Origin of the sequence: Acinetobacter sp. BWR-L5 (assembly GCF_039655985.1) — a bacterium.
GTDB lineage: Bacteria > Pseudomonadota > Gammaproteobacteria > Pseudomonadales > Moraxellaceae > Acinetobacter > Acinetobacter johnsonii.
In genome coordinates this window covers 1-57,671 of record NZ_JAGFEV010000006.1, presented here as the reverse complement: position 1 = coordinate 57,671, position 57,671 = coordinate 1, and the positions used below count along the sequence as shown (strand labels likewise).

General features: G+C 41.8%; 59 protein-coding genes and 1 rRNA gene (1 of these 60 running past the window's edge). 12 read left to right on the top strand and 48 right to left on the bottom strand.

Features of this window, described 5'->3' with window-relative positions; all coding sequences use genetic code 11:
* Together JZ787_RS11850 and JZ787_RS11845 are read right to left on the bottom strand one after the other, a co-directional pair.
* Window positions 1-134: the 5' portion of an alpha/beta fold hydrolase gene (locus JZ787_RS11850; protein WP_346312381.1), read on the bottom strand. The gene continues 772 nt to the left of window position 1, outside the view; the window shows 134 of its 906 coding nt (coding positions 1-134); it begins with the start codon at window positions 132-134; its stop codon lies off the left edge, out of view.
* A gap of 73 nt (window positions 135-207) precedes the next feature.
* Entirely contained in the window at window positions 208-1,698 is a 1,491-nt protein-coding gene (locus JZ787_RS11845; RefSeq protein WP_346312380.1) for an NAD(P)/FAD-dependent oxidoreductase, read from the bottom strand.
* Window positions 1,699-2,006: 308 nt separating this feature from the next.
* On the opposite strand from JZ787_RS11845, the gene JZ787_RS11840 reads away from it, so the two are divergent.
* The gene (locus JZ787_RS11840; RefSeq protein WP_346312555.1) at window positions 2,007-2,567 is read left to right on the top strand and encodes an AraC family transcriptional regulator ligand-binding domain-containing protein; all 561 of its coding nucleotides are present in this window, start codon (window positions 2,007-2,009) and stop codon (window positions 2,565-2,567) included.
* Window positions 2,568-2,572: 5 nt separating this feature from the next.
* Window positions 2,573-2,845 (top strand): helix-turn-helix domain-containing protein, encoded by a 273-nt coding sequence (locus tag JZ787_RS11835; protein ID WP_159152999.1) that lies wholly within the window; start codon window positions 2,573-2,575, stop codon window positions 2,843-2,845.
* 61 nt (window positions 2,846-2,906) lie between these two features.
* Here JZ787_RS11835 and tuf read toward each other — a convergent pair whose 3' ends face one another.
* The 5 genes from tuf to JZ787_RS11810 all read right to left on the bottom strand — a co-directional run bounded on the left by tuf (window position 2,907) and on the right by JZ787_RS11810 (window position 9,091).
* Window positions 2,907-4,097, bottom strand: coding sequence for an elongation factor Tu (gene tuf, locus JZ787_RS11830; RefSeq protein ID WP_010325730.1), 1,191 nt, complete (start codon window positions 4,095-4,097; stop codon window positions 2,907-2,909).
* 93 nt (window positions 4,098-4,190) lie between these two features.
* Window positions 4,191-6,326, bottom strand: a complete 2,136-nt coding sequence (gene fusA / locus JZ787_RS11825) for an elongation factor G (protein ID WP_010326001.1) — start codon at window positions 6,324-6,326, stop codon at window positions 4,191-4,193.
* 130 nt (window positions 6,327-6,456) lie between these two features.
* Window positions 6,457-6,927 (bottom strand): 30S ribosomal protein S7, encoded by a 471-nt coding sequence (gene rpsG, locus JZ787_RS11820; protein ID WP_004694929.1) that lies wholly within the window; start codon window positions 6,925-6,927, stop codon window positions 6,457-6,459.
* Between the two features lie 177 nt (window positions 6,928-7,104).
* On the bottom strand, window positions 7,105-7,479 hold the full coding sequence (rpsL, locus tag JZ787_RS11815) for a 30S ribosomal protein S12 (protein ID WP_002050319.1): 375 nt from the start codon (window positions 7,477-7,479) through the stop codon (window positions 7,105-7,107).
* 154 nt (window positions 7,480-7,633) lie between these two features.
* A complete protein-coding gene (locus JZ787_RS11810) occupies window positions 7,634-9,091 on the bottom strand; it encodes an EcsC family protein (protein WP_346312379.1) in 1,458 nt (485 codons plus the stop codon).
* Between the two features lie 278 nt (window positions 9,092-9,369).
* On the opposite strand from JZ787_RS11810, the gene JZ787_RS11805 reads away from it, so the two are divergent.
* Entirely contained in the window at window positions 9,370-10,599 is a 1,230-nt protein-coding gene (locus JZ787_RS11805; RefSeq protein WP_004694933.1) for a beta-ketoacyl synthase N-terminal-like domain-containing protein, read from the top strand.
* Window positions 10,600-10,622: 23 nt separating this feature from the next.
* Complete coding sequence (locus JZ787_RS11800) at window positions 10,623-11,075, top strand: CopD family protein (protein ID WP_236770540.1); 453 nt, start codon at window positions 10,623-10,625, stop codon at window positions 11,073-11,075.
* Window positions 11,076-11,156: 81 nt separating this feature from the next.
* Here the strand turns inward: JZ787_RS11800 and JZ787_RS11795 are convergent, their stop codons facing one another.
* From JZ787_RS11795 to JZ787_RS11775, 5 genes are all read right to left on the bottom strand, one after another.
* Window positions 11,157-12,263 carry an acyltransferase gene (locus tag JZ787_RS11795; RefSeq protein ID WP_346312378.1) on the bottom strand — a complete coding sequence of 369 codons (1,107 nt, stop codon included), beginning with the start codon at window positions 12,261-12,263 and terminating at the stop codon, window positions 11,157-11,159.
* A 189-nt stretch (window positions 12,264-12,452) separates the two neighbouring features.
* Window positions 12,453-13,895, bottom strand: a complete 1,443-nt coding sequence (locus tag JZ787_RS11790; RefSeq protein ID WP_168159392.1) for an amino acid permease — start codon at window positions 13,893-13,895, stop codon at window positions 12,453-12,455.
* Between the two features lie 141 nt (window positions 13,896-14,036).
* Window positions 14,037-14,396, bottom strand: coding sequence for a RidA family protein (locus JZ787_RS11785; RefSeq protein WP_004694941.1), 360 nt, complete (start codon window positions 14,394-14,396; stop codon window positions 14,037-14,039).
* 37 nt (window positions 14,397-14,433) lie between these two features.
* Window positions 14,434-15,531, bottom strand: coding sequence for an alanine racemase (gene alr, locus JZ787_RS11780; RefSeq protein ID WP_346312377.1), 1,098 nt, complete (start codon window positions 15,529-15,531; stop codon window positions 14,434-14,436).
* A 36-nt stretch (window positions 15,532-15,567) separates the two neighbouring features.
* Window positions 15,568-16,827, bottom strand: a complete 1,260-nt coding sequence (locus JZ787_RS11775) for a D-amino acid dehydrogenase (RefSeq protein WP_004694945.1) — start codon at window positions 16,825-16,827, stop codon at window positions 15,568-15,570.
* Between the two features lie 137 nt (window positions 16,828-16,964).
* Here JZ787_RS11775 and JZ787_RS11770 point away from each other — a divergent pair, with 137 nt between their 5' ends.
* Both JZ787_RS11770 and JZ787_RS11765 read left to right on the top strand, forming a co-directional pair.
* Window positions 16,965-17,429 carry an Lrp/AsnC ligand binding domain-containing protein gene (locus JZ787_RS11770; RefSeq protein WP_004694947.1) on the top strand — a complete coding sequence of 155 codons (465 nt, stop codon included), beginning with the start codon at window positions 16,965-16,967 and terminating at the stop codon, window positions 17,427-17,429.
* Window positions 17,430-17,513: 84 nt separating this feature from the next.
* Window positions 17,514-18,257, top strand: a complete 744-nt coding sequence (locus JZ787_RS11765) for a sporulation protein (RefSeq protein WP_346312376.1) — start codon at window positions 17,514-17,516, stop codon at window positions 18,255-18,257.
* 96 nt (window positions 18,258-18,353) lie between these two features.
* Here JZ787_RS11765 and JZ787_RS11760 read toward each other — a convergent pair whose 3' ends face one another.
* Window positions 18,354-18,998, bottom strand: a complete 645-nt coding sequence (locus JZ787_RS11760) for an HAD-IA family hydrolase (protein WP_346312375.1) — start codon at window positions 18,996-18,998, stop codon at window positions 18,354-18,356.
* Between the two features lie 93 nt (window positions 18,999-19,091).
* On the opposite strand from JZ787_RS11760, the gene JZ787_RS11755 reads away from it, so the two are divergent.
* Window positions 19,092-19,859: a hydroxymethylpyrimidine/phosphomethylpyrimidine kinase gene (locus JZ787_RS11755; protein WP_346312374.1), complete on the top strand. Its 768-nt coding sequence runs from the start codon at window positions 19,092-19,094 to the stop codon at window positions 19,857-19,859.
* A 115-nt stretch (window positions 19,860-19,974) separates the two neighbouring features.
* Here the strand turns inward: JZ787_RS11755 and JZ787_RS11750 are convergent, their stop codons facing one another.
* The 9 genes from JZ787_RS11750 to rpe all read right to left on the bottom strand — a co-directional run bounded on the left by JZ787_RS11750 (window position 19,975) and on the right by rpe (window position 26,915).
* Entirely contained in the window at window positions 19,975-20,637 is a 663-nt protein-coding gene (locus JZ787_RS11750; protein ID WP_346312373.1) for a nuclease-related domain-containing protein, read from the bottom strand.
* A 112-nt stretch (window positions 20,638-20,749) separates the two neighbouring features.
* Entirely contained in the window at window positions 20,750-21,235 is a 486-nt protein-coding gene (locus tag JZ787_RS11745; RefSeq protein WP_346312372.1) for a methylated-DNA--[protein]-cysteine S-methyltransferase, read from the bottom strand.
* A gap of 33 nt (window positions 21,236-21,268) precedes the next feature.
* A complete protein-coding gene (gene sugE, locus JZ787_RS11740) occupies window positions 21,269-21,586 on the bottom strand; it encodes a quaternary ammonium compound efflux SMR transporter SugE (protein WP_010325989.1) in 318 nt (105 codons plus the stop codon).
* A gap of 82 nt (window positions 21,587-21,668) precedes the next feature.
* Window positions 21,669-21,986, bottom strand: a complete 318-nt coding sequence (sugE, locus tag JZ787_RS11735; RefSeq protein ID WP_005400191.1) for a quaternary ammonium compound efflux SMR transporter SugE — start codon at window positions 21,984-21,986, stop codon at window positions 21,669-21,671.
* Between the two features lie 233 nt (window positions 21,987-22,219).
* A complete protein-coding gene (locus tag JZ787_RS11730) occupies window positions 22,220-23,146 on the bottom strand; it encodes a copper resistance protein B (RefSeq protein ID WP_346312371.1) in 927 nt (308 codons plus the stop codon).
* Window positions 23,133-23,426, bottom strand: a complete 294-nt coding sequence (locus JZ787_RS11725) for a hypothetical protein (RefSeq protein ID WP_346312370.1) — start codon at window positions 23,424-23,426, stop codon at window positions 23,133-23,135. Before JZ787_RS11725 ends, JZ787_RS11730 begins: the two co-directional genes overlap by 14 nt.
* A complete protein-coding gene (locus tag JZ787_RS11720; protein ID WP_346312369.1) occupies window positions 23,413-25,281 on the bottom strand; it encodes a copper resistance system multicopper oxidase in 1,869 nt (622 codons plus the stop codon). Before JZ787_RS11720 ends, JZ787_RS11725 begins: the two co-directional genes overlap by 14 nt.
* Window positions 25,282-25,326: 45 nt before the next feature.
* Entirely contained in the window at window positions 25,327-25,797 is a 471-nt protein-coding gene (locus JZ787_RS11715; RefSeq protein WP_346312368.1) for a hypothetical protein, read from the bottom strand.
* A gap of 431 nt (window positions 25,798-26,228) precedes the next feature.
* Window positions 26,229-26,915 carry a ribulose-phosphate 3-epimerase gene (gene rpe, locus JZ787_RS11710; protein WP_004694978.1) on the bottom strand — a complete coding sequence of 229 codons (687 nt, stop codon included), beginning with the start codon at window positions 26,913-26,915 and terminating at the stop codon, window positions 26,229-26,231.
* Between the two features lie 178 nt (window positions 26,916-27,093).
* On the opposite strand from rpe, the gene JZ787_RS11705 reads away from it, so the two are divergent.
* On the top strand, window positions 27,094-27,369 hold the full coding sequence (locus tag JZ787_RS11705) for a DUF2218 domain-containing protein (RefSeq protein ID WP_010325984.1): 276 nt from the start codon (window positions 27,094-27,096) through the stop codon (window positions 27,367-27,369).
* A 17-nt stretch (window positions 27,370-27,386) separates the two neighbouring features.
* Here JZ787_RS11705 and JZ787_RS11700 read toward each other — a convergent pair whose 3' ends face one another.
* From JZ787_RS11700 to JZ787_RS11660, 9 genes are all read right to left on the bottom strand, one after another.
* Complete coding sequence (locus tag JZ787_RS11700) at window positions 27,387-28,442, bottom strand: M48 family metallopeptidase (protein ID WP_346312367.1); 1,056 nt, start codon at window positions 28,440-28,442, stop codon at window positions 27,387-27,389.
* 10 nt (window positions 28,443-28,452) lie between these two features.
* On the bottom strand, window positions 28,453-29,562 hold the full coding sequence (locus tag JZ787_RS11695; protein WP_279742642.1) for a YjgN family protein: 1,110 nt from the start codon (window positions 29,560-29,562) through the stop codon (window positions 28,453-28,455).
* 126 nt (window positions 29,563-29,688) lie between these two features.
* A complete protein-coding gene (gene fghA, locus JZ787_RS11690) occupies window positions 29,689-30,525 on the bottom strand; it encodes an S-formylglutathione hydrolase (RefSeq protein WP_346312366.1) in 837 nt (278 codons plus the stop codon).
* 23 nt (window positions 30,526-30,548) lie between these two features.
* Entirely contained in the window at window positions 30,549-31,925 is a 1,377-nt protein-coding gene (locus JZ787_RS11685) for a C13 family peptidase (RefSeq protein WP_346312365.1), read from the bottom strand.
* Window positions 31,926-32,048: 123 nt separating this feature from the next.
* Entirely contained in the window at window positions 32,049-32,855 is an 807-nt protein-coding gene (locus tag JZ787_RS11680; RefSeq protein ID WP_234965327.1) for a class I SAM-dependent methyltransferase, read from the bottom strand.
* A 5-nt stretch (window positions 32,856-32,860) separates the two neighbouring features.
* Window positions 32,861-33,685: an undecaprenyl-diphosphate phosphatase gene (locus tag JZ787_RS11675; RefSeq protein WP_234965326.1), complete on the bottom strand. Its 825-nt coding sequence runs from the start codon at window positions 33,683-33,685 to the stop codon at window positions 32,861-32,863.
* Between the two features lie 12 nt (window positions 33,686-33,697).
* Window positions 33,698-34,363, bottom strand: a complete 666-nt coding sequence (tsaB, locus tag JZ787_RS11670) for a tRNA (adenosine(37)-N6)-threonylcarbamoyltransferase complex dimerization subunit type 1 TsaB (protein ID WP_346312364.1) — start codon at window positions 34,361-34,363, stop codon at window positions 33,698-33,700.
* Window positions 34,364-34,492: 129 nt separating this feature from the next.
* Window positions 34,493-35,023, bottom strand: a complete 531-nt coding sequence (locus tag JZ787_RS11665; RefSeq protein WP_218289480.1) for a gamma carbonic anhydrase family protein — start codon at window positions 35,021-35,023, stop codon at window positions 34,493-34,495.
* A gap of 23 nt (window positions 35,024-35,046) precedes the next feature.
* Window positions 35,047-35,649, bottom strand: coding sequence for a CoA pyrophosphatase (locus tag JZ787_RS11660; protein WP_234951184.1), 603 nt, complete (start codon window positions 35,647-35,649; stop codon window positions 35,047-35,049).
* Between the two features lie 123 nt (window positions 35,650-35,772).
* On the opposite strand from JZ787_RS11660, the gene JZ787_RS11655 reads away from it, so the two are divergent.
* Window positions 35,773-36,321, top strand: a complete 549-nt coding sequence (locus JZ787_RS11655) for an NUDIX hydrolase (protein WP_010325974.1) — start codon at window positions 35,773-35,775, stop codon at window positions 36,319-36,321.
* A gap of 60 nt (window positions 36,322-36,381) precedes the next feature.
* On the opposite strand, the gene JZ787_RS11650 is transcribed toward JZ787_RS11655, so the two are convergent.
* From JZ787_RS11650 to JZ787_RS11625, 6 genes are all read right to left on the bottom strand, one after another.
* Window positions 36,382-38,301 carry a flagellar protein FilF gene (locus tag JZ787_RS11650; RefSeq protein ID WP_346312363.1) on the bottom strand — a complete coding sequence of 640 codons (1,920 nt, stop codon included), beginning with the start codon at window positions 38,299-38,301 and terminating at the stop codon, window positions 36,382-36,384.
* 19 nt (window positions 38,302-38,320) lie between these two features.
* Window positions 38,321-39,538 (bottom strand): putative pilus assembly protein FilE, encoded by a 1,218-nt coding sequence (gene filE / locus JZ787_RS11645; RefSeq protein ID WP_346312362.1) that lies wholly within the window; start codon window positions 39,536-39,538, stop codon window positions 38,321-38,323.
* 29 nt (window positions 39,539-39,567) lie between these two features.
* A complete protein-coding gene (locus JZ787_RS11640) occupies window positions 39,568-41,232 on the bottom strand; it encodes an outer membrane protein transport protein (RefSeq protein ID WP_004984191.1) in 1,665 nt (554 codons plus the stop codon).
* Window positions 41,233-41,245: 13 nt separating this feature from the next.
* On the bottom strand, window positions 41,246-42,385 hold the full coding sequence (locus JZ787_RS11635; RefSeq protein ID WP_346312361.1) for a hypothetical protein: 1,140 nt from the start codon (window positions 42,383-42,385) through the stop codon (window positions 41,246-41,248).
* 45 nt (window positions 42,386-42,430) lie between these two features.
* Window positions 42,431-43,264, bottom strand: a complete 834-nt coding sequence (locus JZ787_RS11630; RefSeq protein WP_004695004.1) for a C39 family peptidase — start codon at window positions 43,262-43,264, stop codon at window positions 42,431-42,433.
* 187 nt (window positions 43,265-43,451) lie between these two features.
* Window positions 43,452-44,408: a DUF6160 family protein gene (locus JZ787_RS11625; RefSeq protein WP_346312360.1), complete on the bottom strand. Its 957-nt coding sequence runs from the start codon at window positions 44,406-44,408 to the stop codon at window positions 43,452-43,454.
* A 254-nt stretch (window positions 44,409-44,662) separates the two neighbouring features.
* On the opposite strand from JZ787_RS11625, the gene JZ787_RS11620 reads away from it, so the two are divergent.
* On the top strand, window positions 44,663-46,024 hold the full coding sequence (locus tag JZ787_RS11620) for an anthranilate synthase component I family protein (RefSeq protein WP_346312359.1): 1,362 nt from the start codon (window positions 44,663-44,665) through the stop codon (window positions 46,022-46,024).
* Window positions 46,025-46,083: 59 nt separating this feature from the next.
* Here JZ787_RS11620 and hisC read toward each other — a convergent pair whose 3' ends face one another.
* Window positions 46,084-47,175, bottom strand: coding sequence for a histidinol-phosphate transaminase (hisC, locus tag JZ787_RS11615; RefSeq protein WP_346312358.1), 1,092 nt, complete (start codon window positions 47,173-47,175; stop codon window positions 46,084-46,086).
* A 174-nt stretch (window positions 47,176-47,349) separates the two neighbouring features.
* Window positions 47,350-48,651 carry a histidinol dehydrogenase gene (gene hisD / locus JZ787_RS11610; RefSeq protein ID WP_346312554.1) on the bottom strand — a complete coding sequence of 434 codons (1,302 nt, stop codon included), beginning with the start codon at window positions 48,649-48,651 and terminating at the stop codon, window positions 47,350-47,352.
* A 175-nt stretch (window positions 48,652-48,826) separates the two neighbouring features.
* Between hisD and JZ787_RS11605 the strand changes: the two genes are divergently transcribed.
* On the top strand, window positions 48,827-49,171 hold the full coding sequence (locus tag JZ787_RS11605; RefSeq protein ID WP_346312357.1) for a nuclear transport factor 2 family protein: 345 nt from the start codon (window positions 48,827-48,829) through the stop codon (window positions 49,169-49,171).
* A 74-nt stretch (window positions 49,172-49,245) separates the two neighbouring features.
* Here the strand turns inward: JZ787_RS11605 and hisG are convergent, their stop codons facing one another.
* The 5 genes from hisG to JZ787_RS11580 form a co-directional block, all read right to left on the bottom strand.
* Window positions 49,246-49,947: an ATP phosphoribosyltransferase gene (gene hisG / locus JZ787_RS11600; protein ID WP_004984172.1), complete on the bottom strand. Its 702-nt coding sequence runs from the start codon at window positions 49,945-49,947 to the stop codon at window positions 49,246-49,248.
* Window positions 49,944-51,203, bottom strand: a complete 1,260-nt coding sequence (gene murA / locus JZ787_RS11595) for a UDP-N-acetylglucosamine 1-carboxyvinyltransferase (RefSeq protein ID WP_005400214.1) — start codon at window positions 51,201-51,203, stop codon at window positions 49,944-49,946. The genes hisG and murA overlap by 4 nt, the downstream gene beginning before the upstream one ends.
* Window positions 51,204-51,209: 6 nt before the next feature.
* Window positions 51,210-51,461 (bottom strand): BolA family iron metabolism protein IbaG, encoded by a 252-nt coding sequence (gene ibaG, locus JZ787_RS11590; protein WP_004695019.1) that lies wholly within the window; start codon window positions 51,459-51,461, stop codon window positions 51,210-51,212.
* A 136-nt stretch (window positions 51,462-51,597) separates the two neighbouring features.
* Window positions 51,598-51,930 (bottom strand): ribosome-associated translation inhibitor RaiA, encoded by a 333-nt coding sequence (gene raiA, locus JZ787_RS11585; protein WP_004695021.1) that lies wholly within the window; start codon window positions 51,928-51,930, stop codon window positions 51,598-51,600.
* A gap of 171 nt (window positions 51,931-52,101) precedes the next feature.
* Window positions 52,102-53,556: an RNA polymerase factor sigma-54 gene (locus tag JZ787_RS11580; RefSeq protein ID WP_005400217.1), complete on the bottom strand. Its 1,455-nt coding sequence runs from the start codon at window positions 53,554-53,556 to the stop codon at window positions 52,102-52,104.
* A gap of 325 nt (window positions 53,557-53,881) precedes the next feature.
* On the opposite strand from JZ787_RS11580, the gene JZ787_RS11575 reads away from it, so the two are divergent.
* A complete protein-coding gene (locus tag JZ787_RS11575; RefSeq protein ID WP_346312356.1) occupies window positions 53,882-54,436 on the top strand; it encodes a DJ-1/PfpI family protein in 555 nt (184 codons plus the stop codon).
* 58 nt (window positions 54,437-54,494) lie between these two features.
* On the opposite strand, the gene JZ787_RS11570 is transcribed toward JZ787_RS11575, so the two are convergent.
* The 4 genes from JZ787_RS11570 to rrf all read right to left on the bottom strand — a co-directional run.
* Entirely contained in the window at window positions 54,495-54,806 is a 312-nt protein-coding gene (locus JZ787_RS11570) for an ankyrin repeat domain-containing protein (RefSeq protein WP_234951177.1), read from the bottom strand.
* Window positions 54,807-54,819: 13 nt separating this feature from the next.
* Entirely contained in the window at window positions 54,820-55,662 is an 843-nt protein-coding gene (locus tag JZ787_RS11565) for a hypothetical protein (RefSeq protein WP_234951176.1), read from the bottom strand.
* Between the two features lie 79 nt (window positions 55,663-55,741).
* Window positions 55,742-57,085, bottom strand: coding sequence for an aromatic acid/H+ symport family MFS transporter (locus JZ787_RS11560; RefSeq protein WP_346312355.1), 1,344 nt, complete (start codon window positions 57,083-57,085; stop codon window positions 55,742-55,744).
* Window positions 57,086-57,568: 483 nt separating this feature from the next.
* Window positions 57,569-57,671, bottom strand: a 5S ribosomal RNA gene (gene rrf / locus JZ787_RS11555); the annotation flags it as partial.

The following is a 57,671-nucleotide window of genomic DNA, read 5'->3' as shown; positions in this document are numbered from 1 at the left end:
AAGCCTGCATCCTTAATCATCCCAAAGCCTTGCGCCATAATAATGACTGGAGCTTTACGATTTTGAGAGGGTAACTGCAAGGTGCCAGCGCAACGCGTACCTTGGCTAATAAAGTTGAGTTGTGACGTGTTCATTATACTTATTCCATTATGTCTTGTATTTGCACTCATATGGCGGATGCCATATGAGCAAAATATTGCGCAATTCCTATGCGGCTTTGATTTTACCTTTCGCCTTTATTTGCTTGGCTTCGGTAGACCAGACCAGACCTGGACTTTCTAAAGATTGAGCAAACATTTCAGAGTCCACTTCGTAGTTATGGCTAACAAACCAATCCTTAGACTTCCCTTGGCGAGGCAATTCGTGACAGCCACGCTGTACATAGCCTGCTTGTAAACTTGAAATAATACTTTCGCCAGTATTTTCGCCAGCAGGGGCTACAGGCTTCACTGCAGTCATTTGACGAATATCCAACTCATTAATTAATCGGCAAATATAATCATTGGCTAAATCAATTTTTAAGGTCCAAGGTGCATTGGTGTAACCGAATAAATAAGCAAAGTTAGGTACATCTTCAAGCAAGACACCACGATAGCTCAATTTATCACTTGGATGAATTTGTTCTTGATCAACTGAAAGATTAACTCCGCCCAACATCTGCAATTCTAGACCTGTTGCTGACACAATAATATCTGCGTCTAGCGTTTGCCCTGATTTGAGTAAAATTCCAGTTTCTGTAATGCGTTCAATCTGATCGGTTACGATTGAAGCTTTACCCTCACGAATCACTTCAAATAAGTCATTGTCAGGAATTGCACATAAACGCTCGTCCCAAGGCATATATTTCGGGGTAAAATGCGTCATATCGTATTGTTCACCTAATTCTTTCTGTGCATTAGAAAGTAGGAATGAACGCATTTGTTTCGGGAAACGACGTGAAATCTTATAAATACCGCGTTGCATGAAAATATTACGTTTACGGAAAAATTTATAAACCAATTCTTCAGAGAACACTTTGCGCGCAGCATCAAATAACTTATCAGTATTTGGTACGTTAATTACGTAGCTTGGTGAGCGTTGTAGCATGGTGATATGTGCAGTTTCATTAGCCATCGCTGGAATTAAGGTCACTGCTGTTGCACCGCTGCCAATCACCACCACACGCTTATTACGATGATCTAAGTCTTCAGGCCATTTTTGTGGATGCACAAATTGACCTTTAAAGTTTTCTAGACCCTCAAACTTTGGCGTATAACCCTGATCATGATTATAGTAACCAGTTGCAGAAACCAGAAAATTACACGTAAATTTTTGAGTTTCACCATTCGACTCATTAACAGTTTCTACCGTCCATTTGTTGGTTTGAGTTGAAAAATTTGCTGAAACAATTTTAACGCCATAACGAATTTTTTGATCAACACCAAACTTTTGTGCTGTTTCGCGCAAATATGCTTTGATCTTGTCCGCTGTTGCAAGAACGGTGTCTGTTTTCCATGGATTATATTTATAACCGAAGCTAATGACATCTGAGTCAGAACGAATACCAGGATAGCGGAATAAATCCCAAGTGCCACCTAAGTCTTGTCGACGTTCTAAAATTGTGTAGGTTTTATTCGGGTTTTGCTGAACAAGTTGGCAAGCCATGCCAATTCCAGACAAACCTGCTCCAATGATTACAACATCATATTCCATTTGCATTTTTGCGGCTCCATGTCGCGGTTTTTGTTATTCCGTATTTATACTAGCAATTGATTAAATTTTAACTTGACTTGAGGAGACATATATTTAACTTTAGAAGACATGACAATAATGGTTCATGCAAGTAGAATTCGGGGTTATCTTGAGGTTATGCAAGACCTTAGCTTTGACCCTAAACCTCTGCTTGCACAACACGAGATCACACTTGAACAAATCAGACAGGACGATGCTTGGCTCGATCAAAAAAGCGTTATAGACCTTTACGAGCACACGGCATATCTAGCAAGGTGTCCTGATCTTGGCTACGGATTTCGAAACATCAAGATATTAGCATCTTAGGAATATTGGGCCTCATTATGCAAAGCGCTTCATCGATGCGTGGCATAATTGACTATTCCTCTGATTTTTTATTTTTGCATGGACCTGGCTTAGCAATCTCTTTAAAAGAGCAAAGTTCTCTTTTTGAAGATGCGGTAGATGTAATCTTTGAAATTCGAATTAATAGTTATGTACCACAACGACAGACCATTGATAATTGTTTGGGGACCACACACCGTATTCTCAAATGGCTAGCAGCAGAAAATTATGAACTGAAGGCTGTATCACTTCCGCATATGCCTTTAGTTTCAATCAAGGAATATCAACGTTTCTTTGGTGCACCTATTTTAATTAATCAAAACCGTGCTGCTTTACACCTAAGTAGACACACTTTAGACAGCCAACCGCATAGTACAAACCCTGCCTTGCGGGAAATTGCAGAAGATTATATTCATCGCTACTTTCGAAATCCTGCCGGAAAAGTCAGCGCAAACGTACGAAAGCCCTCCGCCTTCATTTATCCACACCACGTGCAAATAAAATACATGTAGCCAGCATGCTCGCATTACATCCGCGTACCTTACAGCGAAAATTGGCGCAGGAAGGTGCTTCATTTGATGCCATCAAAGACGATATTCGTAAAGAGCTCTCTTTACAGTATCTTTGGCAAACTGATATCTCAATGAGTCAACTGACCGATATTTTAGGATTTTCTGAGCAACCAACCTTAAGCCGGGCCACTAAACGCTGGTTTGAACTTCCGCCGAAACAATTGCGTCAACAAAAAGGAAAACTCGAGCCCCTTATCTCCAACAAGTTAAACAAATGAATTAAATACAATTATAAAAAAAGCGCCCCAAAGGAGCGCTTTTTTTCACACAATCAGATGATTATGCAGTTACTTTAGCAACTACACCAGCACCAACTGTACGGCCACCTTCACGGATCGCAAAACGTAGACCTGGGTCCATTGCGATTGGGTGGATTAATTCTACTGACATTTCTACGTTGTCACCAGGCATAACCATTTCAACGCCATCTTGTAATTTGATCGCGCCAGTTACGTCAGTTGTACGGAAGTAGAACTGTGGACGGTAACCGTTAAGGAATGGAGTGTGACGACCACCTTCTTCTTTAGAAAGTACGTATACTTCTGCATCGAATTTAGTGTGCGGCTTGATTGCACCTGGTTTAGCAAGTACTTGACCACGTTGTACGTCTTCACGCTTAGTACCACGTAGAAGAACACCACAGTTCTCGCCCGCACGGCCTTCGTCTAGAAGTTTACGGAACATTTCTACGCCAGTTACAGTTGTTTTAACTGTATCTTTGATACCAACGATTTCAACTTCTTCGCCTACTTTCACAATACCAGTTTCTACACGGCCAGTTACTACTGTACCACGACCAGAAATAGAGAATACGTCTTCGATTGGCATTAAGAATGCTTGGTCGATTGCACGTACTGGCTCTGGAATGTAAGTATCAAGCGCGTCAACAAGCGCAACAACTGCTTCTTCGCCATACTGACCAGCGTCACCGTTAAGTGCAAGAAGAGCTGAACCACGGATAACTGGAGTGTCATCACCTGGGAAGTCATAAGTAGAAAGAAGTTCACGAACTTCCATTTCTACTAATTCAAGAAGTTCTTCATCATCAACAAGGTCACACTTGTTAAGGAATACAAGAATGTAAGGTACACCAACCTGACGAGAAAGAAGGATGTGTTCACGAGTCTGTGGCATTGGACCATCAGTCGCTGCACATACAAGGATCGCGCCGTCCATCTGAGCAGCACCAGTAATCATGTTTTTAACATAATCGGCGTGGCCCGGGCAGTCTACGTGTGCGTAGTGACGAGTTGGAGAATCGTATTCTACGTGTGAAGTATTAATTGTAATACCACGTGCTTTTTCTTCTGGTGCAGAGTCAATTGCAGCGTAGTCTTTCGCTTCGCCACCGAATTTCTTCGCACATACAGTTGCAATTGCAGCTGTTAAAGTTGTTTTACCATGGTCAACGTGACCGATTGTGCCCACGTTAACGTGTGGCTTATTACGTTCAAACTTAGCCTTAGCCATGAGATCTTCCTTTTTAAACTACTCATGCAGGATCACTGCATGAGCACTTGGTTTTTAACTATGAATTAGTTTGGGCTTATAGTAATCGAAAGATTACTCGTCGTCACCTTTTTTACCGCCAGACTGGAATTTAGAAATGATGCCTTCAGCCACGTTACGTGGAGTTTCAGCATATTTAGCAAATTCCATAGAGTATGTTGCACGGCCTTGAGACATAGAACGCATTTGAGTCGCGTAACCAAACATCTCTGCAAGTGGAACTTCAGCTTTAATTGCTTTAGTACCGCCAGGCAAGTCATCCATACCTTGAACCATACCACGACGACGGTTTAAGTCACCCATGATATCGCCCATGTAGTCTTCTGGAGTTTCTACTTCAACTTTCATGATCGGTTCAAGCAAGATAGGATCTGCTTTCATGAAACCGTCACGGAATGCGTAAGAACCTGCCATCTTGAACGATAATTCGTCCGAATCGACATCGTGGTAAGAACCGTCAAACAATGTAGCTTTAATGCCAACAACTGGGTAACCAGCAAGGACACCATTCTTCATACGCTCTTGGATACCTTTATCCACAGCACCGAAGAATTCTTTAGGAACTACACCACCAACAACTTCTTCAGCGAACTCGTAGTCTTTACCAGCATCAGCATCCATTGGCTCTAAACGTACGTATACGTGACCAAATTTACCTTTACCACCAGTTTGACGAACGAATTTACCTTCTTGTTCAACTGACTTTTTGATCGTTTCACGGTAAGAAACCATTGGTTTACCAATGTTTGCTTCAACACCGAATTCACGCTTCATACGGTCAACAATAATGTCAAGGTGAAGTTCACCCATACCAGCGATGATTGTTTGACCTGACTCTTCATCAGTACGAACGCGGAATGATGGATCTTCCTTAGCCAAACGACCTAAAGCAATTGACATTTTTTCTTGGTCAGCTTTAGTTTTTGGTTCAACAGCCAATGCAATTACTGGCTCTGGGAATTCCATACGCTCAAGTGTGATGACATTTTTCTCATCACAAAGTGTATCACCTGTAGTTACGTCTTTAAGACCTACACACGCAGCGATATCACCCGCACGAATTTCTTCAACGTCTTGACGATCGTTCGCGTGCATTTGCACGATACGGCCGATACGTTCACGTTTAGATTTAACTGGGTTATAAACAGAATCACCTTGTTTAAGAACACCAGAGTAAACACGTACGAAAGTTAAGTTACCTACGAATTTGTCGTTCATGATTTTGAACGCAAGTGCAGAGAACGGAGCTTCGTCAGATGCTTCACGAATCGCTTTAGTTTCAGCTTTATCGTCAAGAACACCTTCAATCGCTTTAACTTCTGTAGGCGACGGTAAGAATTCAATTACTGCGTCCAACATACGTTGAACACCTTTGTTTTTGAATGCTGTACCACAAAGCATTGGTTGAATTTGACAAGCCAAAGTTTGAACACGTAGACCATTAACGATATCTTCTTTAGAAAGATCGCCTTCTTCTAGGTATTTGTCCATTAGCTCTTCAGAAGCTTCAGCAGCAGCTTCAACCATGTTTACACGCCATTCTTCAGCAGTAGCTTGAAGTTCAGCCGGGATTTCACCGTATTCAAACTTCATACCTTGTGAAGCTTCGTCCCAAATGATCGCTTTCATTTCGATCAAGTCGATTACGCCTTGGAAGTTTTCTTCAGCGCCAACAGGGATTACTACAGGTACTGGAGATGCACCTAAACGTGTCTTCATTTGCTCAACAACACGGAAGAAGTTGGCACCAGTACGGTCCATCTTGTTCACGAATGCTAAACGAGGCACTTGGTATTTGTTCGCTTGACGCCATACAGTTTCAGACTGAGGTTGTACACCACCTACAGCACAGTAAACCATACACGCACCATCAAGAACACGCATAGAACGTTCAACTTCAATTGTGAAGTCAACGTGTCCCGGTGTATCAATTACGTTGATACGGTGTTCAGGGAACTGTTTAGACATACCTGACCAGAATGTAGTCGTAGCAGCAGAAGTAATGGTAATACCACGTTCTTGCTCTTGCTCCATCCAGTCCATTGTTGCTGCACCATCGTGTACTTCACCAATTTTGTGAGATACACCTGTGTAGAACAAAATACGTTCTGTAGTCGTGGTTTTACCAGCATCAATGTGCGCAGAAATACCAATGTTACGATAACGAGAAATTGGGGTTTGACGAGCCATGATTTCTTGCATTCCTAAATTTTGTTGTTTAAAACAGGCGCTTTAAGCTGACGAACAGCTTAAAGCGATTCGATGACAGTTTGGCGTAAGCCAAGCTATCACCCTCCTGAATAGGGGCTGTTTTAGTCGCTTAGAAGCGGTAGTGAGAGAATGCTTTGTTGGCTTCAGCCATACGATGCACGTCATCACGTTTTTTAACCGCTGCGCCTTTACCTTCAGCTGCATCAAGCAACTCACCAGCAAGACGTAAAGCCATAGTTTTTTCAGAACGCTTAGCAGCAGCATCTACTAACCAACGCATAGCTAGAGCAGTACGACGGGATGGGCGTACTTCCATAGGTACTTGATAAGTAGCACCACCAACACGGCGTGCTTTTACTTCAACCATAGGACGAACTTTTTCAAGAGTAGTCTCGAAAAATTCAACTGGGTCTACTTTGTTTTTTTCTTGAACGCGGTCTAAAGCACCGTAAACGATACTTTCAGCAATAGATTTTTTACCATCTTGCATTACGTGGTTCATGAATTTAGCGATTGTTTGGCTGCTGAACTTAGGATCCGGAAGGATTTCACGAGCAGCAACTACGCGACGTCTTGGCATTTTAAACTACCTATATATATGACACTTCAGGTTAATCCAGCCGTAGCACAAAGTGTCATGTGCTTTCGCTGGCCTTACTACACGTCGCTTGAATTTCACAAAATTAATGCAGAAATCAGACAAGCGAGACGATAAAGGATTGCAGTTCTAGCGAACTAAGAAGTTAATCTCGAAAGATTATTTCTTAGGACGTTTAGTACCGTATTTAGAACGAGACTGGTTACGATCTTTCACACCAGCACAGTCTAAAGAACCACGAACGGTATGGTAACGTACACCTGGTAAGTCTTTAACACGACCACCACGGATAAGAACAACACTGTGCTCTTGTAGGTTGTGGCCTTCACCACCGATGTAGCTAGAAACTTCAAAGCCAGAAGTTAAACGCACACGGCAAACTTTACGCATTGCTGAGTTAGGTTTTTTAGGTGTAGTTGTGTAAACACGTGTACAAACACCACGACGTTGTGGACAAGCCTTCAACGCAGGAACTTTAGATTTTTCAACTAAAGTCGTACGACCCTTACGGATCAACTGATTTGTTGTTGCCATTTGGCAATTCTCCCGTTAATAAAAAACCCAAAAAAAGACGACTTTTTGAGGGCATGCAATTGTAAGCTAAGACGTAAAAATGGTCAACATTTCAAACTACATGTAATGTTGACCAAATCAGGGCTTTTACAAATTTCTATCTATTTTAAAGGGTTTATTTTTTACTTGGTGCATTTCGTCTTTTTGTAACCTTTTTTTCCGTCGGCTCTACCGCAGATTTTGCTGTGACTTTTGAAGCCGTAGTAGGTTCATTTGGTGCTAAAGACTCATTATTATTCTGTGTAGCCTCCTCAGCCTCATCCACTGGATATAAATCTGCAAGATCTTCTTCCACGTGTAGGGCTGGTTGCTGCGGTGCGACAGCATCATGGGGTTCAACCATTTGATCTGCGAGCTGTTCCAGCCCTTGTTGAACACGTTCTTCGGTTGCGACAGGCGCTGTGACTTTGTCGGACTTTTTCTGAACTTTTACTTTAGCAATACTTTGATGACCATTTAACTCTACTTCAGCTCCAAGCTTCAAATCTGGGCTATCGGTCTCTGATGTACTGCGCTGTGACAGCAGTCTTGGCGAGGCTTTCACCAAAAGCTCAAGTGAGCGTTCATATGCAGTTAAAGCACTCAGGCTGGTATCTTTTTGTTGAATGATATATTGACGGGCTTGTGAAAAAACCAGTTGTGCTTTTTGGTGTACATCATCAACAAGGCGCCAACTATAAGCTGCACTCACCCCTGCACTGGCAATTGGTGTGAGTTTTGCTAACTTATTCAGTAGCGATAGGTTAACAATCGACTGCCCCCATTTCAGCTGACCATCGGCATTGGTCAACCATTTCTTTAAGGCTTCAATATCATTGCTTGAACCTAAAAGCTGTTGTAACTGAGAGACATCATGGGTTTGCAAGGTACTTGAAATGGCTTTTATCGCCATCAACAAAGTTTGTTTTTCCGCAATCAGCCCAAGATCAATCTGTTTAAAAATGAACTGTACGATATCTTGATCGGACTCTTTACTTAAGTCAAAACCATAAGAGCGCCCCACTTGGTAGATCATACGTAACGACATCACCAAGGAAGCGGGTACATCTACGGTTGAACCCACAAAGCCCGTTGCTCCAGTCAGTGCGCCTTGCAAGATAGCAATAATTTTATTTTGTTCGGACAATGCCAGACTAATCCGCTTTGAACGGTCGACATCTTGGGTCAGCATTTCTAAATCACGCACGCCCGCTTCATCTAAAACCGCATCGACCGAGCTCATACTCGAGCTAAATTGATTAAGCTGGCTAAAAAAATAATCTGCGGCTTTATCGGAAAGTTGTGGCGACACAAAATGCGCGACTCGATTTGCGTTGACATAATGACGTCCCAATAAATGCCGTGATACTGTCGGCAGATGGTCTCTTAAGACTTGCTGCGGATTTTCATAACGCTTATTTTTCGATTTTGTTTTTGTGCTTGCACTATCACCAGTTGTAGCATTGGTCAGTGCTGAGACCGTATCTGGGCTCACTTGGTTTAATATGTTTAAACCTGTATGGCTGAGCTTTTTAGCCACTCCGAAGGCATTTGAAAAGAAACCACTGCGCTGTTTATTGTTTGAATCCGCCATTCCGTACCCCGTGCTTTATAATCTTTCATTTCTAGCTAAATACTAGGTGTAGTACGCATTTATCTCAATAAGAATATGTGTCTTTTAGTAAAGTTGAAATGCCCTGCTCCCGATTTTAAGACAAGTCAAATTGGCATAGGATTTGCCATAAGAATTAAAAATTCTTTCTGCTATTATGATCTGCATTGAAAACATAAGAGTTGCAATTGGCTTAGAAATAAATTGTTGATTCATCTTTAAGCGTAACTCTGCAAAACCACCATATAAGGGATCTTTAAATGAAACGTGTAGTAATCACTGGCATGGGTATCAACTCATGTATCGGTAATACTTTGGAAGAAGTTACTCATGCATTACAAAACGGGATTTCTGGGACACGTTTTAACCCAACCTATGCTGAACTCAATTTTAAAAGCCATATCAGCGCTGCTGCTGAACAAGACTTTGATGGCATCGACCGTAAGCTAAAACGCTTTATGGGTGTTTGTGCCATGTATGCATACAATGCTGCGGTTGCTGCGGTTGAAAATGCAGGCTTAACAGCAGAGCAAATTGGTGGCAACCCACGCTATGGTATCGCGGGCGGTTCAGGTGGTGGTTCAACTGCGTCTGTAGTTGAAATGAAAGAATTGTTAGACACCAAAGGCGCACGTAAAGTTGGTCCGTTCTTCGTACCACGTAATATGTCGAACACAATTACAGCAAACGTTGGCGTTGCTTTTAAAATGCAAGGTGTTGCACACACCATTACTAGCGCATGCGCAACGTCTGCTGATGCCATTGGTTATGCCTATAACCTGATTCAATTGGGCAAGCAAGACTTAATGCTTGCAGGCGGTGGTGAAGAAGATCACTGGTCTCAAAGCCTGTTATTTGATGCAATGGGTGCACTGTGCTCAAAATACAATGACACACCAGAAACAGCGTCTCGTCCTTACTCTGCTGACCGTGACGGTTTCGTGATTGCTGGCGGTGGCGGTTTTGTAGTGCTTGAGTCTTTAGAACATGCGCAAGCACGTGGTGCCAACATTTTGGCTGAAGTTGTAGGCTATGCTGCAAACTCTGACGGTGCAGACATGGTTGCGCCATCGGGTGAAGGGGCGACACGTTGTGTACTGATGGCACTTGAAGAAGCAAAACAACACGGCGTAGACAAAATTGACTATGTGAATACGCACGGTACGTCGACGCCTGCTGGTGACATCACTGAATTGAAAGCAATGGAACGTGCATTTGGCGAAGGTCAAGTTCCTCCACTCAGCTCGACCAAGTCAATGACAGGTCATAGCTTGGGTGCTGCTGGCGTACAAGAAGCGATCTACTCAGTCCTAATGATGCAAAATGACTTTATTGCACCAAACATCAACGTGACTGAACTGGATGAAGGCGCAAAACCATTTGATATCGTGCTTGAAAAACGTGACGCAAAATTGAATACTGTGATGAGTAACAGTTTCGGTTTTGGCGGCGTAAATGCATGTCTCATTTTCAAAAAGTGGGAAGGCTAAGCCGCCCATTTTAGGGTGACTTGATGGATGCTCCTTCTGATGCTTTCTTGTGGGTAAAAGCATTACATATTATTGCCGTGGTGTGTTGGTTCGCTGCATTGTTCTACTTACCACGGCTCTATGTTTACCATGCCATGAGTGATGATGCCGTCAGTCATCAACGTTTCGAGGTCATGGAACGCAAGTTGTACCGTGGCATTATGTGGCCGTCGATGATTGCAACACTGATCACGGCACACTTCTTGGTGGATTGGGGTGATGCAACGCGCCACTACCATGAAGCCCTGTGGTTCTACCTCAAAGTCGGCTTGGTTGGACTGTTAGTGATTTATCACTTTATCTGCGGTTATTACCGTAAGAAATTGATTGGTCATGCGCACTACAAGTCACACAAGTTCTGGCGCTTCTTTAATGAAATGCCGACCCTCATTTTATTTGCTGTGGTGATTTTAGTCGTGGTTAAACCGACATTTTAAAATCCCACACTTAAAAAGCCCCGATTGATTCGGGGCTTTTTAATGCCTATAAAAAATTAACAGCGCAGCTAAAGATCCGCGCTACGAGCGTATCCAAGATTGACGAATTTTTAAATTGAGCGGGGTCGAATAATATTTCTCAATCGCCCAACTCAAAATAAACACCGCGATAAAATAAACAGGCAACAACATCAGCTTTTCAGCCGCTAAAGTGTCTTTGGGGAAATACACCACTTTCATTAAGCCGAGAACAATCAAATGAAACAGATACATTTCATAGCTACGCTGTCCAATCCAGACCAAACTCCGTGCCGTGTATGAGATAGGTTTAACTTTCAGGTCTTGGGTAAAACACAATATGAGTAACACTGTAAGTAAAGCAAATACGCTGATGCCCCAAGTACTCACCTCTTTGATGGGTGCATAAAAATATAAAGCGGTCATTAGAAACGCTGTTACTGCAACAATCATTTTTCGATTGTAAATTACACCTTTAAAATGTTGCGCATATATTGCGGTGAGGCAGCCAATGGCAATTCCATCGAAACTAGAAAAATAATGATACAGATAAGCACCACTTTCCTCGCCAAAATGGAGTGCACGAAAATACGGTGCATACGCAATAACAACGAGCAGAAAAATAATAAAGCCTTTGCCTCGACCCAGTGCTAAACACAGGACAGGAAACGCTAAATAGAAGACTTCTTCAACCGATAAAGACCACAATACGCCCAAAGCATAGTTCACCCAGCCGTATTCAATAATCAGTAGATTCATCCAGAAGCTCAAAGCTGAAAGAACAGTCACAGCATAGGACACCTCTACGCCATTGGGTGACTGATTAATAAAGGGTTTTAATCCTAAACTTCCGAGCACACTGACCATCGCAACCAATAACACCAGACACGGCATGATGCGGGCAATACGACGGATATAAAAATCTTTCAGCTTAATCTGCGCCAAAGACCCACTACGCTGTAAGGTATGCTGAGTAATCAAAAAACCTGAAATGACAAAAAACATGGTCACGCCATAGTTGCCGTTTCGTGCAAGCAAGGTACTTAAGCTCTCGGCCCCAATGGGGATACCGAGAAAGGTATCGTGTAATTTATACGGAATATTGAAATGGTGAATCAGCACCAATAGGATGGACACGCCACGCAGAATGTCGATTTTATAATTACGCATAAATCATTATTAAAATTTTAAAGTGCTTCATTTAAAGTGAAATCACCTGATTTAGACAGCTTTTATATATAAAATCATACAATTATCTAACACTTAGTTAGAACCCATTGATCCAGCTCAAGCAAAAAAAGAAAGCCCTACTTATGCAGGGCTTTCTTTCAAACATCACGAGTACAGAATAAATGTTACTTAGTTATCCAGTTGCTGCCCTAACAGACGTTTTTTCATACGTGGTTTGTACAGCAGCTGATACGTCACGGCTAAAATAATCACCCATAGTGGACTGATCATCAATGCGCGAAGAGTATCCACCTCTAGACTCAAAATAATCAACGTAAAGAACAAGAAGATTAAGACCACATAAGACATCCAAACACCACCCGGCATTTTAAAGGTCGATTTTGCATGTAGCTCAGGACGCAATTTACGGTAGCGGATATAGCACACCATAATAATGCTCCAGATACTGATGAACAGAATCACACACAATGAGCTGGCTAATGTAAAGGCTTCAACCGTGTTTGGTACAAAGTACTGTAGCGCCGCACCTGCCATGATAAAAGCACATGAGAAGAATAAGCCTTTTGCTGGTACCGCACGTTTTGATAGACGCGCTAGACTCTGTGGTGCTTGCCCTTCTCTTGCCAAACCAAACAGCATACGTGATGTAGAGAACACGCCACTATTCATTGAAGACATCACTGAAGACAGCACCACCAAGTTCATAATGATGGCTGAAGTCGGAATACCTGCATGTAAAAATAGTGAAACGAACGGACTTTGATCCGCAGGAATTTGATTCCACGGCGTCACCGACATCACCACAAATAGCGACAAGACATAGAACAAAATGATACGGGTTGGAATCGCATTCACTGCTTTCGGTAAGTTCTTTTCAGGGTCTTTGGTTTCAGCAGCCATGGTTCCAATCAGCTCTACACCGACAAAGGCAAAGAGTGCAATTTGAAAACCTGCTAAAAAGCCACTGCCACCTTGAGGGAACATACCACCATGTGACCAAACATGACTGAAGCTTGCAACTGAACCGCCCGGTGCTTGGAAATGGCTAAACACCATAAAGCCACCAATCACGATCAGCCCTAAAATGGCTAAAATTTTGATTAAAGCAAACCAAAATTCAATTTCACCAAACAGTTTCACGGTCAGCAAATTTAACCCAAGGACAAACAGCACACAGCCGACACTGATTAAAGCCTGCCCCATGGGAGTAAAGGCCATGTCTGGCGGGAGCCAAAAGCCGAGATAGTTAATAATGGCGGCCAAGTCCGCAATACCGACCAAGACCCAACCGAGCCAATAGGACCAACCGATATAGTAACCCGCACCCGGCCCAATCAGATCATGAGCCATATCGATAAACGATTTATAGTGCAAATTTGACAATAAAATTTCGCCCAATGCACGCATTAGGAAAAAGAACATGGTCCCGATAATCATATAAATGATCAGAATAGAAGGACCAGCAAGAGAGATGGTTTTGCCCGAACCCATGAACAGGCCCGTACCAATCGCGCCACCAATGGCAATCAATTGCAGATGGCGGTTGGATAATTTCCGTTGTAATTCATGCGATGATGCATTTGCACCGTCAGCTTGTGGGGTAGTCGTCATAATTTAACATCCTGTTAAAGTCCTTTTTTGCGTATAAACCATGTTCATACAGTGCTCGTTATCCTAACGGGCGGCATTTATACGCTCATCAGCACTTCGGTTGAAACCCAAGCGCTGATATACACGGGGAGAGTTTAAAAATTAGTTTTGTGCAGCCGTCACTGCAATTTCGATCAACCAGTTTGGATTAACCAAATCAGCCTGAATCGTGGCACGTGAAGGCGCCACACAACCATTCATCCAATCAATCCAAATCGCATTGACTGTAGAAAAATCAGAGAGATTTTTGATGTAAAGCTGAGCAGATAACAAACGTGATTTATCTGTATTTGCCAAAGCTAAAAGCTCATCAATAGTTGCTAAAATTTCACGGGTCTGACCTGCGACATCATTGTCGGTATTTTTTGGCACTTGCCCTGACAAATACACCACTTGATTAAACACAGTGACTGCACTCATGACTTCGTTGGTGTTGAATTTTTGAATGTCTGAATGTGACATAGGTCTTTCCTTGTATGAAACTGTATAAAAATAAAATTTAATCTTGGATAAAATTGACACGTGCAGTGACAGCACACATCAGCTCATAGCCAATCGTGCCTGAACCTGCTGCGACTTCATCAATGCTGAGCACAGTGCCCTGTTTCGATGTCCCCCAAAGCACCACTTCACTGCCGACTTGGGCATTTGGGAGGTGAGATAAATCGACTGCTAACATGTCCATGCTGACACGTCCGACTAAACTACTGCGTTGTCCATCAACTAAAATAGGCGTACCTGTTGCGGTAATCCGTTGATAACCATCGGCATAACCACAAGCCACAATACCCACACGCATGTCGCTTTCAGCAATGAACTTTGAGCCATAACCGACGCTATCGCCTGCTTTTAATTGCTGAATGGCAATCAACTCGCTGCGCAAACTCATGGCAGGTTGCAAATCCCAGTCTTGAATCGAATGGCTTGGATAATCTGGAGAACTACCATAGAGCATGATGCCGCTACGGATCACATCCGACTGCAACTGTTCATGGCGTAAGATGGCTGCACTGTTGCTAACAGAACGTGCACCCGGCAGATCATGGGTAATGGCATCAAATAACTGGCATTGATGCACAATGCCATCACGTCCGAAACGCTCACCATCGGCATCCGAAAAATGCATCATATGGGTCAAACGTTGAACTTGAGGCAAGCTGGAAAGCTGCTGCCACACTTGACGGTACTGTTCCGGACGAAAACCTAAACGGTTCATGCCGCTGTTCATTTTTAAATAAACATCGAACTGCGCCTCTAAAGGAAAACGTGCTAACCATTCGAGTTGATATTCACTATGAATACTGAAGCTTAGACCCAGCTCATGGCAGTCAAATAGGTCTTGCTCTGAGAAAATACCTTCGAGTAACAGAACTGGACCTGTCCAGCCCAAAGCACGGATACGTTTCGCCTCTGCCAAATCGAGCAACGCAAAACCATCAGCAGATTTGAACGCTTGATAGACACGTTCAATGCCATGACCATAGGCATTGGCTTTGACCACCGCATAGACTTGGCTATTCGGCATTTTAGTGCGAGCAACATTTAAATTATGCTGCAGTGATTGGCTATGAATCACTGCAGTAATTGGACGTGGCATTTTCTTCTTCCTTGAATCAATATGACCTAAAACGAATTAGGCTGCTGAAGGGTAACGTTGAATCGATAGACCTTCAGTACTGATGTCTGGTTGATGATTCATCACCAAGTCACTAATAAGCTTGCCTGAACCACATGCCATAGTCCAACCCAAGGTGCCATGTCCTGTATTCAAGAATAAGTTTTTAAAACGAGTCGCACCAATAATCGGCGTAGAGTCTGGTGTCATTGGACGTAAACCCGTCCAGAAACTTGCTTCAGCTAAATTTCCACCTGGGAATAAGTCTTGAGTCACCATCTCCAAGGTCGCACGGCGGTCTTGATTTAAACCGTGGTTGAAACCACTCAGTTCAGCCATACCCCCCACACGGATACGTTGGTCAAAACGCGTAATGGCAATTTTATAAGTTTCATCAAGAACCGTAGACTGCGGTGCAAATGCAGGATCTACAATTGGGATCGTCAGTGAGTAGCCTTTGACAGGATACACAGGCAAATTCAAATTCAATGGTTTCAAGAAATCACGTGAATAACTACCAAAAGCAAGCACATAACGGTCTGCTGTAAGCACTTGACCATCAACCACTACACCTTTGATTTCATCACCTTCAACCACTAGTTTTTCAACATTTTGGTTAAATTTAAATTCTACGCCCATGTCTTTCGCAAGATTTGCCAAAGCATTGGTAAATAAGTAACAGTCACCTGTTTCATCATTCGGTAAATGTAAACCACCAACCAGTTTGTCTTTGGCATAGGCTAAAGCTGGCTCGACTTTGGCTAAGTCATCTTTTAATAATAATTCGTAGTCGACGCCACATTCTTTTAACACTTGGATGTCACGTTGTACGGCATCCAATTGAGCTTCATTACGGAAAACCTGCAAAGTTCCTTTCGCGCGGTTTTCATAGTGAATGCCTGTTTCTTTACGCAGTTCACGTAAGCAGTCACGGCTGTATTCAGCAACACGCGTCATACGCTCTTTGTTAATAGCATAACTTTGTGGATTGCAGTTTTTCAACATTTGCGCCATCCAGTTCAACTGCCACATGCTACCATCGATGTTAATCGCTAACGGTGCATGGTGTTGGAACATCCACTTTACGGCTTTAAACGGAATACCGGGTGCAGCCCACGGTGTAGAATAACCTGGAGAGATTTGCCCTGCGTTACCAAAGCTAGTTTCTTCAGCAGGACCAGCTTGACGGTCTAAAACCGTAACGCTTGCGCCTTGTTGTGCAAGGTAATACGCACTTGCAACACCAATGACACCACTACCTAAGACAATTACACGCATGACTGATCCCTTACACACACTAGTTTATTTCACTAGTATATTTTTAGGTTAATAGTTTTTTTCACTGTTTTTACTATTATAATCTAGGTAAATCGCCATTTTTGTCGCGCTAAAATTCTAAACATAGGAAATTTATAATGCGTAAATTAGATCGGATTGATCAGCAGATTTTAGACATTTTGCAGCGCGATGGACGAATTGCGATTAGTGAATTGGCCTCTCGCGTCAACCTCTCAACCACCCCCTGTTCAGAACGTGTCAAACGCTTAGAACGCGACGGTATTATCATGGGTTACTACGCACGCCTCAACCCACAACTGGTCGATCGAAACTTATTGGTGTTTTTAGAAATTAAGCTATCGGCCAAGTCTGGCGATGTGTTTGATCAAGTGGCACGTGACTTGGTCGAAATTCCTGAAGTTTTAGAATGCCATCTGATTTCAGGTGAATTCGATTATTTGGTCAAAGCCCGTTTAAAAGAAATGAGTGCTTACCGACGCCTATTGGGTGATTTACTGAAAAAACTGCCCTCTTCAGCATCATCGCACAGTTATATTGTGATGGAAGAAGTCAAAGAAAGTTTTTATTTGGACATTCGCTAACAGCTTATTAAAAATACGCATTTTAAAAATGCATTCACTTTAAATATTTAAAACCTATCGATTCCCTATTGGAAGTTCTGCACCATGTTTAACAAACTCATGTCTAGCCTTGGCTTACAAGGCATTCAAGTCGATACTCGTCTACACACCACCGCACCACAAGCGGGTCAAGCCATTCAAGGTGAGGTTATTTTTAAAGGTGCTGCGTCTAATAAAATTATCAACGGTATTTATTTAAAACTCATGACCACAGCCGAGGTTGAGTCAGATGATGCTGAATACAATAGCGCCTTAAGTATTGCTGAATGGCACATTAGCGGGGCTTTTGAGTTACAAGCCCATCAGTCACATGCATTTCCTTTTTCGATTCAACTGCCCTTTGAAACGCCAGTTACAGATGTGCCTTGCCGCGTCAATAAAACCCGAGTGTGGCTACATACGCATTTAGATGTGGACTGGGGGCTCGATGCAACTGACAAAGACTATTTACAGATCTTACCGACACCGACCATGCAAGCGTTTATTCAAGCCATGCAGCAATGCGGTTTTCAGTTAATGACCGTCGATGTTGAAAAAGGTCAACTACGTGGCAACGGCTTCCACTCGAGCATTGGTTGTTATCAAGAACTTGAATTTAAACCTACGCAATTGTTCAACAGCATCAATGAAGTTGAAGTGTCCTTTGTAGCAGAGCAACATCAAACCCATGTGCTTTTAGAAGTGGATCGTAAATTTCGTGGTGATGGCTTCAACAGCCTTACCATTCCCCATCAGCAAGCCAATCCTGCACTGTTAGTGAATGAAATTAGACGTATATTGGGACTTTAATTTTTAATCCCTGCGCACGACTGTTTCAATATAGAAAGTCGTGCGCAATCGAAAAAGGCGTTATTTAAACCCTGTCCGGATTAAATTCTGTCTGAGTTAAATCAAGTCCAAAACATCAGCAAAGGTTTTAATTCGTGCTTTAGGTGCGGCTTCCGTCAACTCTTGATCAGAACCATAACCGTATTCCACCGCAATGGTTTCAATGCCGTTGCGACGTGCACCCAAAATGTCATGCTCACGATCACCAACCATCAGACATTCTTCTGCTTTTAACTGCTCTTTTTCTAAAATATAAGCAATCAACTCTCCCTTATTGGTCCGCTCACCGTTCAGTTCACTGCCATAGGGATGCACAAAGTATTGCAGTAAATTGAAATGCTCTAAGATTTGACGGGCATAGACTTCTGGTTTTGCTGTCGCCAAATACAAGTGATAGCCCTGCTCGGTCAGTTTTTTTAAGGTCGGTTCAACATCGGCAAATAAATGGTTTTCATATAAACCTTTCACCGCAAAGCGCTCACGATAGCCCAATAAAGCTTGCTCTGCCAAAACATCGTCCACTGTAACATTTAAGAGTTTTGCCAAAGAGGCTTTTAGTGGTGGCCCAATAATCCAGTCAATGTTTAGATCTTCAGCAATGGGGTGTCCGACTTTGTTTAAGCCATAACGCGCACTGGTGGTAATGCCAACTTTCGGATCTGTTAAGGTTCCATCTAAATCTAGCAAAATATGTTTAATCACAGCTGATCCTTCTTGGGCTTTAAATAAAATACTATCGAGAGTTCTGCTAAAGTTGCCTATACTATCGCAAATTTTCGCAACAAGGATATTTCTGTGCGCGCAACCGTACTGTGCTTTTCTGGTTTAGACCCTTCAGGTGGTGCTGGTTTACAGGCCGATATTGAAGCGATTGGTCAAAGTGGTGCGCATGCAGCCATTGCGTGTACAGCACTCACTGTTCAAAACTCGCAACAAGTGTTTGGCTTTGAGGCGACGTCAAAAGAATTGCTGTTAGCTCAGGCGCACGCTGTTGTCGGTGATTTACCGATTAAAGCCGTAAAATCTGGCATGTTAGGCACCACAGATAATATTGCAGCACTGGCTGAGTTTCTACGTGAACATCTTGAGTACAAGTATGTGCTCGACCCTGTTTTAGTGGCGAACAGTGGGGGTTCATTGGGTGATCAAGCAACCTTAGTCAAAGCTTTTGTTGAACTGATCCCATTGGCGGACATTATTACCCCAAATACAGTTGAATTACGGGCGTTAACGGGTCTCGATGACTTAGACGCCGCGACACAAAAACTGTTTGAAATGGGTGCCAAAGCGGTACTGGTCAAAGGTGGTCATGAAGACACACCTGACTATATTCGTAATGCCCTGTTTGTGAATGGCGAGCTCATTTCTGAAACTCGCTGCCCGCGTTTAGCAGGCGAATATCACGGTTCAGGTTGTTCGCTGGCGAGTTTTATTGCAGGTCGTTTGGCGCAAGGTGACAGTGTTAAAGTCGCAGTACATCATGCCGAAACATGGCTCTTTGGTGTATTAAAACAGGCAGAAACACCTGTTGAAGGCGGTCAAAAAATTCCAAAGCGTTTTTAAGTTAGAAAAAACTGCAAAGGTAAAAGCCAGCCCATTTCTTCATGGACTGGCTTTTTTTAAATTCTAGATTTTATTTTCGGCACAAAATGAATGAGTCACCTTTGAAATGGAGTATTTAACCATCTTGATGGCGTTGTTTTAAATGTGCGACATGCTCACGGTTGGTTTTCCATGACTTTTCTAACACTTCTTTTTCAATCCGAAGCTGAATCCGTTTCAGTTTCATCGCTGGAATCACTTCTGTTTTAAAGGTCTTAATATAATCGACCCATGCTTTACCTCTAAATACCGTACTGGGCATCGCAGTTTTAAACTCGCATTCAGGCATAAACACCACAGCAGAATGGATATAATCTACATCGACAATATCTTGCAACACACTTTGCAGTACTTTGACGTGTTTATAATTTTGATGCAGCGGATTTTGAAATTTAAAGCTCTTTTTATAAATTTTCTGCGTCCACATCTTTTGTCGTTCACCACCAAAAATCCATCCCTTATAGTTTTTGGTTTCAATCACAAAAACACCAAAGGGGCTCAATACAATATGGTCAATTTGAGTCGTTCCGCCCTGCTCATCAGGCAAAGTCACATCGTTAATTAAAATATAACGCTCATCCAAATATAATTTCACATGCGCTTGAACTGCGAACTCGCCGAATTTTCCTTTCAGATAAGGCTTAAACGCTTTTAAAAGGCCGATCCCGAACAAGATCAGTAGCATCCACCACAGTTCTGAAAACACATTCCCCACAATTTGACTTATCATATTATTCATCGTTATTTGAGTTAGAGACACGATTCTTCAAAAGAATACAGATTAAAAAACAACGTACTGATTTTTAAATTAAAAAACTAAAATACGAGCGTAAAAACTCCGAAACACACGCTTAATTCACAATTTTCTCAAGTTTCAATAAAATATCTTTATTGTCCAGACCGCCTGCAAAGCCGACCAATTTTCCATTCGCACCTACCACCCGATGGCACGGCGCAATGATTGAAATTGGATTTTTGCCATTAGCCGCGCCCACTGCACGAACGGCTTTGACATTACCAATCTGTAGCGCAATATCTTTATAGCTTCGGGTTTCACCAAACGGAATTTGCAGTAAAGCCAGCCAAACTTGCTTCTGAAAATCTGTCCCCGCAAAATCCAAAGGCAAATCAAAACATTGACGCTTTGCAGCAAAATACTCGCTCAACTGTCGTTCAGTTTCCAGCAGAATCGGATGCTGATTGTGTTCGATCAGCTCAGCTAAACGTACCCGTTTTGGGTTTTCATTTTCCCACAATACGGCAACCAAGGCTTGATCATGTGCCACCAGTCTCAGCACCCCGACAGGAGATGGCATATATTTAAAAAATAAGCGCATGGTTCACCACAAAAATTGTCTATGTATGCAACATTATGACGATGAAAGTTTCATCAGCACAAGCCCAGAAATGATTAAAACCGCTGCGAGCATCCGCATGGCATTGGCAGGTTCACCTAAAATCAAAATACCAACCAAAAATGAACCAATCGCGCCAATCCCTGTCCAAACGGTATAGGCAGTGCCCAAAGGTAAGGTCTTCATGGCATAAGACAGCAGCGCAAAACTGGCCACCATAAATACGAGGGTTAAAATACTCGGTGTCAGTTTAGTAAAACCATCCGATACTTTCATTGCATAGGCCCAAACCACTTCGAGCAATCCTGCAACAATTAAAATCACCCATGCCATAAGCAACACACCTTTTATTCAGAGCAGAAACAACAAAGCTTCAAACGAAGGATCGTTTGAAGCTCTACATATTTGAATGAATTTAGCTTGATGAGAGTTTCATCAAAATCAGGCCCGATACAATCAGCACCGCAGCAAACATCCGCATAGCAGTTGCTGGCTCACCTAAAATAAAAATCCCCACCAAGAAAGACCCAATCGCACCAATTCCTGTCCAAATGGTATACGCGGTCCCTAGCGGCAAGGTTCGCATTGCATAGGCCAGTAAACCAAAACTTAAAATCATGAACACAATGGTAATGATGCTGGGTGTGAGTTTGCTAAACCCTTCGGACAACTTCATTGAATATGCCCAAACGATTTCAAACAGACCCGCAAAGATAAGAAAAACCCAAGCCATGCTACTGACTCCTCTTTACTAGAGTCAGGCCGTCCTGACGAATTTTCTCAATATGAGGGAGGTCGTTCCTCCTAAATATGCCTCAAATTATAGCAAAGAGTGCACCAAAATGAATTATTTTCACACTTAGAAATCATTAAAGTGCAAAAAAGAGTGATCTGAACCAGCAGGTCACTCTTTCAGCACAACCTTAGTGCAATCTTAGATATTCACTTTAAACCTAAACGTCCGACTTAAAACTTAAAGCGAATACCCATTCCATACTGCCAACCTTTCTCTTCGTCACTTTCAGCTTGCCAAGCCGTCGCTTCATTGCCTTTGCTATATTCATAGGCAATGTCCACATAAGGCATGACTTTTTTGCTGATTTCATAACGCGTCTCAAGACCGACAGCTGCATTACTAAGGCCTGTTTTTTTGGCATATTTAGAGTCATCACTGAAAATAATATTCATATCTAAATAAGGCTTGAAAATCAGCTTTTGGGTCAGTAACAAGTCCCGCTCAGTTTCTAAACTAAACGCAGCATAGTTGTCTGCACCAGCATATACATAGGCATCGGTTTCAAAGAAATACGGCGCTAAACCATGTAAGCCAAGCACCCCATCCACTTTTTCTTCCGTATCCCATCCATGCTGTTCACGCTCCACCTTTTCAGCTCGGTAGCGTGCACCCGCCTGTACATCCCAAAAGTCTGAGATCATACGGCTATACAGCACTTTGGCATCATATTCAGCCTTATGCGCTTCCTGCTTATCTGCATGTACTTTGATAAACAGCTTATTTTCATCTGTCCCGATACGGGTTTCAAACTCAGACTTTAAACCACCATCGCCGTCTTCATTTAGCAACCATTTGTTATCGACCGTAGTGACTGCATAAATTTGCGCACCGTGCTCTTTGCGGTGATCATGCATATGTGCTGTGGAATCATGATTGATCTGCTGTACATGTTGTGCGCTAGCCTGTGGAGCAGCTTGAGGTGGAGTGATCATCGCCTGATGCTGTGCATGTTGTGACATCACAGACTCAGTGGTCATGGACATATTTGCATTTGCTTCAGCAGGCATATGATGCCCTTCATGCGCCATAACCGCAGCACTCATCAACACTAAAGAACTGCTCAATATGCTTTTTGAAAAAAGATTAATGGTGCGCATGATGATCCCCTTTCTGAACATTTGGCTGCTTGCTTGGTTGAGTTTGAGCTTGCTTCTCCGATGAAGGCAGACCCACCGCATTTTTCTGTTTCAGCATCTGGGCATGCTCATCGGCACTATGCTGATGATGCTCATGTGCCATATCTTTGGACTGAACTTGACTTGTAGATTTGGCTTTTTGTTTTTCATGCTGTGCATGAGATTCAGCAGCCGTCGCTAACGAACTCAATAAGACACTAACAGCTAGGGCAAAACCTGAAAAAAGATTAGTGATGCGCATATTCATCTCCTTTTGGTTCAACTTGAGCTGCTGTTTTTTGCTCTTGAATTGGGGTTGTGGACACTTGACTATCACTCACATTAGCCACAATCAGTTTATTCATCATGCCTGAGCTCATGTGGTAAAGCAGATGACAGTGAATGGCCCATTCGCCTAACTCATCGGCAGTCAATAAAGCAGTCACTGTTTTGCCCGGTGGCACAATCAAAGTGTGCTTATTTGGCATATCAACTGCGGCTTGTCCATTTTCCAGTTGCATAAACATACCGTGTAAATGCATCGGATGCGCCATCATGCTGTCATTGATAAATTTGATCCGAATACGCTCGCCGTACTTCACTTTCAACGGTTCAGCATCGCTAAATTTTTTCCCATTGATAGTCCACAAATAGCGCTCCATAGTTCCCCCCAAACGAATCACTAACTCGCTCGTCGCCTCACGGGTATCTTTTTGAGGCTCTAAGGATTTCAGATCGCTATATTGCAATGCCTTATCACCTTTAGGCGTAGAGGCATTCGCCCAACCATACACTGGTGTAACAGCTTTCTGTACCGAACTTGCTGTCGTATTCTGTTGCGCATGACCCATCTGTGTATGATCCATCTCAGACATGGTCTCATGATTCATCTTTGAATGATCCATACCAGCCATCGCCGCATGATTCATTTTTGAATGATCCATACCAGCCATCGTTTCATGATTCATCTTTGAGTGATCCATTTCAGGCATTGTTTCATGGTTCATCTGTGAATGATCCATACCTGAATGTTCTGAGCCGTGCCCCATATCTTCCATGGTCAACAATGAGCGTGGACGTGGCGCAGGCATATGTATGCTCTGTGCCATTGCAATCAACTCATTGTGTAAAGTTCCAATGGCGTAGCCTGAACGGTCAATCGACTCTGCTTCAATTTGATAATGCCCTGCTTTCGGTTCCACAATCACATCATAAGTTTCAGCAGTTCCAATCCGAAACTCATCCACTGGAACGGGTTTGACTGGTTGACCATCTGCACTGACCACGGTCATTTTTAAGTGAGGAATACGGATATCAAAAAATGACATGGCTGAAGCATTGATAAAACGCAACCGAACCTTCTCATTCGGCTTAAACATACCTATCCAGTTCTGCTCAGGCGTTTTACCATTGATCAGGAAGGTATAACCCGTAACATCCGACAGATCCGTTTTTAGCATGCGCATTTGGTTCCACATGGAACGGTCTTGCCACGCGGCTTTTAAGCCATCACGTTGCACTTGCTTCCACACATTACCAACGGTTTCACGCTGATTTTGATAATACTCGGCAGAAATTTTCAAATTCTTCTGAATTTTTTCACTACTCTGCTCATGGAAGTCCGATAGCATCACCACATAATCACGCTCGGCTTTTTCATGCTGAGCTAAAGGCTTTTTGTCTTTGGGATAAATAACCAATGCGCCATACAGCCCATCTTGTTCCTGTCCTTTAGAATGCGCATGGTACCAATAGGTGCCACTTTGGCGCACTTTGAACTTATAGACAAATTCGCTCTTCGGCTGAATACCATTAAACCCGTTAAAACCTGGTACACCATCCATCAGCCCAGGCAGAAGCAAACCATGCCAGTGGATCGATGAATCCTGTTTTTTTAAGTTATTTTTAACCCGAATGACCGCATCGTCGCCCTCCTCAAATTCAAGCAAAGGAGCTGGAAACTGTCCGTTGACACTAATCCGCTTGAGCGACTTACCGGTTAAATTGACTGGACTCTCATCAATCACCAATTGGTATTCTTTGACTGCGGCAAAGCTCCAAGAAGATGACATCAGACACACCCCAAGGATGAGGCTTTGTTTAAATTGAATAGACATGACTAAATCCTAATAATTTTAAAAATAAAGTTTTAAAAATCAGGATTAGGCTTTGGGAGGACGTAGAATTTCTTGCCAATAGCCCACTAAATGTTGAGCTTGATAGCGAAAATGGGGGGATGATTGTACTAAAGCGGCTTCAAGCTGAACCAATACAAGTGGCTCAACGTCTAAAAGTGTCAGCATTGTTTGGCAGTGATACTGTGCACACTCCTGACACTGAACTTGCTTATTGTGCAGCATATCCGACACATGACAATTGCTCTTTGTCATGTCGCTTTGAGCCATATGCATTTGATGTCCAGAGACTGGACTCGATGACTTCGTTTGATGACAGTCGGGCATGCTTTGCCTGCCTGTTGCATGCGCTGAACTTTGCTTACTGGTTGCAGTCTGCATACTTAGTTGCATCATTTGATGCATCGGCGCTGCCGAAGCTTGGGCAATACCACTCCACCCCATTACCAAAGTAATGAGTAAGACAAACCAAGAATGTGTCTTGAGCAATGAACGCACAATCAATCCTATTTAGTCAGTGAAGAATGATATCTCAACGCAACAAAACGTTCTGTGCATGTAAATGCCTAACCTTTTGTTGCTGATCCCAATCTACAGGATAAGCAAAGAATGCTTTATACACAAGATTATAAATTTAAATTCAATTGCTGCGACGGTTTAGCACCTCAGCAGACTTAAACAATAAAGTTATTTTTTAAACAGGGCCATTTTTAAGTAAAGATGAATAAAGCATCAGTAACAATCAGGCTTTCACAGCATAAAAAAGGACTCAAATGAGTCCTTTTTATACATTTAACGTCTAAATACTAAACCATTGCTGTGTAAACGTTTGAATATTAATCAAGTTATCCATATCGTTATCAACATAGATATCCACCAGTTTATCCATAAAGTTATCCACAGTCCGTATAGTATTTATACCTATGAGCTTAAACCTTTACCGCACCCACTTTTGCAAGCTCTGCACGCATATCATCAATCACAGCTTTATAATCTGGTTTTCCAAAAATAGCTGAACCAGCAACAAACATATCTGCACCCGCTTCCGCAATCTCGCGAATATTTGCAGGCGACACGCCGCCATCTACTTCTAAACGAATATCACGCCCTGAAGCATCAATAATTTTGCGCGCTTCACGTAGTTTATCTAAAGTCATCGGAATAAATTTTTGACCGCCGAAACCTGGGTTCACACTCATCAACAAAATTTGATCGACTTTATCGAGCACATAATCTAAATAATGTAACGGCGTTGCTGGGTTAAAGACCAAACCCGCTTTTGCACCGCCTGATTTAATCAACTGTAAAGAACGGTCGATATGGTCAGAGGCTTCTGGATGAAAGGTAATAATGTCCGCGCCTGCTTCTAGGAAGTCACCAATCATGCGATCGACAGGTTTTACCATCAAATGCACATCAATTGGGGCTTTGATGCCGTAGTTCTTGAGGGCCTTACAAATACCCGCACCAAAAGTCAGGTTTGGCACATAGTGGTTATCCATCACATCAAAGTGAACCACGTCTGCACCTGCTGCAAGTACATGTTCAACGTCTTCACCTAAACGGGCAAAGTCAGCAGAGAGAATAGATGGTGCAATTAAATAAGGCTTGGACATGCGTGTACCTGGCTTATACAAAAGGGAATAAAGGCATTATAGCAAATTCAGCTTTTGAACTGGGACTTGTGAAAAAAGAAAGCGTTAAGCTTTCTAAATTTGCAACGTAGCGTTGCAACATTCAACTTTTCATTTGACTTGAAACTGTTATGGTAAGAGATCAATCGACGAGGTAAATATGAAAAGTACTGCGGATATTGTCACGACAGATGCGGCTCGAATTGCAAAACGACTGGTGAATCACTGGAAACATAAGTTTGAAATCGAACAAGAACCCAGTAGTTTTACCATTATCATGCCTGAAGCACGGGTCCAGTTAAGCCCTCAAGCCGAACATTTACATGTCAGCATTGAGGCGAGTGAAGAGAAACTGAGTCACTTAGAACACGTGGTCTTAGACCATCTGATCCGTATGGGACAAACGCCACTCACAGCAACATGGACACAAGTTTAAGTCAGCGGCTGGATGAATTAGTTTGATAACCTTTGCTGTTGGTTAAATTGGCGAATAGCCGCAATACGCTCTTGGGTCGCAGGGTGACTTTGGAAAAATGAACCAATGCCACCTTCCTCCTCTTCTTCGGACTTCCCTTGGGGCTGCTTTTCTTCCTCTTCGGCACGTGCATCGGCTTCCATACGCGCTAAAAAGTTTGCCAAATGTAAGCTGGAGATATGGTTTTTATCCAGCACTTGCATGGCATACAAGTCCGCATCACTTTCAAAATTACGTGAATAACTGGCACCCACTAAAGCCACAGGCAACGTTGTAAATAAGGCCGAACTGTCCCCCGTCACCGCAATCAATAGCACACTAAAACCTAAACTGGATAAGGCTTGCTGTAAGCTATGCCGCTCGACCAAGTGCCCTTGCTCATGTGCTAAAACCCCAATAATTTCATGATCATCTTTGGCTAAATTAACCAGTTCATCGGTCAGAATAATGGTGTTGTTTGGCAGCGCTAAAGCATTCGTTCCAATTTGTCCACCTGCACGAAACAGTACTTTGGCAGGTTGTCCATTGGCAACAAGGTCTTGATAGCTTTGTATGATTTGTTTTTGACGTGCAAGAGGGACAGTCGAAGGTCCCGTCAGCTTAAACACTTGTTCTTGCGCTTCATCGCCGAGTTTATAGATGGTATCGGCAGGTAGTTGCATCGCGACATAATGTGCTGCGCTTGGAATACCCCATCTTAAAATGGCGAAGATAAAAGCGGCAACAAACACCACACTAAACAAGATGAGACTTGGTGAGCGTTCTAATTTCCAAATCGAATGCTGTACATGCTTTTTGTTCAGCTCAAACCAGTCAGGCAATGCTTGTGGAAATTCAATCCGTGCATCATCTTTCAACTCAATCACAGGTTGAATCTGCCCCAATGCCCCAATCAACTGCATATCGGCATAGTAATAACGACGCTGCTGCTGGTTATAACAGATCAACACCGTTTCTCGGTCTATAGGTGCAATCGTCGCGGGATAAGGCTTAGAAATCTGCCCATCGTAAAAGGTGATGTTTTGTTCCTGCATTTAAGCCTCGTTACAGCGAAATATCGATGTCAAAAATATCACTCAGCTCTTCAGCAATAGCATTCGGGTCATCTTGAGCCAAATTGTACATACGATCTGGATCATTTTTTAGGGTTAAAGTTAATGACTCAATTTGATACTGATACAAACGCACCGCAGCCCATGCAGATAACAAACCGAGCGAGAGGATTTTTAAAATCCAGTTGGTCATCACGATCCATGCATAATGCATCTGACCACAGTCCGTTTGGAAAGGGCTACGCCCCAACGTGGCTTTATTCCATGTGGTAATAAAAATACGAGCCATCATCAGCGGCCAAATCATAAAAGCAGCAATCATATAAATTACCGCCACAATAACCCCAAACTGTGTTGGAGAACTGCTCCCCACTTGAAGGGTGAAGGCAACGAATAAGCCTAAAACAAAGACGATTCCAATAAACAAAAACACCGGGACATACATGGCACGCATATAGTCAGGCCAATCGGCATGTAGCTCAAAACGTAATTGCCCGAGTTGTAAATTATCCAGCGTGTATTTTTTAAAATACCAAAATAGCACAGGGAAAAAGATCCCAAGGGTAAAGATGTAAATCAAAATGCCTTTCAGCGCCAAGATATAAGCTTCTTTGGTTGTGCCTGTAAAATAAAAGCGGCTATTACCAAATTTACTGTTTCTGGCACGAAAGCGAATAGTAGAACGCACCAACCACGGAACCAATAAAAATATGATGAGGAAACCAATTAAAGAAGCTTGCCAAGATACCTGAGCCAAAGCTGAAGCACCAAAGTACACGCCCAAAGCAATAATTCGACCAATCAGGATACGTGTAGGTACACCCGTAAAATCAAACTTGCGGCGATAAAACACCGTGTTGCCATAAAAATAGCGTAAGCGTCTAACCTTCGCCCAAGGCGCATATAAACTGAAGGTAACAATGGTCAATAAGATATTCACAATCCAAATGCCAAAGTACTCTCGGGCATTACCACGGAATTGGAAACGAAAGGTCTGTCCCAAATAGGCGTTTGGCTCATCCGTGGGAACAGCTGGTGGAGGTGGCCAGCTTGCTTCAAAAGAAGCCTCTACAGGTGGCAAAGATGCCTCTGAATTTTGCATGTATACCCTATCTATTGTTTTACTGTTTTATTTTTTAAGAACAAAAAATCAATCACCCAACCATGTTAATGCCAGTGCTGGATGATTTCTAGTCAAAAATTAAGAATAAATATGACAAATCAAGATTTAAGATTCGAGCTGTACGGCATGAAACTGCAGGTGATCATCAATAAAACTTTGAATAAAGTAATAACCATGGTCATAGCCAGCATGTTCGCGAAGCATCAGTGGCTGGCCCGCAGCCTGACAGGCTTGCTGAAATAATGCAGGATTGAGCTGGCTATAAAACTGATCACTCAAACCCTGATCAATTAAAATATCAGCAAAATGAGCTGTTTTTGTTTGGACCAAAGCGCTTGCATCATGTTTCAGCCACTCAGCTTGATCTGAACCTAAATATTTTGAAAACGCTTTTTCGCCCCAAGGACATTGGCTTGGTGCACAAATCGGAGCAAATGCAGACACCGACTTAAACTTCTCAGGATATTTCAAGGCCAAGGTTAAAGCGCCATGACCGCCCATGCTGTGCCCGAAAATCCCAATACGCTCTGCTTGTACAGCAAATTGCTGAATCACTAAATCATATAACTCTTCAACGATATAGCTTTCCATCTGGAAATGCTCAGCCCACGGCGCTTGGGTGGCATTGATATAAAAACCTGCCCCTTGCCCAATATCCCAATGATCACCTTGCGCAACCTGTTCACCACGAGGAGAAGTATCAGGCGTTACCAAAATCAGACCTAACTGAGCTGCTAAACGCTGTGCGTGCGCTTTAATGGCAAAGGTTTCTTCGGTACAGGTTAAACCTGCCAAATAAAATAATGTTGGACACGCTTGCCCTGCTAAAGCTTGAGCGGGTAAATAAATACCAAACCTGCTCTCGCCTTGAAGGCTGATGGAATTAAATCGGTAAATACGCTGTTCACCATCAAAACTACGGTTAGATTGTACTAATTCCATCAGGGTTCCTTTTTAGATCCAAATTAAGGGGTTGTAACAGCTTTAGGTGGAAACAAGCGCTGTTCAAGTTGTGGAAGCATCAGCTCCATATTTTTACCCATCGACCACTGTGGTTCAGACGGTTCAAAACCTTGTGCTGTTTCCCATTGGCTCACAGTCTTTTGTGCTTGGCTAAAAGCAGTTTCTATACTGTTTTGTTCACGCATTGCTTGATCAAAAAACGCCCGACCAAAATAAGTATAATCGGCTTCATTAGTACAACCAAAAGACTGACGGTCTGCTGCCGAAGCAGTAATGATCAAGGTATTGTCATTTTGCAGTGCAGGCACAAAACTCCCAGAGAAACACGATGAAATAACAATCACACGCCAGCGAATACCCGATGCATCTAAGGTTTCGCGTAACCATTTCGGGTCGACCTGAGTTAAATCTAAAGGTGCATTTTCCATTTCGAACTGGTTCGGTAAACCATGCGAAGTCATATATAAAAATAACACATCGCTTTCACGGTTCATCTGCTGTCCCATACGACGCAACACCATTTCAATACTGTGTTTAGAGGCAATCGGAATTTCTGTTCGTGTAGCAGGGTTATTCACCAACATCATCGAACGGCCCAACGTACCAAAACGCGTGTCGAACTGTTCTTTGATTCGCTCAACTTCCGAACGGAATACATCTTGATAACTCGCTCCCGCCACACCAAGGAAATACCAATGTGACTGGGCAAATTCACCATATTGCAAAGACTCTAGTGCTTTATTCAGTAAACGACTTTGTGCATAAAAGGCATCTTCTGCAAAGGTTGGTGGCGTTTCTTCTACTTTCCAAATCGGCTGACTGGTCACTGACATTTGCCAAACCACAAGGGTAAACAGCGTGGCCAAGACAATCAGGGCACGCTCCCACCAAGGCCATTTCAGCTCACGCGAAAACACCCACACCACAGCCAAACTCTGCCAGACAAACAGTACCATGAACACATTCGGCAGGTAGTCGTAGAAGAAATACGGCAGGACATCAATCATGCCCAAATATTGGATAAAACTTTGTAATAACGCGATATGCGTATCCAACACCAACCAGAGGAGTGCTGGTACCAACATCAAACGCGGATTATTCACCCGTTGAGACAGAAAAATCCCGACAATCAGGGCAATGAAAGGCCAAAGTGCGTAACTGACCAAACCTTGTGGGTTAAAGTCACCGATCTCTCCTGCGCTCAACCAGCTAAATAAAGTATTGGCTGAGCCACCTAAAATCCCCCAGAAGATGAGCTGCATAATCGAAGGATGGACAATTTGCAAAGAGCGTCGTGAGCCTAGAAACAACCACATCCCCGCAGTTTGGTTGCTTTTAAAATCATGCCAAAAGTTGATGGAGGGTTTGAAGTCGATCATAAGATTCTAATTAAATTGTGACTTGCGTAGGGACACACTAAGTTTATGCTTGATCAGCATTTTATCAATGATGTTTTTAACTATATAACAAATCTTTGCATACTTTTGAAGCAGTCTTCCACTTCAGTCTAAGCGTTCATGCTGAAAATAGGCATCAAAACGGCATGCATCACCCAACCACTGATGAGTGGTTTCTTGATTTGCCAAAAATACGGCCAAGCGAGGACGTTTGACCACCACCCGTTTTGCCACTTTTTGCGCTAAGCCAAGCAGATTATCACCCAGATCCATTTCGCCATCTTCAGGCAATAACATATGTAAAAGCTGCATTTGCTTTTTCACTTGCGCCTGTTTTTTCACCGCCTGCTGATTTTGATCCCGTTGCGGAAACATCGGATCTAGATAAACCACATCAACCGTATTGCCCTGCTCTGCCTGTTGCTGCAAATACTGTGCAGAATCTGAAAAAACCAAGTGAATTCGAGTCACCACAGGGTTTAAAAATGCATCCTGCAAAGCCTGTTCCTTACTTGACTCTAGCAAGGTGAATAAAATGGGATGGCGTTCTACCAAAGTAACCTTGGCCCCCAAATGTGCCATGAGCAGTGAATCATGCCCAAGCCCTGCCGTTGCATCAATAAGCTTAGGTTTTTCAGTCAAGTGGCAAGCACGCGCAATCATTTCAGACTTTAACGACGCACGCTTTAAACGTGGAATTTCTGCTTTCCAATCCGGCTGCATTTTCATGCCATTGGCACAAAGCCAAAGCCCATCGGCATCGGCACACAGACCCAGTTCAGGATGAAAACGGAAGAAACGTGCATTTAACTTTTCGGCAACTTCAATACTGACCTCGACACCACGAGAAAAAAGCACAGCAACATAGTGCTGTGCTTTTTCTAAATGCTCTTGTTCCACATATAAGCGCATTGGGCTTACCATAACTTCCAACCCGTAAAGGCAAACAATAGAATCACTAAGCCCGAAGCGATGCGATACCATGCAAAAATCATGAAATCACGCTTCGCCACATAAGCAACTAAAGCACGAATCAGCAGTAAAGCTGAGACAAAAGAAACAATAATACCTGTTGCCAACACGATCCAATCTTGTTGTCCATCAAACACATGCGCACTTTGGTACAAATCTAAAAGACCCGCACCAATAATTACTGGAATACCCAAGAAGAATGAAAACTCAGTCGCCGCTTTACGCGATACACCTAAGAACATCGCACCAATAATGGTTGCACCCGAACGTGATGTACCTGGGATTAAAGACAGCACTTGAATCAGACCAATCCACATCGCATCTTTCACACTTAGGTCTTCAACTTCATGTACGCGCTCTTGTGGTGGATGCTTTTCAATCCAAATAATAATCAAGCCACCCACAATCAAACCAATGGCAATGGCAATATCATTAAATAAAAGCTCTTTCACCGTTTGACCAAATGTCAAACCAATCAGCACTATAGGAATCGATGCTAAAATTAGCCCAATCCCGAGACGGCGACCTTGGGGTTCACCACTAAAAATCCCCGTTGCTGCCCCCCACAAACGTGCCCAATATTCATAAATGACGGCTGCAATTGCCCCCATTTGAATGGCGATCACAAAGACATCACTTTTTTCTTTGGTCCAGAAATTCATGAGTTCTGAAGCTAAAATTAAATGTCCAGTACTCGAAATGGGTAAGAATTCAGTAATACCTTCAACAATACCCATAATTGCCGCTTTGAGCAGCAGTAAAAGATCCATAAAAAACCCTAATTATGCTTTGCCCTGTTCCGGGATTTTTTTCCAAGCGTTATCACGTAAATAGACTGGAAGTGCAAGTTCAGCACTCACCCAGTGTTGTTGCTGTGCATTCTTGCGCGCAATTGTGGCAATATCTTGCGCGGTTGCACTTAAATCTTTGTATTGTATTTGTGATGGGTCAATTAAGGTTGCGCCTGAACCAACTAAAATAAACGGTGTACATTCAGTAGCCGCGGCATAGCTTAAAAGCTGCTCTTCATCGGCGGCTTGCATGATGCCATCTGCATCTAATTGAAAACTTGCAATATAGACTTCACTCATACGAGCGTCTAAAACTGCTGTGACTGTGGTTAGACCATACACACGATGTGCAGCTTGTGCGAGCGCTTGTAAGGTTGAAACGGGAATCACAGGCAAATCATTCGACCATGCCAAAGCTTGAGTCACGGCGGCATTAATACGAACGCCGCTAAAAGAACCAGGACCACGACTAAAAGCGATACAAGACAAATCTTCTGTCTTTATATCCAACTGTAAAAACCCTTGTTCAATCATTGGGAGAATCGTTTGCGTTTGTGCTTTTGCGCGCGTATCCAATTGGAAAAAAAGTTCTTGATTTTCATCTACAATAGAGACGGAACACTGCTCATTTGCAGATTCCAATGCCAGCACTTTCATGCACAACCTTAATGATTTAATCTATAAAAACGTGGCTATGATACTCCACTCAAAAGCACTAGGCGAGATGTTCTCGGAACAGAGCTAAAAAAGCCTAGAAAAATCTAGGCTATATTTGAAAAAGCAGATTTATAAATATGCAGGTTCTAAGTCCGTAAACTGTTTAAAATGTTCGGCATAATGCAAGGCACTCATTTTCAAACGAGCCTCAGCCGTTTCATCCAAAGTTTTAACCACTTTACCCGGTGAGCCCATAACCAGAGAATTATCTGGAATGACTTTACCTTCCGGAATCAGTGCATTCGCGCCAATAATACAATTTTTCCCAATCACAGCATTGTTTAAAACGACAGCATTAATCCCAATCAGACTATTATCCCCCACTGTGCAACCATGCAACATGGCTTGATGCCCAATCGTGACATAATTGCCAATATTCATTTCAATCCCAGCATCGGTATGTAAAACCGCATTTTCCTGAATATTGGTAAAGTCACCTAATCGAATCTTGCAATTGTCTGCACGTACGACCGCCCCAAACCAAATACTAACCTGCTGCCCCAATTCGACTTGACCGATCACTGTAGCATTTTCCGCAACCCAGCCGTTCCATGGTTGATGCATTGCCTGTGGGGCATGACCTTTAAATTTGTACAACATATTTTTTCCTTAAAATACTCAACTTACTTTGGGAACCGAAAAGTCGGTGAATTGACTAAAAATGGCCACTCTTTATGGTAGCCTAAACCATATTGAAATAATGCAACCAACATACGTGCTGTCAGCCCCCAAACAATTTCATTTTCCACCCGCATACTCGGAAAATAGAGAGATTGATGGGCAAAACGAACTTCATAAGGCACCGCAGGCACTTCCATCAGCTGTTTGAGTGATGCAAAGAAAATACGATCAATTTCTGTCGGCTGGGCAACCAATTCGACTTCAGGCGGAATCAGCCCGACCACAGGTTTGACTAGCATGCCATTACGGGCCTTTTGCATCGGCAAATCACCGAGCAGCTGTACATCAAAAGGATTCAATGCGGTCTCTTCATAAGCTTCACGCAAGGCAACCACGATATTACTGGTATCTTGCGGATCTCTTTTTCCGCCAGGAAAAGACACTTCACCAGCATGATTAGATAGGTAAACAGAGCGGCGGGTCAGTAAAACTTTGGGATTGTCTTCATTGGTGATCGCGATTAACACAGCTGCATCTGCCGATTTAATTTTGCTTGAAAACCGTAACTGTTGCTGCAGTATGCGTGTTAATGAATGTTCATCCATTGAACGTCGTCCCCATCATTCTTTTTTTCATCATAGCTGAATTTGATACTGAAAAAAGAGAAATGATGCCAAAATTTAATTTTTAAGTTATGCTGAGTCTGAACTTTATCATTGATGATGAATATGGACTTTTGCAGCAATTGCGGACAAAAAACAACAGAACAAATCCCTCTTGGCGACCATCAATTGCGTCGTGTTTGCACCTCTTGTAGTTCTATTCATTATGTGAACCCTAAAGTGATTTGTGGCGCACTCGCACTTTGGGAAAATAAAGTATTGTTATGCCGCCGCGCTATTGAACCGCGTTATGGGCTATGGACTTTACCAGCAGGTTACATGGAGTTGTTTGAAACCATGGAACAAGGTGCTGCACGAGAAACCCGTGAAGAAGCTGAAGCGGAAGTTGAAATTGAACAGCTATATTGCATGTACAATATTCCGCGTATTGGTCAAATTTATGTGCTCTTTAAAGCGAACTTAGTGGATGGAAAATTCGGTGCTGGCGAAGAAAGCATTGAATGTCGTTTATTTGAAGAAGATGAAATTCCTTGGTCAGAACTGGCTTTCCCTAGTGTCGAACATACCTTACGTCACTATTTTGCCGACCGTAAAAGTAATCAATTTAATCTTCATCTCGAAACCCTAGGTACACGCTTAGACCATACAGGTTAATGTTGCCTAATATCAAAAAAAGCCCATCGATGATGGGCTTTTTTTGTGTTTACAACGATATTATTTTGCTAACACTTTATAGCAATCAGCAATTTCAATTGAAACTTCGCCTTCACGGAAGTCTGCGGCTGCTTGATTGGCAATGCCATTTTTTTCATAATAGTTACTCAAATACGCCTTATAGATATTGGTCCACTTTACCCCTGCACCAGAAAAATCACTGAGGGAAATATAAGCACTTTCATTAACATTGGCAGACAATAAATTACCGAGATTAACGCGTGCCCCACCAATCACTGTAGAGGTCTGTTTTCCTTCACTATTCACATCACTCACAATATTGGTATTTGCGCCAATAACTGCACCATCAATTTTATCAAAGATAGGATTTGCCAAGAGGATACGGAAGGTTACCGCTTTATTTGAAGTATCTGTCGCACCCAGTGTCCCAATTCGGTACTGTACTTGATTGTTATCTGTCGTTAAGGTTTCACCCGTTGTTAGTAGCGGTGTACATGCCGTCGTTTTATTATTAGCGGACTGCATATCAGTACGAATATCTCCCGACTCATCAATTGCAATACCTAAGGCTACGCTATCACTGGAGTTTTTTCCCTTAAAAATTAAGTTGGCATACAGTGGGAAAATATACTTCTGCCCAGACGCTACATTACTCTTAGACTTAAATACATCATTATCTAAATAGCCAATTGGAAAAATTTTAAAGGCATCAAATGAACCTTTGAAGGTATCTGTGCCATAATTTTGCTGCCATAAACCATAGGATGATGGGCTAGCATTTGGATCCTTGGTTAATTGCTTATAAAATTTTTCCGTCCCTGCAATTAGATAGTCATTAAACAGCTTGCCTTGGGTAATGGTGAAATCATCCGAATTTGGATCTGTCAGATTAAACTTAAATGGTTGCTGAATACTTTTAGTTAAGGGGTTAATCCAAGATGTTTGTGCTAAAGCATTCATTTTGGCAGGTTCAATATTTTTCAGTAAATCGACCGTCACACTGGTTGCCAAATCACTGCCTAATTGTTCTTTTAATGGTCCACGCCACTGTACACCTGAACCAAAGGTATAACCTTGTCGATCCGTTAGAATAATAAAGCTTCCAATTAAATGACGAAGATTAGCAGGACTAGTCTTACAGTCTGTAGCATTACAACCATATAAGCCTTGCGGTAAACCAATCCCTGTCTTGTCCGATAGAGCATTTGCAAAAATCGGGAAGTCCGCTTGATAGGTGGCAGAGTTATTCATGAGCACCAATGTTTGGACCACTTTAAAAGCATCCTCATTGCTGACTTGACTGACATCAATCCATGGCCGGATTTTATCTACGTATGCTCCTGATGCATAATCTTCAGCACTAATTGATGCCAAGAGGAGTGATAAGTCTGCTTTTTTAGAGGCTAAAATACCAAAAGGTTGTACATCGCCAGCCACGCCAGCACCACGCTCTAGACCTAAAGCTTGAAAAATTTTCGCCAAAGCCATCGCAATTTTTACGGTCTTATCATTTGGACTCAAACTGGTTGCAGCCGTTCCACCATTGAGCGCTTTTGCCATATCTAAAATACTAAGGCGTGGCAGTGAAGCTGAAACCGTACTCACATTGCCAATTTCAGACAAAGGAACGGTACCGAGTTCGACTTGTTTATCCGAACTTCCAGTCAACAAGAAGTGAATTTTGTCCCCTTCAGAGCATCGGCCTGTTGCCGCATTGGTTTTCGGCTCCATCAGAGTCATATAAGTATTATCGGGGTCGCTACTACAGACAAAGTTAATCCCATCAACTGGATAATCCAAGGCAAACTCAACACAGTTTTTATCTTTCAGTAAACAGCTTCCGTTGACAGAATTCACTTGATTCGGCTCAGGATTCACATTGGCACTTTCACCACCACAACCAGCTAAGGCAACAACCAATGTCGACAAGGTAAATGGCCATAAAATTTGTTTTTTCATTTTCATACTCTATTTATTTTTAGCGAATTGCGATTAATTTTAACTGACCGTGATTGGTTAGAACTTTATGTTCGACATCTACAGCAGAAGAGAGTGGTGTCAACAATAAATAATGACTTTGTTCAGGTACATGTAAAATACCTGCGATCATTTCATGCGATAGCATAGAAGGTGAGTTTTCATCATTTTTAAATCCACCTACCCCTTCAAGTACACAGGCATTTTGGTCTAAGAACACAGCAAAAGGCCAATAAAATGTCGGATCATTTTGTGTAGATGCATACGAATTTAATTGAATATTTTGAATATTGCTGTCCACTTTAATGATTTCAAATTCAAAATTTTCTTTGATCGGCTTTTTCGGCCAAACATTAATATCGTGATTGACTTGTAAGCTTTTTGCTTTTTTCAGCTTTTTATCCTTAAAACAGCTTTGTCCTAAGCTATCGATCGTGTCTTGTTGTGACATTCGGTAATAGGTCGATGCTAAAGCAATCGGTGCTAAATTTTCTTTTTGCTTTGGTTTAAAAATAGCGTTCAGGACAGATTTACTCACCCCTTTTTCTCGCTCAATGACCTGAAAGCGAGTCGCTCCAGTTTTATGATCAATCACCCCTTCAGGCATGGTATAAAAACGGCGTTTGCCTTCTAAGTTAAATTCACGGTCTTCTAAATATTCATTGCGAACGTAATCAGTTCCATCCATTTGATTAAACATATTTGAGGATGTAGTTGATTTCTCTGCACTTACCGAATCCGTATGAGTTATGCTTTGAGGCGTTGATGTAGGCTTAATGGTTTGAGCACGACGCACTGGGGTCTGCGGGATCTGCTGAGTGGTTTCAATCACTTTTTGTTGAACCAACACTTTGGTTTCAGTTTTGCTGAATGGACGCTCAGCCTGAATCACTGCAGAAGAAGTGACTTGCTTCTCAGCAGAAAGTTTCTTTTTTGGCGCAGGCTTTGTATCTGGTAAACGAGCCTTCATTTCGGTTATCGGCTGTATCGGCTGTGGTGCAAATTCCTGAGCGGGCATTAGTACTGGTACTCTGACCTCAGAGACTTCATGCGTTTCCTTTTCTTCCTGCTTACGGCCCTGTTTCACTTGCTTTTCTGGGGACTCACTGGCTTTGCCTTGTACCACCATCGGTCTACCATCTGGACCAATAATCGTAAAAAACTCTCCCGCAAAACTTGCATTCGAAATCCAACCCAATAAGCATAGTGATGAGGGCAATAAAATCCTTTTTATTGTATTCAATGTGCTTACCACCGTGTTCTATAGTTCAACCCTAAAATCGTAATGGTTGTATCAGTTTTTACATTTAAACCTGCATATGGGTTTAATAAAATATTATTTACCCCAGTTTGGTTCGCTAAGCTACTAGAATTTGCAGGAATTTTATCTCGGCTTTGCAAAAAACCAATCGATAGATCTAAATCAGTATCTGCATCAAAACGATAACCAACACCCAAACCAAACAAGCGTGCATTGTTAATCGGCACCATCGTATTCCGTTTATCATCAGGTATCGCACTGGTCCGTGGCTCATAGCCTGCACGGAGTTTTAAACGATCTGTTGCTGAATATTCAATCCCAATACCGTAATTCCATGGTGACTCAAATGCCAAAGGCAAAGCCAAACTACTATCTGAAATATTGGCTGAAAGCAATTTTGCAATTTTGAGCGCCGAAACTTGACGGTCAAATTCAAATTTAAATTTGTCCCATGCTTTATAGTCGGTCCAACCTACATCGACATTGACTTGTAAATCGGGTAAAAGTTTATATTTAATCCCCGCTTGGAAATGTGCTGGATATTCTAAATCCATTGATACCAGACCCGACTCACTGGCTGGTACTGAACTTGGAAAACCTAAAACTGCAGCCAGAATCTGCCCTGTTGGGGAGGACATCAATCCCTTAATGAGTTCTTGTGGTGCTTTAGCATTGTCTATGTGATATTTACCTTTCATCCGCATTTTTGCGGCACTTTGGTAGACCACACCAAAACTAAAATCTTCTGTCGGCTCCCACAGTACACCTAAGTTATAGCTTGGACTCAGAGATTGTTCTGCTGAAAGTTCGAGTTGGCCAAAACGCCCAAAGGGATTCATTCCCTCTTCAGCATTACACATGCCCAGCAAGAGAATGTCGGTAATCACATCAGAGTTTTCTTTGAACGGGGTACAAACGACATCATCAATCATACGCAGCATCCCAATCAACTCATTGGGAAAACGTAGATCATTTTTTAATGCCAAAGCTTGATAAGACATCCCAATTGAACCACCAATGGAAAGTTGATCATTGATTTGGTAGGCCATAGACGGTGATAAATAGGTGATCCGTTCTAGCGCAACTTGTTGACCCATAAAATTGCCAGGATTGCCATCTTCCGCACCGAATCCTGCAATTAATGGCGCATACATAGCTGTTGCAAACGTCATTTTAGAGCCAGGCGGATTATATGCTATACCCGCAGTCGGGGCAGCCACAGGCATACCTTTACCCAAGTCCACCATTTTCTTTAAACCAGGGACATATAAGCTCGGGTATTCAACATCACCGCGGACAGGCCCTTTAAAGTCGGTACAGATATCAGCATCAACTTCAGGCCCATCATTACAAACAATTGGGTCATCTGAATAGCCAAATACGTTATAACCTGCGGGAACTGAGAACTCGCGCTCGATATTAAAATCAGCGAGAATACCCTGCACATCCGTTTGCAAACCTTCAATTTTGGTTAGTGCTGCTGGGTTAAAGTGAATAGCACTAATCCCAGGTGGATCAGCAGTGACCGCATTTCCCATTGCCAAAGAGCGAATATCAACTGATAAGTTTTGTCCTAAAGCAGCAAAGGTAACACTAGAATAGCCCGTTAATAATATGGCAGACACCAAAGGGCTAAGTCGGATATTTTTCATACGACTCCCCCTATTATTTAAGCTTTTTTCCAAAACCAAGAATATCTAACGGGAAAGACAACCCTAATGAAACATCAGGCGCATCTTCTGTTAAACCAAGGCCAACCGTCCCATTCACAATCGTTTCAGGTGAAACACGTACACCTAAAGAAATCGCAAAAGTTGAACTGGTTTGATCTGCTGGAGAGTAGCTTTCCCCTGAACTGTAAGTAAATTCAGCCCCAGTATTGAAACTTTGTTGGTATGACATCGTCATTGAGACATCATAGTTAAAGGAATAGGCAAAACCGAAGGCAAAACCACCACTAATCCCTGGTTCAAACGCTTCAATCACACGACTACCACGGCGCTGATCTAAGCCCGATTCTTTGAAACCATAGTTTGCAGAGACCGATGCAAACAGCACCACGGGATCAATATATTTACGCGTACTTGCCCCAACTCCTGCTGAATAATATCCCTTGCCTGTTGCTAAGTCTGAAGTAGCATTAATTTCATAAGGACTATCCCCAGTTTTGGTAGAAACGTTACCAAATAAAATCAATGGCAAACGGCCAGCTTTGAGTGGAAAAGGTTCCCAACGCGCACCAAAGGAAATGTCCCCAAGACCTGCTGTAGAGGTGTCTTTTAATAAGTCAGTTTTGGCAACCAAAGGCAATGATGCTGTTAAGGTTAAGTTATCTCTTAAACCATATTGTGCCGTAAAGGTATTGGTTAGACTGTGTGTTGCATTTTCTTGTACCCGCAGTTGATAGAGCTGACCTTGTGCCATCTCTAAATCCAGTTGAGTATCTCGGTAATAGGTATAATCGATGTCGTAATAAGATGAAATCTCACCTTGTTTAATTAATGAATACTGACGTTCATTTGAGGTAAAAACTTCTTCTAAGTTGGTCTCTTTAGTTGCATCACCCTCTTGCTGTTGCAATGCAGACGACGCTGCTTGCTCAACACTTCCAGTGTTTACAGATGCAGGCTTTTCTGGTTGTGCGGGCGCAGTGGTTTGATCCGACCCAACTTGTGCTTGTTCTGTCACAGTTTCATCGACTGTTTCGTAACCTCCTAAGCTCGGTTCTTCCGCAGCATAGGCCACCCCAAGAATCATCTGCACACTCACTGCGAGCAGTGTTTTATTCATCCATGTCTTCATCATTGTCCCTTAGCTACACCTTTGTTCTTGTTTTATTTTTTTCACACTTTATTTGTTTTTATAATAAAGCCTGAGAAAATTGTACGTCGGCTGTCCATAGTATTCCGACTCTTTATTTTTATTACGCTCTAGGCGAATTGTAGATGCACGATCGGCTATTTTTTCCATATAGTGTTGCGGATATTGAATATCGACGAGTGCATAGCGATTGACCGTAGCATCATCTACATGTCGCAGATCGGCTTCCTGTAAAGCCAACATATTTTTACGCATTTCAGTCGGAACATTAATTAAAAACAACGTGTTATTTTCCCAAACATCCTTGAAACGTTGTTCATCAAAACTAATATTTCCTAAGGCAGGATCGGCAACATAGACCCGTCCATCTTTATAGCCCTTATACACCACAAAATGTTTAAAACCAGCATAGGAGATTGGAACAATGGCAGGTTGACCTTGCTTAACCAAATCTTCAAATTCCCCCTTGTAGCCTCCACTTTCCAAACCAAGTGCAGTCACAAAGCGTTTCATGTCCAATAAAGAAAAACTACGGCGCTCAATAATGCGCTCATATTCGCCATAGCGAAGCAAGCCATCCATGGTTTGTTGTTCTGTAAGTTGAGCACCGACATAGCCATTGATTAAGGTGGTCAGTGCTGCTGAACCACAACTATAGTCATAAGCTTGACGGACAATGCCTCGAAATTGATCTTCTACAGCAGGGTTAATTAGGACAGGTTCATGATGCATTCTGGTAAAAGATGCATTCCGAGAGTCTAAAACTTCAGTATAGTAAACTGCTTCCGCTGGTTTTTTCTTAATATCAAAGGCTTCGGTGGCAAAGTAATACATCATTGCTGAGCCTAATGCGATCTCTAACATAGCTTTTTACTTTTTTTTAATAATATAGGCATCCCGCCCATTTTTTGTTTTTAGAGTTAATACTCTATATCCATACATTCAAGAAGATACTGTGTTTTATCTAAAAAAAATAGTCTTTTTTGCATTTTTTATGAATATATTTTGGAAAAAAAGCGCGTGAATTCACGCGCTTTCTTCAAGGCTAATTTTAGTGACCAGAAATAGTAATCACAGCACCTGGTGTATACACTCCTGCAGCAGGACTAAAGTATGTTTGCATACCTTGAACTTCTACATCACCAATAGATGCAGCATTACGACTACCCAAATGTACACCTTTTACATAAGTATCGTGCGCGCCACTTGTGCTAATCATACGAATATAGCCCTTATTCGCACCCTCTTCACCAATTACACTAATTTTTTGATTCAGTGTTAAATCTAGAGAATTTGCATCTGCAACTTTAATGCTTTCAACAAAGATTTCGCCTGCAGCACGTGTTGCTGTTTTAGTTGAATTATCTAAGATACCTAAGTTTTTAATTTCTAAACCGCCCACCATAGTCGCACTTAATTGGATCATTGCGCCTTGCGGTGCAGCACCCAATTGAATGTTTGCAGACATTGGACCTGTTTTCAGTGATAAACCACTTAAAATTGGATTCACCGTACCTGTACCACCACGGCGGATAGAGGTTGCTCCTGTTGTAGGAACATCAGCCGAAGCAACTACACCAATTTGACCAATTTTAATATCTAAACCTGAAACTTGAGCTGCAATGTTAATAAATGCATTACCACCGTTTGCATCTGTGTCAATTTGCAAATCAGCTAAGTTACGAGAAGGAAGCAAGTATGCTCCTGCATTATCATAGTTTGCACCAATAATAATACCGTGATTTTCTAGCGTATCGCCCGCTATACCATTACCTTGGATAACGATAGCACCAGCAGTTGAAGTACCGCCTAGAGATGTAGTCGCTAAACCATCATTATCATGAACAAAGACTTTACCAATTTCGATTTTAGAAATACCGATACCGATATTTAGACCATCTTGACCTGTAGCGGCACTGAGCGAAGCGTCATCCATTGCTTGCATTGCCATTGCATTTGCACTGATTACCATTGAAGAAACTAAAGCAAGTTTAGTAATAATTTTCATCTCGTTCCTCTCCTAAGAGCTTTATTTTTGTGATACCAATCACTCGATGTTAACTACTGCTTTTTTTATTTTGACCCAGTATTAACATCTATCCTTGAGTGACTTCATTGCCTGAACTAAGTTATATGCGAGTGATTTTTTGATCAACTGCTGTTGGTCGCAATCCATAGCTTACCGATAAACGGTATTTCCTCTATGCGTACACGTACAATGCGGTAAAATAGCCTGAATTTTTTGATCCTATTTGCGTTAGCATGACTCTAAGCCAATCATTTAAAAAGATAATTTGTGATTCAACCCTCTCTGTATCTCATATACTACAGGCATTGAATGAGCTCACACAGTTAGTCTATTTACAAAATGTCGATGCACCTGTCATTGCTTTTTTACCCGAGCGTTATCAAGTTTTTCAAAAAAACCAGCACTTTTTCTTTCAACGCACACAGGATTTTTGTTATATCCGTGATGACGAAGAAATAGACATTTCCAGTAATATTCAGCCAAGCTCAGAACAAAAAGAAGCATCTTTTAGTGGTGGACTCATTGGATTCGTCAGTTATGACTATGCCGCCCAGCAACACGTTCCGATTCAAATTAAGTCACAGCCAAGCCTATTTTTAGGTTTATACAGCAGTTATCTACAATGGACTGATGCAGGCTGGCTATTTTGCAGTAGCGATTCACAAGCCGAACGTATTTATCGCAAAATTGAATCGTATTTATTACAGCCATCTGTCTTAATCCATTCACTCCAACTTGAGTCAATCTGCCAAGCACGCTGGACTGAAACCGAATACAAACAAGCCTTTCAGCAAGTACAGGAATACATCAAAGCTGGGGATTGCTATCAAATCAATCTGACACAAGAGTTCACTGCCAAGGCACACGGTCAACTCCTAAGTGCAGTTGAAGCATTTTGGCAATTGACCGATGCACCTTACTCAGGCTATCTCCGTATCGATGATTTTGAACTCTTAAGTTGTTCGCCCGAGTTGTTTATTGATTTTCAAACCCATCGAAAAATCATTACCAAGCCGATTAAAGGCACCATGCCGCGCTTTGCAGATCCAGTCTTAGATGAACAATCGAAACAGCGCTTAATGGCTTCGGAAAAAGACCAAGCTGAAAATGTGATGATTGTCGATCTACTGCGTAATGACTTGAGTGTTTATGCAGAAACAGGCTCCGTCAAAACACCTAAACTGTTTAATATTGAAAGCTTTAATCAAGTCCATCATATGGTCAGCGAAGTCGAAGCAACACTGAAAGCAGAAGTTCATCCCTTTCATGTGCTGCTCTCTGCGCTACCTGGCGGGTCTATTACAGGCGCGCCTAAAATTCGAGCAATGCAGATTATTGAAGAACTCGAAGGTGCACCACGTGGAGCCTACTGTGGCTCAATGGGTTATTTTAATCTCGATGGTACGGGTTCTTGGAACATTCTGATTCGTTCTATTCAAAAATTCCAAGATGAGGTTTCGCTTTGGGCTGGCGGTGGAATTACCATTGCATCAGAGTGTGAGGCTGAATACCAAGAATGTTTTGACAAGGTCTCAGCACTGCTTAATTTACTCAATACTTTTGTGCAAACGGACACTGAATGGCCTCCAAAATAAAAAAGTGAACCTTCACATCAGTGAAGGTTCACTTTTCAAAGATCAAAACTGTTGAAGGTTTATTTTAAAATATCATTTTTCAATGTATCGACTAAGCGTTGATTTTGTTCATCAGTTCCAACTGTGATACGTAAAAACTGGTTAATACGCGGTTTATTGAAATAACGCACAATAATGCCTTGTTCACGTAATTCGGCCGCTAATTCACCCGCATCTTTGCTAGGCAATGATGCAAAGATAAAGTTGGCACTTGATGGCAAAACGTTAAAGCCCAGTGCGGTCAATTGTTCAATCAAATGTTCACGGCTTTGAATCACTTTTTGATTTTGCGCTTCGAAATAAGCTTGATCTTCAAATGAAGCGACCGCAGCGGCTATCGCAAAACGATCCATCGGGTAAGAGTTAAAACTATTCTTCACCGCTTCAAGTGCCTCAATCAAATGCGGTTGAGCAATCGCAAAACCAACACGTAAACCTGCCAGTGAGCGAGACTTAGACGTAGTTTGACACACCACCAAGTTCTCATATTTTTCCACCAAACTGACTGCCGATTCAGCACCAAAGTCTACATAAGCTTCATCAATGACCACCACTGAATTTGGATTGGCCTGAAGCACTGCTTCTATTGCAGCTAAACCAATATCAATACTGGTTGGTGCATTTGGATTGGTGATAATAATGCCGCCATTGGCTTGTTTATAGTCATCCACCACAATTTCAAAGTCATCATTGAGCGGCAAAATTTTGGTTTTGACCCCAAAAAATTGGCTATAAACAGGATAGAAGCTATAGGTAATATCGGGGTAAAGTAAAGGCAGCTCTTGCACAAAAAAAGCTTTAAAAATATGCGCTAAGACCTCATCTGAACCATTGCCAACAAAGACATTTTCAAACGCAATATTTTGTTGTTTCGCAATCGCCTGCTTTAACGCAGAAGCATCTGGATCTGGATATAAACGCAATACATCTGCAGAGTTTTCCAAAACCGCTTGAACAGCCTCCACCACTTTTGGTGAGGGTGGATATGGATTTTCGTTGGTATTGAGCTTCAATAAATTTTGAATTTTAGGTTGTTCGCCTGGTACATACGGTTCTAATTCACGTACTTCAGGACTCCAAAAACGCATTTGTTCTGTAGTAATGTTAGACATTGTCTATCTCATTTATGCACTCAACTTACTTTTATGTAAGCCCTCTCCTTCTAGGAGAGGGTTTGGGAGAGGTTTATGATGTCCCAAACTGAATTAAATATTTTCCCCTCTCCTAACCTCTCCCATAGGGAGAGGAACATTCATTACTGAACACATGAGGGATCTAAATTTATATTATTGATAACGATAACGTGCCGAACGCGCATGCGCATCTAAGTTTTCTTGTTGCGCTAAGATATCTGCGGTTTTCGCCAAAGTTTTCACACCTTGCTCAGAGCACATAATCAAACTTGAACGTTTTTGGAAATCATATACACCCAACGGGGATGAAAAGCGTGCTGTACCTGAAGTTGGTAAAACGTGGTTTGGCCCTGCACAATAGTCGCCGATTGCCTCTGGGGTATAACGCCCCATGAAGATTGCGCCTGCATGGCGAATATCTTCTGCCATTTCCTGTGCTTCATCTAGGCAAAGCTCTAAATGCTCTGGTGCAACCTGATTAATTAAATCAATGGCTTCTTGACGGTCTTTGACCAATACCAAAGCCCCACGATTTGCAATTGAAGTGCGCGCAATTTCAGCTTTTGGTAATACGGCTAAATGCGCTTCAATAGCCAGTTCTACTTCATTTAACAACTGTTCATCTGGTGTGATAAACACTGCTTGTGCCACAGTATCATGTTCAGCTTGGGACAATAAATCCATCGCCAGCCATTGTGCGTTATTTATGCCTTCGGCATAGACTAAAATTTCAGACGGCCCTGCAATCATGTCGATACCGACTTGTCCGAATACTGCACGTTTCGCAGCCGCGACAAAACGGTTGCCCGGCCCCGTAATCTTATCTACCGCTGGAATCGTTTCTGTGCCATAGGCTAAAGCCGCAACCGCTTGTGCCCCACCAATGGTAAAGACACGGCTGACGCCAGCCAAATAAGCAGCTGCTAATACCAATGGATTCAACTCACCATTCGGTGCTGGTACGACCATAATAATTTCAGGCACACCCGCCACATGCGCAGGCACAGCGTTCATTAACACAGAAGACGGATAAGATGCCAAACCGCCAGGTACATAAATACCAACGCGATCTAAAGGCGTTACTTTTTGCCCAAGTGTGTTCCCCAAGGCATCTACATAGGTCCAGCCTTCTTGTTTTTGCGCTTGGTGAAACTCACGAATACGGTTTGCAGCAAGCTCTAACGCCTCGCGGACTTCGGTACTCAAACCTTCAAAAGCGGTTTTTAATTGTTCTTGGGTCAGTTCTAAATCTGAGAATTGATGCGCGGGATGTCGATCGAACTGTTGAGTGAGTTTAAGAACATGAGCATTACCATGCTGACGAACATCAGCGATGATTTGATCTACGGTTTTTAAAAGTTCTGGGTCACTCACGGTTTCAAAAGCCAACAAATCAGCAAAGACTTGTTTAAAGTTCTGATCTTGAGTCGATAAACGTCGCATCAATTTATCCACAATGAAAATAAAGGGAAGCTTTAGTTTACCTTGTTTCCTGTATTTTGTGGGCAACAATCCTCCAGCTAAACACGGAGTGTAATGAAAAATTACTTTTAACTTCATCGGTAAATGAATGTGATCATGATTTTTAAACTAGAATTATTAAACATGACTAAAAAACAGGCAAAACGAGATGATCCTCACGGACATAGCCACATACTTTTCAACGGGGCAATTTAGTCGAATCCAACAGCATTTTTCAGAAACCATTACATGGGAAATTGTGGGTGAACAACAGCTTTCAGGTTTTGATCAGGTGCTCAAGCATTGCCAGTCTATCGAGCATTATTTTACGACGGTCGCGCATGAGTTCCATATTCAAGCAATTCATCAAACGGGTCATCATGTGATTGTTCAAGGTGAAGCGCAATTTCATAACACCCAGCAGACATCCCGAATTTCTGCTTGTGATGTCTATACTTTTAACAATTTGAATCAACTGGCTCAAATTCAATCCTATTGTATTTCAATCCAATAAAAACATTAAAAAATGAGCAGGTACAAAAAAACCGCCATCATCGATAGCGGTTTCTTTAAACAAAAAAGATCAACTTATTTGTTTTTTAACGCTTCACGTTCAGCAACTGCTGTTTCTAACTGTGCAAGAATTGGGTTTAACAATGCTTGCTTACGTTTGAAACTTGCCTTGTTCACGATCAGACGTGAAGACACTTTACAAATTTCTTCCAAAGGTTCTAAACCATTGGCACGTAAAGTATTCCCAGTATCGACCACGTCAACAATGTAATCGCCCAAACCCACCAACGGTGCAAGTTCCATTGAACCGTACAACTTAATCACATCGACTTGCTCACCTAAGCTTGCATAGTACTGACGGGTTAAGTTTACGTATTTTGTGGCAATTTTTAAACGCCCTTTTGGACGCTCCATGCCAACTTTGCCCGCGGTCATCAGTTTACATACTGCGATTTTTAGATCGAGTGGTTCATAAACGTTTTGCGCGCCATGTTCCATAAGCACGTCTTTACCCGCAACACCAATATCAGCCGCACCATTTTCCACATAGGTGGGTACGTCAGAAGCACGTAAAATTAAAATACGGACTTGTTTATGGGTAGTTGGGAAAATTAACTTACGTGATTTATCAGGATCTTCCAGTAAGTTAATTCCAGCCGTTTCAAGTAAAGGCAGGGTTTCTTTTAAAATACGACCTTTACTCAATGCCAATGTTAAACCATGATCAAAATTGCCCATTACGTCAAAATTTGGATCATCGTTTCTCATATCGCTCATGAACTTACTCGCTTAATTTGGGCGCCTATACCTTGTAATTTCGCTTCGACATCTTCATAACCGCGGTCAATATGATAGATACGATCAATCAGCGTCTCACCATCCGCAGCAAGTGCAGCTAACACCAGCGAGAAAGAAGCGCGTAAATCTGTTGCCATCACTGGTGCCGCAGAAAGTTTCTCTACACCAGTCACAACAGCATCATTACCTTCGACCTGAATATTGGCACCCATACGTGACAATTCAGGTACATGCATAAAACGGTTTTCAAAAATCGTTTCAGAAATAGTAGCAAAACCACGACCAATAGCATTGACCGCCATAATTTGTGCTTGCATATCAGTTGGAAAGTCTGGATGTGGAAGCGTTTGGAAACTCACTGCTTTCGGGCGTTTACCCATCATATCCAGTTCGATCCAATCATCACCACGGGTCACTTCCGCGCCCATTTCTTCAAACTTTTCTAAGACCGATTCCATCAATGTTGGATCAGTATGTGTGGTTTTTACACGACCGCCCGTAATAGCTGCAGCAGCCAAATACGAACCTGTTTCAATACGGTCAGCAACCACAGCATATTCACAGCCATGTAGTTTTTCAACACCTGTGACCACTAAGGTATCTGTGTCTAAACCTTCAATTTTTGCACCCATCGCGATCAACATTTTCGCAAGGTCCGTAATTTCAGGTTCACGTGCCGCATTACGAATCGTAGTCACACCTTCTGCCAATGCCGCAGCCATTAAGATATTTTCAGTACCACCCACGGTCACCATATCAAAAATGACTTCACCACCTTTCAGACGGCCATCAACTTTAGCGTGTACATAACCCGCTTCAACTTCAATCTCTGCACCTAAAGCTTCTAAAGCTTTTAAATGTTGATCGACTGGGCGCGAGCCAATCGCACATCCACCCGGCAAAGACACTTTTGCACTACCATAGCGCGCCACCAATGGGCCTAGCACTAAAATAGATGCACGCATAGTTTTCACCAGCTCATACGGTGCAAACTGATTGTCCAGTGTTGAGGTATCCGCAGTAACTGTGTCACCTTCATAGGTCATGGTAATACCTAGACCACCAATCAACTGCACCAAAGTATTTACATCTTTTAAATGCGGTACGTTGGTGAGCTTGGTTGGGGTTTCAGGCAAAATCATTGCTGCAAGCAACGGCAAGGCAGCATTTTTAGCACCCGAAATACGAACTTCGCCTTCGAGCTTCGTGCCACCTTGAATTAAAAATTTATCCATCTAATTTTAAGCTCCGAATAAGCTTGCTTTACGCCATTCTTCTTTAGTCATTGCACGAATAGTCACCGCATGCACTTCGCCACTTGCGATATAAGAATTTAATGGTGCATAAACAGCTTGCTGACGTGCAACAGGGCGTTTGCCTTCGAATTGGTCGTCGACAATACGTAAGTCAAACTTTCCGCCTTGCCCACTAACTGCAACTTCAGCTTCAGGAAAAGCAGCTTTTAAAATTTCAGTGAGCTGTTCACTATTCATCACAAAGACCTCTTATAGGACCAACGGTGTAAAAACCTGCCATTTTACTATAAATCTGAAAAATAAATCATAAACCCGCACACTTTATATATAAAAAAAGAGGTTTTAAAAAACCTCTTTTTGCATAAAAAACAAACTAAATGGCAATAGGTTGGTAAACCTGCTGCATTTTACGGTGCTTATCGAGCTGTCTTTTTAGTTTTTCTGATAATTTTTTAATCGACGTATACATATCATCTGCTGAAGCCTGAGCAAAAAATTCAATGCCTGGTAAACGGATAATTGCTTCTGCAATATGATTGCTACTGCCTTTTTTAGTATGTTTATCGACCTGATGATCCTTGGTTAATTTCACCTGCATACTGTTCACCTGATCAATATGCTTGGTCATTTCTGCAAATTTGCAGCGAATGGTATCTTCAATAGCTGGGGTAATGCTCAAATGATGTCCACGAATTGTTATTTGCATATATCTATCCCTCACCTTCATTAGGATTAATGAGGAAAAGCCAAGACGATTTAATGACTGCAAAATAACCAGCACGCATAGAAACATCAAATCATTTTAGCCATTCCTTAAAGAAAAAAGAGGTTCATTATGTTGTCATAATGAACCTCTAGAATAGTCAGATTTTAAATTTTAGATCAAGACTTTTCGTTCAGAAGATGACGGAATATGTAACGATTCGCGATACTTTGCCACTGTCCGACGCGCTACATCAATTCCATCGTCCTTTAACAGATTGGCAATTGCGTTATCAGACAAAGGCTTACGTGCATTCTCTTCAGCAATCAATTTTTTAATCTTGGCACGAATTGCAGTTGAAGATGCTTCACCGCCTGAAGTAGTCCCCACATGGCTTGAAAAGAAATATTTCAACTCGAACAAGCCGCGCGGCGTCAGCATATATTTATTGGTGGTCACCCGAGAGACGGTCGACTCATGCAATTCAACTTCTTCTGCAATATCCCGAAGTACCAAAGGCTTCATCCCTTCAGCACCAATTTCTAAAAATGCACGCTGATGTTCAATGATACACGTCGCCACTTTCAGTAAAGTTTTATGGCGTTCATCGACACTTTTAATAAAGTTTTTCGCATCCAACATTTGATTACGTAAGTACTGATTATCTTCACTTTGATCAGCACGCTTAATCATATTGGCATAAAACGAGTTCACACGAAGTTTTGGCATCACATCAGGATTTAAAGCCACTTGCCATTGTTCGTTTTTCTTCATTACTACGACATCAGGAATTTGATAATCTGAATCTTTATCTTCAAACTCAAGCCCTGGATGCGCTTTTAGCGTTTTCAATAAATCAACCGCGCACTTGAGCTGCTCTTGATTTAAACCCGTTTGTTTAATCAGTTTCGCTAGTTCATTGCTGATCAATAGTTCATAGTTTTTCAGCAGATTCATGGCATCATTTCGACAAGCGGTCTGCATCGGCAAGGCTTCCAACTGTACCATTAAGCACTCTGCAAGATTCCGCGCCCCAACGCCAAGTGGGTCTAAACGCTGAATATGCTTGAGCACCACAACCACTTCGTCATCTTCGACTTCGTCGTCATAGTCCATGCTGGTTAAAAGATGTTGAACTGAAGTCGTTATTTCTGAAATATCACTGTCTAAAAAACCTTTATCGTCCAAAGAGTCAATAATGCAATAAGCAATCAACATATCTACTTGTGAAAAATGCAACAGATTGATTTGCTCAAGCATATGCTCTTTTAAACCCAAATGACCTTGGCGATTATCTTCTCGCTCTTCAAATTCTGCCGCGCCCAAACTGGTCGGTTGATGGGTATAGACATCATCCCAGTCGGTATCGACTGGTAAATCATCGGGTAAATGGTCGGCGTTGAGTTCGTTGGTTAAATCTTTCTTATCCTGTTCTTGCTCTTGCACACTGGATAAGCTTTCGATAGATGACTGTTCTTCTACTTTTTCTAAGAGTGGATTGCTGTCGAGTTGAATCTGAATTTCTTGTTCAAGTTCAAGGCTCGACAATTGAAGCAATCTAATAGCTTGTTGTAATTGGGGGGTTAACGACAAAGAGTTCGAAACTTTCAATCCAACCGATAACTTCATAAAACTCTACTCATCAATACAACTATTTTTAAAGCACGCTTTATAAGCAATTTTTGTGCCGTTTTATTTTTTATAGCATAGAAAATTCAAAAAACCTACATTTTTTGAGCAGATTGTTTTTCATTTCCTGTCTAGTTTTAGACTTTATGGATGTCTTAATGCATATCAATTATTGAAAAGGCTCATTAAAACCTTCACACAGTCCAGAGTTACACGAAACACTGCATCGTCTACTTTCACTTACTTACAAGAGTCCGTTAAATCAAAACATCGGTATCATTCTGCTTTGTTAGGCTAAAGCATAGACATTTTTTAGGTGATTTACATGACTCAAAAAGTATTGTTCATAACCTCAAATATAGGCGTAGAACATGATGAGCTAATTGATCCTCTCCATTTTCTACAGTCCAAAGGCATAGAATGCATTCATGCCGCGATTGAAGCTCGCGATGTTCGAACTGTCAAAATGGACTCAGACTCGGCAGCAAGCTATCCTCCAGATGTCGATTTGGATCATGTTCATTATGACGACTACGATTTGCTAATTATCCCCGGCGGTACAGTTAATACTGATTTATTACGCCACCATCCCAAAGCTCTCGAAATTATCCAAAGTTTTAGCAACCAAGCCAAACCGATCGCCGTGATTTGTCATGCGCCTTGGGTTTTGATTAATGCTGAACGGATTCAAGCTAAGCAACTGACTTCGCATAAAAATATACGACTCGATCTGGAAAATGCAGGTGCTATATTGGTCGATGAGGCCGTTCACACATGTTATGCAGATGGTTGGACACTCATCAGCTCACGTAGTTCAGAGGATATTCCCGCTTTTAATCAAGCAATATTAAAAGAACTCGAATCCAATTCGTCCATTTAAGATGCCATAAAATAAAAGAGCCTGATATTGAGCTGGCTCTTTTATTCATTTTTAAAAGTTACAGACTTTTTAAGTATTCAATAATTTCTACTTGTTCTGCCATTTCAGCCAGTTGAAGCGCAGTATATTCACCTTTGTAGTGGACATTCGCACCTTTTTCAACCAGTAGTTTCACCACATCTAGATAGCCATTTTCAGCCGCCGCTTGGAGTGCACTATAGCCTTCATCGTCGATGGAGTTCACATCTACACCATTGGCGAGACTTTTTTCTACTTCAGCGAGTTCACCTAAAGATGCCCAGTACACAAGTTCAGGTAAATGCAGTTCATCATCGTTTTCAGTAATTGGGGTAATAGAGTTAAATTGCATGACTTAAATTTACCTATTCAAATAACTTTTTATATCTTGCCATAAGTTCTTCTTCTGAACGTCCTGAAATTTTCGAAATTTTTTTATAATCTGGTAAAGGAGATTCTGCTAATAAGGATTGGATAGCTTTGTTCTTTTTCATATCAACATTCAGTATAAACCCATGATTTTTTGTCAATTTTAAATCTATTTTCTTACTTACAGCTTTAGGAAATTCATCTAAAAATTTATAAAATTCTATAATTAAATCGTCACTTAATCTTAAACATCGCTCAGTCAGATCTATTAAACAAGATAAGTCACTTTGATTAATTTTCGTTTCTATTTCTGAATCACTTAGATCAATATAAGCTATATTATCATCATCAGATTTAAAGAACTGTATGCGAACTTTTTCATTAAACTCATTTCTAATATTCCATAATGAAAGTAATGTATCGTAATTAGCAAAGAGGGTTCTAAGATATCCAACATTCAGCCACTTAATATTTTCACAATCAGTTATGAAAACTAATTCATGATAATCATACTGGTATTTTTTTTCTGTACCTACAATTGATGGTATAGCAAGAAATCTTTGATATGGATCAGAAGTTAAGCTTCCATAATAATTCAATTTAATTGACAATAATGATTGATGAATCTCATCTGCAATTAAAATCCATTTATTGATAATATCTAACTTTCTTCTTTCAGCAGCCATTTTTTCCTGCCTCAAATAAACTAAATAACCCGCACACGCACCTACGAATGAAGAAAATAAAGCCATTGCGATAGGAAAAAGGTAATCTTTAAGAATGCTTGATTCTTGTTTTAATTGTAAAATTGCTTCAGCTATTAGTTGTTCTTCACTCATTATACTAAGATTTATTATCATAAAATTAAGTTCTTATAACATAAAATGCCCCTTTAAGAGGCATTTTAAAAACTTGATCTTAAACTTTTACTGACTGAACACGACTGACCATCTCAGGCTCATCCTCATGCATAATCAGAGCAACAGCAATAGCAGTAATCAACACAGGTAAACCCACAGCAATAAAGTTAAAGTGCGCTGGCAAATTCATTCCCAACAAACTCCCGATTAAAATTGGTCCAATGATTGCACCCATCCGACCAATCGCAGACGACCACCCAATCCCAGTGGAACGAACAGCAAGCGGATAGTACTGAGCAACATAGCTATAAAGCAGCATTTGCGAACCAATGGATGCAGCACCCGCCAAGAATACTAAAATATATAAAAGGAATTGATTCGATTGGAAGCCCATCAAGCTCATCACAACAGCACCCATCATCCCCAAGCACATCAGCACAGGTTTCAAATGGAAGCGATCTGCCAAGATCCCTCCACCCACAATACCAATCACAGCACCAATATTCATCACCATCATAAACATCAAGCTATTGTCCATTGAGTAGCCTGCTACCATCATTAACTTCGGCAACCAACTGCTTAAAGCATACATCGTCAGTAAGCAGGTGAAGAACGCCACCCAAAACAACAAGGTATTTACCGCACGCCCACGTTTAAATAAGCTCACAACATTTGCAGACTCTGGCACATCAAGCTGATGCAACTCAAAAGTTGTATCTTCTTTTACCGTTACTGTTGGTGCTAAACGACGAACAATTTTACGTGCTTCCACTTGACGGTTTTGTTGCACAATAAAAGTCAAAGACTCGGGCAAAAACATCCAAATAACTGGTAACAACAACAAAGGAATACCGGCAATAAAGAACATAATTTGCCAACCAAAACTTGGAGTAAACCACGCACCTAACAATGCAGCCATTACACCACCCACGGCATAACCACTAAACATCGTAGTCACCAAAGTACTACGCATTTTTTGTGGTGCATACTCAGATGTCAGCGCAACAAGGTTTGGCATTACTCCGCCAATTCCAAGTCCTGCAAGGAAACGTAAAATCGCAAATTCCGTTGGATTTGATGCAAAACCACCTGCACAGGTAAGCCCGCTAAAAAGCACAATACAGATCATAATGACTTTTTTACGGCCAATTTTATCCGCCAAAGAGCCAAATATCATTGCACCAAACATCATGCCTGCTAAAGCAGTACTTGCAAGCATACCCGCCTGTACAGCACTTAAGCCCCAGTCTTCCATTAATAATGGTAATACCACACCATTAATTGCCAAATCATAACCATCAAATAAAATAATTAGTAAACACCAAGCAACAACTTGAAAATGGAAACCCGAAAATTTTGCACGATCAATAATATTATTCACATTAACTGCTTTAGCTGACATTATTCACCTCCTATGAGCTATTGTTTCATTGCACTTTAACTAGCGCCCTTCAGTTTTTATAATGTGCTAATTCAGCCCAAACAGAAGTCATTCACCAAAGTAATTTGGTGTTATATTCACACAATTTATAGTGATATAAAAATTCAACATTAGTCTAAATAAATGATTTAATTCGCATTAAAAATAAATAAAACCAACCATTAACACTTGTCTTTCTGATATGAAATAAAATAATAATTAACAATAAAGGCCTAATTTAAATTAGATAAAAATATAGTATTTAGTTGATAGTAAAAATTAACTGATAGTAAAAAAGAAAAATAAGTATAGAAAGGTTCATTTAAATAATAATTATGACTATTTAGGATGTTTTATTTAATTACGATAAATCTCAATTAGACGATTGATTCATTTATTATTTTAACCTTTTCAGCATAAAAAAATCCCCCTCAGCGATTAGCGGAGGGGGATTTAGAATTAATGAGCTGGCGATGACTTACTCTCACATGGATAACTCCACACTACCATCAGCGCTAAGAGGTTTCACTTCTGAGTTCGGGAAGGGATCAGGTGGTTCACTCTTGCT

Coding starts and splice junctions, on each gene's coding strand:
- hisG (WP_004984172.1), bottom strand. CDS start 49,947: ATGAGCGATATGAGAAACGATGATCCAAATTTTGACGTAATGGGCAAT.
- JZ787_RS11605 (WP_346312357.1), top strand. CDS start 48,827: ATGATCCTCACGGACATAGCCACATACTTTTCAACGGGGCAATTTAGT.
- JZ787_RS11785 (WP_004694941.1), bottom strand. CDS start 14,396: ATGTCACATTCAGACATTCAAAAATTCAACACCAACGAAGTCATGAGT.
- JZ787_RS11835 (WP_159152999.1), top strand. CDS start 2,573: ATGCTCGCATTACATCCGCGTACCTTACAGCGAAAATTGGCGCAGGAA.
- JZ787_RS11805 (WP_004694933.1), top strand. CDS start 9,370: ATGAAACGTGTAGTAATCACTGGCATGGGTATCAACTCATGTATCGGT.
- sugE (WP_005400191.1), bottom strand. CDS start 21,986: ATGGCTTGGGTTTTTCTTATCTTTGCGGGTCTGTTTGAAATCGTTTGG.
- JZ787_RS11700 (WP_346312367.1), bottom strand. CDS start 28,442: ATGCAGGAACAAAACATCACCTTTTACGATGGGCAGATTTCTAAGCCT.
- JZ787_RS11685 (WP_346312365.1), bottom strand. CDS start 31,925: ATGATCGACTTCAAACCCTCCATCAACTTTTGGCATGATTTTAAAAGC.
- JZ787_RS11795 (WP_346312378.1), bottom strand. CDS start 12,263: ATGCGTAATTATAAAATCGACATTCTGCGTGGCGTGTCCATCCTATTG.
- JZ787_RS11750 (WP_346312373.1), bottom strand. CDS start 20,637: ATGAATAATATGATAAGTCAAATTGTGGGGAATGTGTTTTCAGAACTG.
- fusA (WP_010326001.1), bottom strand. CDS start 6,326: ATGGCTCGTCAAACCCCAATTTCTCGTTATCGTAACATTGGTATTTCT.
- JZ787_RS11695 (WP_279742642.1), bottom strand. CDS start 29,562: ATGCAAAATTCAGAGGCATCTTTGCCACCTGTAGAGGCTTCTTTTGAA.
- hisC (WP_346312358.1), bottom strand. CDS start 47,175: ATGTCTAACATTACTACAGAACAAATGCGTTTTTGGAGTCCTGAAGTA.
- fghA (WP_346312366.1), bottom strand. CDS start 30,525: ATGGAATTAGTACAATCTAACCGTAGTTTTGATGGTGAACAGCGTATT.
- JZ787_RS11765 (WP_346312376.1), top strand. CDS start 17,514: ATGTTTAACAAACTCATGTCTAGCCTTGGCTTACAAGGCATTCAAGTC.
- JZ787_RS11790 (WP_168159392.1), bottom strand. CDS start 13,895: ATGACGACTACCCCACAAGCTGACGGTGCAAATGCATCATCGCATGAA.
- JZ787_RS11660 (WP_234951184.1), bottom strand. CDS start 35,649: ATGGATGAACATTCATTAACACGCATACTGCAGCAACAGTTACGGTTT.
- JZ787_RS11570 (WP_234951177.1), bottom strand. CDS start 54,806: ATGCAATTTAACTCTATTACCCCAATTACTGAAAACGATGATGAACTG.
- JZ787_RS11650 (WP_346312363.1), bottom strand. CDS start 38,301: ATGAAAAAACAAATTTTATGGCCATTTACCTTGTCGACATTGGTTGTT.
- JZ787_RS11635 (WP_346312361.1), bottom strand. CDS start 42,385: ATGATGAAGACATGGATGAATAAAACACTGCTCGCAGTGAGTGTGCAG.
- JZ787_RS11665 (WP_218289480.1), bottom strand. CDS start 35,023: ATGTTGTACAAATTTAAAGGTCATGCCCCACAGGCAATGCATCAACCA.
- JZ787_RS11775 (WP_004694945.1), bottom strand. CDS start 16,827: ATGCGTGTAATTGTCTTAGGTAGTGGTGTCATTGGTGTTGCAAGTGCG.
- JZ787_RS11770 (WP_004694947.1), top strand. CDS start 16,965: ATGCGTAAATTAGATCGGATTGATCAGCAGATTTTAGACATTTTGCAG.
- JZ787_RS11800 (WP_236770540.1), top strand. CDS start 10,623: ATGGATGCTCCTTCTGATGCTTTCTTGTGGGTAAAAGCATTACATATT.
- JZ787_RS11560 (WP_346312355.1), bottom strand. CDS start 57,085: ATGTCAGCTAAAGCAGTTAATGTGAATAATATTATTGATCGTGCAAAA.
- JZ787_RS11730 (WP_346312371.1), bottom strand. CDS start 23,146: ATGCGCACCATTAATCTTTTTTCAAAAAGCATATTGAGCAGTTCTTTA.
- JZ787_RS11680 (WP_234965327.1), bottom strand. CDS start 32,855: ATGCGCTTATATGTGGAACAAGAGCATTTAGAAAAAGCACAGCACTAT.
- JZ787_RS11625 (WP_346312360.1), bottom strand. CDS start 44,408: ATGAAAATTATTACTAAACTTGCTTTAGTTTCTTCAATGGTAATCAGT.
- JZ787_RS11845 (WP_346312380.1), bottom strand. CDS start 1,698: ATGCAAATGGAATATGATGTTGTAATCATTGGAGCAGGTTTGTCTGGA.
- JZ787_RS11580 (WP_005400217.1), bottom strand. CDS start 53,556: ATGAAGTTATCGGTTGGATTGAAAGTTTCGAACTCTTTGTCGTTAACC.
- rpe (WP_004694978.1), bottom strand. CDS start 26,915: ATGTCCAAGCCTTATTTAATTGCACCATCTATTCTCTCTGCTGACTTT.
- JZ787_RS11620 (WP_346312359.1), top strand. CDS start 44,663: ATGACTCTAAGCCAATCATTTAAAAAGATAATTTGTGATTCAACCCTC.
- murA (WP_005400214.1), bottom strand. CDS start 51,203: ATGGATAAATTTTTAATTCAAGGTGGCACGAAGCTCGAAGGCGAAGTT.
- JZ787_RS11655 (WP_010325974.1), top strand. CDS start 35,773: ATGGACTTTTGCAGCAATTGCGGACAAAAAACAACAGAACAAATCCCT.
- alr (WP_346312377.1), bottom strand. CDS start 15,531: ATGCCACGTCCAATTACTGCAGTGATTCATAGCCAATCACTGCAGCAT.
- raiA (WP_004695021.1), bottom strand. CDS start 51,930: ATGCAAATAACAATTCGTGGACATCATTTGAGCATTACCCCAGCTATT.
- rpsG (WP_004694929.1), bottom strand. CDS start 6,927: ATGCCAAGACGTCGCGTAGTTGCTGCTCGTGAAATCCTTCCGGATCCT.
- JZ787_RS11810 (WP_346312379.1), bottom strand. CDS start 9,091: ATGGCGGATTCAAACAATAAACAGCGCAGTGGTTTCTTTTCAAATGCC.
- JZ787_RS11630 (WP_004695004.1), bottom strand. CDS start 43,264: ATGTTAGAGATCGCATTAGGCTCAGCAATGATGTATTACTTTGCCACC.
- JZ787_RS11745 (WP_346312372.1), bottom strand. CDS start 21,235: ATGCGCTTATTTTTTAAATATATGCCATCTCCTGTCGGGGTGCTGAGA.
- JZ787_RS11705 (WP_010325984.1), top strand. CDS start 27,094: ATGAAAAGTACTGCGGATATTGTCACGACAGATGCGGCTCGAATTGCA.
- ibaG (WP_004695019.1), bottom strand. CDS start 51,461: ATGAATAGTGAACAGCTCACTGAAATTTTAAAAGCTGCTTTTCCTGAA.
- JZ787_RS11725 (WP_346312370.1), bottom strand. CDS start 23,426: ATGCGCATCACTAATCTTTTTTCAGGTTTTGCCCTAGCTGTTAGTGTC.
- rpsL (WP_002050319.1), bottom strand. CDS start 7,479: ATGGCAACAACAAATCAGTTGATCCGTAAGGGTCGTACGACTTTAGTT.
- JZ787_RS11565 (WP_234951176.1), bottom strand. CDS start 55,662: ATGAGTGAAGAACAACTAATAGCTGAAGCAATTTTACAATTAAAACAA.
- JZ787_RS11640 (WP_004984191.1), bottom strand. CDS start 41,232: ATGAAAAATATCCGACTTAGCCCTTTGGTGTCTGCCATATTATTAACG.
- tuf (WP_010325730.1), bottom strand. CDS start 4,097: ATGGCTAAGGCTAAGTTTGAACGTAATAAGCCACACGTTAACGTGGGC.
- JZ787_RS11675 (WP_234965326.1), bottom strand. CDS start 33,685: ATGGATCTTTTACTGCTGCTCAAAGCGGCAATTATGGGTATTGTTGAA.
- JZ787_RS11720 (WP_346312369.1), bottom strand. CDS start 25,281: ATGTCTATTCAATTTAAACAAAGCCTCATCCTTGGGGTGTGTCTGATG.
- tsaB (WP_346312364.1), bottom strand. CDS start 34,363: ATGAAAGTGCTGGCATTGGAATCTGCAAATGAGCAGTGTTCCGTCTCT.
- sugE (WP_010325989.1), bottom strand. CDS start 21,586: ATGGCATGGGTGATTTTAATTGTTGCAGGATTGCTCGAAGTGGTTTGG.
- JZ787_RS11575 (WP_346312356.1), top strand. CDS start 53,882: ATGACTCAAAAAGTATTGTTCATAACCTCAAATATAGGCGTAGAACAT.